The sequence below is a fragment of the Haloarcula sebkhae genome (assembly GCF_014647415.1).
GTDB classification, from domain to species: Archaea; Halobacteriota; Halobacteria; order Halobacteriales; family Haloarculaceae; genus Haloarcula; species Haloarcula sebkhae.
In genome coordinates this window covers 162448-214193 of sequence record NZ_BMPD01000002.1, presented here as the reverse complement: position 1 = coordinate 214193, position 51746 = coordinate 162448, and the positions used below count along the sequence as shown (strand labels likewise).

The window sequence follows — 51746 nt, the reverse complement described above, 5'->3', positions numbered from 1 at the left end:
CCTTCGATGCCGAAAAAGGCCGTCTGGGAGCCCAGCCCCACGAGCAAGTAGTCGTACTCGACGGTGTCGGAATCGGCGAGGTCGACTTCCTGAGCATCAGTGTCGATGCCGACGACCTCGTCCTGAATGAACTCGGTCGAAGGCTGCTTGATCTCGTGAACGGGGATAGCGATATTCTCCTGGACGCTCGGGTCCCGGATGCAGCGGTGGGACTCGTGCAAGACCAGATGATAGTCCGTCTCAGAAACCCACGTAATATCAACATCCGTCTCACCATCTAACTCGTCCTCTAAACTCTTTATTGCCCCCGCGCCAGCGTACCCCGCTCCGAGCACGACCACGTTCTCTGTCATACCGGAGACTCCGAAACCAACTGATACAAACCCTTTGAAATCCCTCTCAGCGGGGGAAGGATTCTCCGGCGAGATCCGGAACCAATGCGGTATGATGCGGCCCCGGTGACCGCAGAAAAACAATTCAAAAAACCAGAGACACGGACTAGTGTTCCGGTTCGCCCGCCGGTGCCCGCATATCGTCGATAGCGAGGATGAGTTTGTTGTTAGTGTCGTCCTTGCCTTCGAGAGTCCCGATAATCTGGAGCTTCGACAGTGGTGTCGGCCCAACTGTCACCGAGTCGCCTTCGTGGAATTCGGACATCGTACCCTGAAGCTGAATCTCCGCACGACACTCCTCGGGGTGGTGGACGCTGGTCAGGTCGATCTCCTCGACGTTCGAGTGTTCGACGAGCTCGCCGTTATGGCGTAGCGGGACTTCCGCAGCCTGGTCCATGTCCTGAATCTGGAGCGCGTCGTAGGCGTTGGCGGTGGGCTTGTACCCACCTTTGGGGCCGGGAACACCCTCGACAAGCTGCAGGGCCTTGAGGCTCTGCATCTGGTTGCGGATCGTACCGGGGTTTCGGTCGACTTTTTCGGCAATATCCTCGCCTTTGACAGCGCTTTCACTTTCCCGATAGAGATTTACCAGTTCCTGCAAAATGTTCTTTTGACTGGGTGTCAGTTCGATAGATGACATAATGTCCTGTTCGGTACAGCCGTCCTTAAATGCGACGGTAAACCGTCTGGAACCGTCTTAGAATCGCGGAAAACGTTAGTACTTTATTGCATCGCTGACCTGACACAGATATGGAAGATAATCGTATTCTGGTGACCGGCGGTGGGGGGTTCATCGGGACAAACCTCGCGAACAAACTGGCCGAGAACAACGATGTCGTCGCCCTAGATGACGGGTACCTCGGCACGCCCGAGAACGTATCAGAAGACGTAGAATACGTCGAACAGAGCGTCCTCGATGACGACCTGCCGACCGACGTGGATGTCGTGTTCCACCTCGCGGCACTCTCCTCCTACGCGATGCACGAGGACAATCCGACCCACGGCGCTCGCGTGAACGTCGAGGGGTTCGTCAACACAGTCGAGCAGGCCCGGGACGACGGCTGTGACACCGTCGTCTATGCCTCGACGTCTTCCATCTACGGCAGCCGAACCGAACCCTCGCCGGAGGACATGGATGTGACGGTCAACACTGGCTACGAGGCCTCGAAGATGGCCCGAGAGACGTACGCCGAGTACTTCCAGAACCACTACGACCTCACGCTGGCCGGGATGCGCTTCTTCTCGGTGTATCAGGGCTACGGCGGCGCAGAGGAACACAAAGGTGAGTACGCCAACGTCATCGCCCAGTTCGCCGACGACCTGGCCAGCGGCAACGCACCGAAGCTGTACGGTGACGGCGAGCAGACTCGCGATTTCACCCACGTCGACGACATCGTCCGTGGGCTCGTCCTGGCCGCCGAGCACGAGCTAAACGGCGTGTACAACCTCGGAACCGGCGAAGCCTACGACTTCAACACGGTCGTCGAGATGCTGAACGACGAACTCGGAACGGACATCGAACCGGAGTACGTCGAGAACCCGATTCCCGAGGACGTGTACGTCCACGACACCTGCGCTGACTTCTCGAAGATGCACGAGGCGACGGGCTGGGAACCGGAGATCAGCTTCGAAGAGGGTATCGAGCTGGTCTGTGCGCCGTATACATAGGAAGCCGCGCCTGTCGTCGATCCAACGCTGGGTCTTTATTCGCCGCCCGTGGAGGCGATAGTATGCAACAACAGGTTCGCGTGCTCGGCGTGCCGATGGACCTCGGTGCCGACCGGCGTGGCGTCGATATGGGGCCGTCGGCGATACGGTACGGCGGCCTCGCCGACCAGCTGACGGACATCGGTATCGACTGCATCGACGGCGGAGACATCGCCGTGCCACGACCCGAAGAGAGCGACCCTGATGCCGGCGGGCTGGACAGTGGGCGCGCGAAGTTCTTCAGGGAGACGAAAGAAGTCTGCGAGGACGTGACGACGGCAGTCGATGCGACCCTCCAAGAGGGACGATTCCCGCTCGTTCTGGGCGGCGACCACTCTATCGGCATCGGGACCATCGCCGGTGCGGCCCGCGAGGATGAAGAACTGGGCGTCATCTGGTTCGACGCCCACGGCGATTTCAACACACCGGAGACGACACCCAGCGGGAACATCCACGGGATGTCGCTGGCTGCTGTCCTCGGTCTCGGTGTGTTCTCGGACCACGAGTGGGCGCACACGCCAGCGGTGAGCGAGGAAAACGTCGTTATCGTCGGTCTGCGAGATGTGGACGACGGGGAACGCCGGCTGATCGAAGAAAGTGATATCACGGCATACACGATGTCTGATATCGACGCCCGGAGCGCGCCAGAGGTCGTCGACGAGGCACTGGAGATCGCGACCGACGGGACGGACGGGATACACGTCTCGCTCGACCTCGACTGGCTCGACCCGACGGAGGCCCCCGGCGTCGGGACGCCGGTTCGTGGCGGCGTCTCCTACCGCGAGGCCCACATCGCGATGGAGTACGTCGCCGAACACCACGACCAGCTGCGCTCGATGGAACTGGTCGAGGTGAACCCGATTCTCGACGAACACAACCGCACCGCCGAACTGGCCTGTGAACTCGTCGCCAGCGCTTTCGGCAAACGCGTGCTGTAACTGTTTAACCGCAAGAAGGCGATACAAACCACGCGACCGGGAATCGAGCCTTACTCTTCGGTGGTGGCAGGGACCACAGTGACGCTCGCCACGCGGTCGTCGTCTTCGAGTCCCATAATCGTCACCCCGCTTCCACCTTTTTCCCGCTCGGGTGGCCATAGGCCACCGCTCGCGGCAAAAACGTGGGCGAAAAAGGCCGCTCGCTTCGCTCGCGGCTGCTATTCGGTTTCTGCCGGCACAACTGTCACACTCGCCACGCGGTCATCCTCTTCGAGTCCCATAATCGTCACACCCTTTGTGTTCCGACCGACTTGCGACACGTCGCCGGCGCGGATGCGCATGATCTGGCCCTGTTCGGACATGATGACCAGATGGTCCTCGTCGGTGACCGCCTTGGCCGTTGAGACGCGACCGTTGCGGTCGTCAGTCTTGATGTCGATGAGGCCCTTGCCGTAGCGGGACTGGGTGCGGTACTCATCGAGTTTGGTGCGCTTCCCGAAGCCGTGTTCTGTGACGGTCAACAGCGACCGGGGGTCGTCGTCGTCAGTGGCGACCATCGCCGCAACCTTGTCGTCGTCCTGCAGTTTGATGCCGTTGACGCCGCGTGCGGAACGACCCATCTCGCTGACTTCGCTCTCGCTGAAGCGAATGGTCATTCCGGCCTCCGTGGCGATGACGAGGTCGCCATTGCCGTTGGTGACGTCCACGTCGATGAGTTCATCGCCGTCTTCGAGCTTGGCGGCGATGATACCCGTCGAGAGGATGTTCTCGAACTCCGAACAGCAGGTCCGCTTGACGTAGCCGTTCCGGGTCACCATCGTGATGCACTCGTCGTCACCGAACTCGTCGGTCGAGACGACGGCGGTCAGTTCCTCACCGTCGTCCAAGTCAATGAGATTGATGGCGGACTTGCCCCGTGCAGTGCGGGACATTTCCGGGATCTCGTAGGTCTTGAGCCGGTAGACCTGCCCCTGATTGGTGAAACAGAGCAGGTAGTCGTGGCTGTTGGCCCGGAACACCTTCGAAACCCGGTCGTTCTCCTTGGGGTCGGCCCCGATGATCCCCTTGCCGCCGCGGTTCTGGGGATCGAAGTTCTCGACGGGCATCCGCTTGATGTAATCGTCCTCGGTAATGACGACGACGCAGTCCTCCTCGGGGATGAGGTCCTCGTGGGTGACCTGCCCTTCGTCCTCGATGATGCTCGTCCGACGGTCGTCGTCGTAGTCGTCTTTGACTTCCTGGAGTTCGTCGGCGATGACGCTGTCGAGCTTCTCGCGGCTGTTGAGGACGGATTCGAGGTAGTCGATAGTGTCCTGTACGTCCTCGTACTCGTCCTCGATTTCGGCCGCTTCCATCGAGGTGAGCGAGCCGAGTTGCATCCGGACGATGTGGGCGGCCTGATCCTCCGAGAATTCGAAGGACTCCTGCAGCCCGGTCCGAGCAGCGTCACGGTCCTCGCTGTTGCGGATGAGTTCGACCACGTCCTCGACGTTTTCCAGCGCCTTCAGCCGGCCTTCGAGGATGTGGGCGCGGTCCTCGGCCTCGGCGAGGTCGTACTCGGAGCGCCGGCGGACGACCTCGCGACGGTGGTCGATGTAGTGCTGGAGACTCTCCTTCAGTGAGAGGACCTTGGGCTGGCCGTCGACCAGTGCGAGGTTGATAACGCCGAACGTGGATTCCAGATGGTGGTCGAGCAGCCGGTTTTCGACCACGTCGATGTTTGCCCCACGCTTGAGTTCAATGACTATCCGGACGCCGTTGCGGTCGGACTCGTCCCGCAGGTCGGAGATGCCCTCGATTTTTCCCTCGTTCACGTCGTCGGCGATACGCTCGACGACGCGGGCCTTGTTCTCCTGATAGGGGAGTTCGCTGATGACGATGCGACCCTCCTCCGGGTCGACCTCATACTCTGCGCGAACTCGCAGACGGCCCCGGCCGGTCGCGTACGCCGAATAGATGGCGTCGCGGCCGACGATGTTGCCGCCGGTCGGGAAGTCCGGTCCCTTGACGTGCTCCATCAGGTCCTCGACCGTACTGTCGGGGTTTTCGAGCAGGTGGACCGTTGCGTCGACCAGTTCGCCGAGGTTGTGCGGCGGGATGTTGGTCGACATGCCGACAGCAATCCCGGACGACCCGTTCAACAGGAGGTTCGGTACTTTCGACGGCAGTACGTCGGGTTCCTGCAGGCGGTCGTCGTAGTTACTGGAGAAGTCGACAGTGTCTTTCTCGATATCTTCGAGCAGTTCCTCGGCGATGGGGGCCATGCGGGCTTCCGTGTACCGCATGGCGGCCGCCGGATCGCCGTCCATCGACCCGAAGTTCCCCTGCCCGTCGATCAGCGGATACCGCATCGAGAAGTCCTGTGCCATCCGAACGAGCGTGTCGTAGATGGCCGAGTCGCCGTGTGGGTGGTAGTCACCCATCGTGTCGCCGACAATCGAGGAGGACTTCCGATGAGCGGTGTTCGAGGAGACGCCCATCTCGTGCATCGCATAGAGGATGCGCCGATGGACGGGTTTGAGGCCGTCCCGGACATCCGGGAGCGCCCGACCCGCGATGACCGACATCGCGTAGTCGATGTAGGACTGCTCCATCTCGTCCTCGATGCGGACGTGCTTGATCTGCTCAGCCGGGGCGTTCGCGTCGTTCGCGTCAGAACTCATATGTCGACCCACTCCGCTTCAGGCGAGTGCTCCTTGATAAATTCCTTGCGCGGTTCGACGGCGTCGCCCATCAGGATATTGAACATCTTGTCCGCGGCCGCGGCGTCCTCGATGGTAATCTGCTTGAGAATCCGGTTGTCGGGATTCATCGTTGTCTCCCAGAGCTGATCGGGGTTCATCTCACCGAGGCCCTTGAACCGCTGAACCTGCGTGGGGTTGCCGTCACACTTCTCTTCGATGATCGTGTCGCGCTCTGCATCCGTCATCGCATCGTAGGTGTTTCCACGGTAGCGAATCCGGTATAGTGGTGGCTGGGAGGCGTACACGTAGCCTGCTTCCAGCAGTGGCTTCATGTGCCGGTAGAACAGCGTCAACAGGAGCGTCCGAATGTGTGCTCCGTCGACGTCTGCATCGGTCATCAGGATGATCTTCTCGTAGCGCAGGTCGTCGATGTCGAACTCGTCGCCGATACCGGTCCCGAGCGCGGTGATGAGGTTCCGTATCTCGTTGTTCTCCAGAATCCGGTCCAGCCGGTGTTTCTCGACGTTCAGGATCTTCCCTTTGATAGGGAGGATCGCCTGAAAGTCCGGGTTCCGGCCCTGTTTGGCGCTGCCGCCCGCAGAGTCACCCTCGGCGATGAACAGTTCGGCTTCCTCGGGGTCTCGCGTCTGGCAGTCGGCCAGCTTTCCGGGCAATGCGGTCGAGTCGAGCGCCGACTTCCGACGGGTGAGTTCCTCGGCCTTCTGTGCTGCCTTCCGTGCCTTTGCGGCCTCAACGGCCTTCCCGACGATGGCTTCGGCCGTGTCGGGGTTCTCCTCGAAGAAAGTCGCCAGTCCGTCGTGCATCGCCGATTCGACGATGCCACGGACCTCGCTGTTGCCGAGTTTCGTCTTGGTCTGCCCCTCGAACTGCGGATCGGGATGTTTGACAGAAATGACGGCCGTCAGTCCTTCCCGGATGTCGTCGCCTTTGAGTGTATCGTCCAGATCTTTGAGCAGATTATTGTCGGTCGCGTAGTCGTTGACGACCCGTGTGAGTGATGTTTTGAATCCGGTGAGGTGTGTCCCGCCCTCGCGTGTGTTGATATTGTTGGCGAAGGCATGGATCGAACCCTGCAGGTCGTCAGTCCCCTGCATGGCAATCTCGACCTGGACCGGCCCCTCCGCGATTTCCTCCTCGTCTTCGAAGTAGATTATATCCCGGTGGAGCGGGTCCTTGGTCTCGTTCAGGTACTCGACGAACTCGCGGATGCCGCCGTCGTAGGCGAACGTCTCCGTTTCGCCGTCGCGCTCATCGTGGATAGAGATGGCGACACCGGAGTTGAGGAAGGCGAGCTCACGCAGTCGGGACGAGAGCGTCGAGAACTTGAACTCGCCGGTCTCGAAGATTTCGTCGTCGGGCCAGAACCGGACCGTCGTCCCCGTCTCTTCGTCGGGTTCGAGGTCGCGGACCTTCTTCAGGTCGTACTCGGGCTTGCCGTGGTCGAAGCGCTGCTTCCAGAGCGCGCCGTCGCGCCTGACCTCGACTTCGAGCCACTTCGAAAGCGCGTTGACCACGCTCACCCCGACCCCGTGGAGGCCACCGGAGACCTGGTAGGACTTGTTGTCGAATTTCCCACCCGCGTGGAGGATCGTCATCACGACCTCGACGGCCGGGCGGCCGTGCTCTTCGTGGGTATCGACGGGGATACCTCGCCCGTCGTCGCTGACAGAGACTGAACCGTCGTCGTGAATCGTTACGTCGATGTTGTCACAGTAGCCGGCGAGCGCCTCGTCGATCGCGTTGTCGACCACCTCATAGACAAGATGGTGGAGGCCACGAGCGTCCGTCGACCCGATATACATCGCGGGTCGCTTCTGGACGGCTTCCAGCCCTTCGAGGGTCTGGATCGACTTTGCGCCGTACTCATCAGACTCTCCTGACATAGGAACTTACCCGTCCTAATAGAGGGGCACGTATAAAGCTCCCGCACGCGCGCGGGACCGCGGTTTCGGGGACAGTTTTCACTTTCACTCTGGTGGCGATTACCTTTTAACCCCGACGCGGGTACGTACCGCACGACAATGACCTCGTATCAGTCGCGACTCGGCGAGGGCGAAGGGATCGCCGAGGAGTTGGCCGAATCCCAGCGGGCCATCTCCATCGCCGAGTTCTTCGAGAAGAACAAGCATATGCTGGGCTTCGACTCGGAGGCCCGGGCACTCGTCACGGCCGTCAAGGAGGCCGTCGACAACGCGCTCGACGCCTGCGAGGAGGCCGGTATTCTCCCCGATATCTACGTCGAGATTCAGGAGTCCGGGGACTACTACAAACTGGTCGTCGAGGACAACGGCCCCGGGATTACGAAGGAACAGGCGCCGAAAATCTTCGGGAAGCTCCTGTATGGCTCCCGGTTCCACGCCAGAGAGCAGAACCGCGGCCAGCAGGGGATCGGTATCTCCGCGGCTGTGCTCTACTCGCAGCTGACGTCGGGCAAGCCGGCAAAGATAACGTCCCGACCGAAGGGACAGGACGAGGCACAGTACTTCGAACTCATCGTCGACACGGACACCAATGAGCCCGAGATCAGCGTCGACGAGACGACGACGTGGGAGCGTCCCCATGGGACGCGTATCGAACTGGAGATGGAAGCCAATATGCGGGCCCGGTCGACACTGCGGGACTACATTCAGGACACCGCTGTAGTCAACCCCCACGCCCGCGTCGAGTTCGACGAACCGGGGCTGGACGAGTCCCTGAAGTTCGAGCGGGCCGAGCGCGCGGAACTCCCGGACGAGACGGAAGAGATCCGCCCGCACCCCCACGGCGTCGAACTGGGGACACTCCTGAAGATGCTCGAAGCGACGGATTCCTACTCTGTGTCCGGCTTCATGCAGGAGGAGTTCACCCGCGTCGGTGGGAAGACCGCCGACAGCGTCATCGCGAACTTCAACGACCGCCACTACGGCCGCGGCATGGCCTGGCAGCCGCCGAAAGTCAACGAGGACGCCGACATCGAGCGCGCTGTCGAGGACGCCGTGGCGAACAAAGGCGCTGAGACCACTGCGACGTTCGCAGCCGCCGTTTCCGACGCCATCCACGACCGTGACCGAGTCGCGTACCACGAGGTCGAAGCTATCGTCGATTCGGCGGCCGAAGACGCCGAAGCGGACGGCGACACGACGTTTGGCGCGACAGTTCGAGAAAACGCCGTCGAAGCCGCCTGGGGTGCCGTCAGCGACAACCTATCGAGCGATCTCTACGCGCTCGTCGACGAGGTAACAACGAAACGCAAAGACGACGCCGCGATCGAGGGGCTGGCGAGTCGACTGGCCGACAAATTCGACGACGACGGCCGCCACCGGCTGACCCGCGACGAACTCCGGGGCTACATCGACCGTGCGGCCGACATGACCGAGGAGCAAGACGACGCCACCTTCGGTGAGACGGCCCGCGAGAACGTGCTGGAGGCGCTCTGGACGGCCGCCGAGGGTGTTCCGGAGGAGCCACCAAAAGTCTCCGACATCGCCGACGACCGCGATACGGCGAGTGAACTGCTGTCGGCGATGCGCGAGACGGATATCATCGCACCACCGACGGACTGTCTCTCCCCCATCAGCGCGGAACTGGTCGAGGAAGGACTTCGGAAGGAGTTCGACGCGGACTTTTACGCCGCCTCGACGCGGGATGCGTCGGTCCACGGCGGCGACCCGTTCATCGTCGAGGCCGGTATCGCCTACGGCGGTGAACTCGAAAGCGAGGGGACCGTCGACGTGATGCGATTCGCCAACCGGGTCCCGCTGGTGTACCAGCGCGGGGCCTGTGCGACGACGGACGTGGTGAAGTCCATCCGCTGGCGCAACTACAACCTCGACCAGCCCGGCGGCTCCGGCATCCCGAAGGGGCCGGCCGTCATCATGGTCCACGTCGCCTCGACGAACGTCCCCTTCACCAGCGAGTCCAAGGACGCCATCGCGAATGTCCCCGAGATGGAAGACGAGATCGAACTCGCCATCCGGGAGGCCGCCCGCGAGCTCAAAAGTTACCTGAACAAGCGCCGCTCGATGCAACAGCGTCGCGAGAAACAGGACAAGCTGGCGACCATCCTGCCGGAGATGGCCGAGAAGCTCACCGAAGTCACCGACAACGACGAGCTACACATCGACGACTCGCTGGCCCGCATCATGAACAACGTCCTCGTCGAGCGCGAGGTTGAGGGCGACACGGTCCGGGTCCGCATCGAGAACAACGACGACACGAACGCGGACGTGGAACTGACCGACATCGTCACCGCCGAACCACAGGTCACCAACGGCGCATCGGTCGTCGAAATGGACGGCGAGTGGTTCGTCAAGTGGTCCCCGACCGTCGGGGCTGGTGAAACCGCCGTCCTCGAATACAGCGTGACTGGCGAGGCCGAGTTCACCGTCTCGGTCGACGGCATCGAAGAAGAGAAACTCACGGTGAACGCCTGATATGAGCACCGACTCAGACACCACACCCGACACCGAGGAAGCGCGCGAGCAACTCATCGACCTCGCGGCGGACTTCTACGACCAGTTCGCCGACGGCGAGGTCCCGACAATGACGATTCCTACCCGGACCAAGTCCAACATCGTCTTCGACGAGGACGAGCAGGTCTGGGTGTACGGCGACCGGAACTCTACGCGGTCGGCCAAGACGATATCCGGGGCCGAAAAGATCCTGAAGGCAGTCTACACCATCGACTTCCTCTCACAGCAACTGGAGGAAGACCGCTCCTCGACCCTGCGTGAACTGTACTACCTCTCGGAGTCCTGGGACCTCGACGAAGCCCAGTTCAACACACAGGACGAGTCGAACAACCTCATCGAGGATCTGGAGATCGTCTCCGACGTCAAACGCGAGGACTTCCACATGCGCCCGGAGGAGTCCGGAGCGAAGGTGATGGGGCCACTGCTCCTCCGCGAGCAGACCAACCGCGGGGACCGCGAGATCCACTGTCAGGATGACGTGGGGCAGGGCGGCTACCAGATCCCGAACAACCCCGACACCATCGAATTCCTCGACAACGACGCGAAGTTCGTCCTCTGCGTGGAGACCGGTGGGATGCGCGACCGACTCGTCGAGAACGGGTTCGACGACGAATACGACGCGCTGGTCGTCCACCTCGGCGGCCAGCCCGCACGGGCGACCCGGCGGCTGATCAAGCGGCTCCACGACGAACTCGACCTCCCGGTCACGGTGTTCACTGACGGTGACCCGTGGTCGTACCGTATCTTCGGGTCGGTCTCCTACGGCTCGATCAAAAGCGCACACCTCTCGGAGTATCTGGCGACGCCCGAAGCCCAGTTCATCGGCATCCGCCCGGAGGACATCGTCGAGTACGAACTGCCGACGGACCCGCTGTCGGACTCCGACGTCAACGCCCTGGAGAGCGAACTGGAGGACCCGCGCTTCCAGACCGACTTCTGGGAGGAGCAGATCGAACTCCAGCTCGACATCAACAAGAAGGCCGAGCAGCAGGCGCTCGCGTCTCGGGGGCTCGACTTCGTGACGGAGACGTACCTGCCCGAGCGGCTAGACGAGATGGGCGTGCTGTAGAAACAGCGCCAGCGAGACGTTTTTTCAGTTATTCCAGCGCGTACACGGTATCGTCAGCGGCGACATATCCCCGTTTTTCGTCGACAGAAAGATCGGTTAGGTCGCTCTCGACATCGAACGCCCACCGTTTCGTTCCTGCCGTCGTATCCAGCGCGAATTTGAACCGATTCCGTGGATCGCCGTACGCCCACGAGTCCACGTACAGCGTATCTGACACGACTGCCGCCGGAACCACCCCTTTAACGTTCGTCTCCGGACTCCACGTCCAGTCCAGTTCACCGGTACTACTGTCGTGACCGCGAACCACGTCGCCACCCGTATAGAGAGTCCCGTTCTGAACCGGGGCCTGTTGGACGTCCCCGGACTGGTCCGTTCGCCACCGTTGCTCGCCAGTCGTCGGGTCGAGCGCGGCGACGTGTGTCCCACCAGCGTAGAGCGTCCCGTCGTGGAGCGTCGTCGATGCGATGGACCCTTCCCCGTGGGTCCAGAGCGTCTCCCCAGTGTCGGAATCCACGCCGAGTAGCGTGCCCCGAGTCTCGTCCATATCAGCAGCATAACAGAGCGTGTCGTCGGTGGCGACCATCGTCTGGGAGTGGTAGTCCGAGACATCGTTGGCCCACCGTTGCTCACCGGTCTCAGTGTCGTACGCGTAGAATCGGCCGCGCGAGGCCACGTATATCGTCCCGTTTCGAACGGCCCCCTCGTACTGATTGCCGACTTCGCCGGACCACTGTACCGACCCATCAGAAACGGCGAGTGCATAGAGCGTCTGTCCCTGCTTTGCCCGGGTGTCAGTGTTCGTTCCGACGTACACTCGCTTCCCGGTCGCGCCAAGCAACTCCAGCCACCACTCTCCGGGAGCGAACGTCCACTGCTTCGAGCCGGTTTCGGTGTCGAGTGCGACGACGACGTGGTCCTCGTACAGCCCCTCTTTCCCGGTTATGACGAATATGGTGTTCTCGACACGTCTCGGTTGCGAGCGGATGGGTTCGCTCGCGTCGTAGGACCACTGCTGGCTCCCGTCAGCAGTTGCGAGTGATGTGACCGTGCCCGACTCTGTGCCGACGTACAGACGGGTCCCCGTACTGATTGGCTGGGCAGTGATTTTTGCATCGAGTGACTGCCGCCAAGCGACAAACGGTTCCGTTTGCCCGCTCTGTGTGGGGGTGGCAGTCCCAGTCTCTGATTCCGTCGCTGTACTGGTTTTCGCCGGCGTTGGTTCCGTTGACTCGTTCGAACCCAGACAACCAGCGGTTGCCAGTCCGAGGGTCGCGGCACAGCCACGAAGGTATCGCCGACGGGAGGAGGGCATTGACAGTCTAACTCCAGTCGCTCGGTAAGTGTTTTCTGTCAAATGAAGGGTCGGTGCAGTCGGAGGCGTACGATATCCGCGATCTGAGTAGCAGCGAGTCAAACCGCGTTTAGCCCGATTCTACGTGGCGACCGATCAATCGTTGTTAGCCGACTGCTTCTGGGGCGGTAGTTTAAGCAAAGAACGGACAGATCGCCGGAAAGAGGTCCGTATCTGCTTCCCGACGGGCGTAAACACCAGCGTCGCAGCGAGACAGATCGAACTGAACTGGAGCACAGCCGTGGCCCACGGTGTAGAGGGCGGAACGAAGAGAAAGATGGCACCGAAAAGCAGGACTATGTTGATGACCTGTTCGGTAACGAAATACCCGAAACTGGCCGCGAGTGAGGGGTGAAAGCCGACTGTCCAGAACAGCACGACGACGACCGTTCCGAACAACAAGCCTGTCCCCATCGTCGATAGCGGAAGTTCGACCTGAATCGCATCAGCCACCGTAGCACCGAGAGACCAGAGGGACGACCCAATGAGGACCCAAACTAGCAGTAGGTGCCCAAACGAGGGCGCTCGATCAGTCGAGGACCGTGCCTCCCCTGCTCGTTTGCTGGAGCGTTCCATCACAGTCGTGTTCCTATGAGCGATTTAATATTGTTTTGACTGACAGGTGAAGTTGGGTGCCCGTCGTCTCAGGTCACGTGGTCTGGCTGTTGCACCAGCTAGCTTTCGTCCAAGACGACCGGGACCCCGCGTTTGGCGACGTCCTCGGCAAACGCACCGGAGTCCGCTTCCAGAGATTCGAACGTGTTGTAGTGCATCGGCAACACGAGGTCAGGATCCATCTCTTCAGCGAGGTCAGCGGCTTCGTGGCGGTTCATCGTGTAGTTCTTTGCGATAGAGGGGACGAACAGCGACACGTCGAGTTCGGCGTGGCCGTCCAGCACGTCGGTGTCGCCGGGCCAGAACACGCGGGTATCGTCTAAGGAGACGAGGAAACCACAACCGATTCCCTTCGGGTGGATCGGGCTGCCGTCGTCTTTCACATTTCGGCCGTCCTCGTGGTTGTACGCCGGCATCGTCCAGATGGGAACATCGTCGACCAGCACGTTGGCCTCCATCGACACCTTACGGACCTCATAGTCGAGATCGGCGAGGCGGTCGAAGTCGCGGTCGGTGGCGTGGACGTTGATGCCCTCGAACGCGACGACGGTGGCGTCCTCGCTTGCGACGCGGCGGATGCCGTCGGGGTCGTAGTGGTGGATGTGGGTCACACAGACGATGTCGCCGTCTTTCGGGGCGTAGTCCTGCGTCGGCGGGTGACCGATACCGGGCGTGTCTGGTTCCCACTCGCCAGTGAGGACGCCGTACCGGCCAGGGTCGAAGTAGACAACCGTCTCCTCGCCTTCCAGCCGCAGGGTCGCGTAGCCGAGCCACTCCGCGGTGATGCCGTCGTGTCGGACTGTCATGAGCGGGTGTTCTCGGAGACGCCCATTACGCGTGTCGGTCCGTCTCGAAACGGCCCAGCGGCGCTACTGTGACTCGGCCAGTCGCTCGACACGCTCCAGCGAGTCAGCGCTGTCAGGCGTCTTGTCCTCGCGGACCGAGAGGAACCGCGGGAACCGAAGCGCGTAGCCCGAGGCGTAGGACTGCGAAGCCTGTATCTCCTCGTACCCGACCTCGAAAACGACGGCCGGGTCGAGCACTACGTCGCGGCCGTCCTCGCTCTGGATGTACGGTTCGAACCGCTCGGTCAGGTCGTCCAGTTCCTCGTCGGTGATGCCAGTCGCGACGTTCCCGACGGTGGCGTAGCCGTCGTCGGTTCGGACAGAAAGCTCGAACGAGCCAAGCACGTTCGCCCGGCGGCCTTCGCCCCACTCCGCGCCGGTGACGACGCAATCCAGCGTCTCCACGTCGGGTTTGCGCTTGCGCCAGTGCTTGCCCCGCTTGCCGGGCGAGTACGCCGCTGTTGGGTCTTTCAGCATGATACCCTCCTGTCCGGCGGCGAGGGCCTCAGCTTCCAAGTCTTCAATCTCCTCGGAGTCGCCTGACAGCCACATCTGGGAGACAACATCGCTGTCAGCCGGGAACAGTGATTCGAGACGGTCGTGGCGCGTCTCCAGTGGGGCATCGAGCAGGTCCTCACCGGCGGCGTGCAGACAGTCGAATGCGTGTAGCCGGACGGCCACGTCCTCGCGGGCCGCAGCTACGTCGTGTTTCCGGCGGAAGCGCCGCAGCACCTCCTGAAACGGGAGCGGGTCGCCGTCGGCGTCGACCGCGACCACCTCGCCGTCGAGGATTGCCGGTGCGTCTAGCGCCGATTCGACAGTGTCGACGATCTCCGGAAGCGGGTCGGTGACTTCCTCCATGTTCCGGGAGAACAGCCGCGCGTCCTCGCCGTCGAAGTGGACCTGCACGCGAGCGCCGTCGTACTTCCACTCGACGGCGGCGCGGTCCCAGTCTTCGAGCGCGCCGGCGACCGTACCCGCCTGTGCCAGCATCGCCTGAACGGGGCGACCGATCTCGAGGGTGACGGTCGCCAGTCCGGACTCCCCCTCGTCGCGGGCCACTTCGGCGACCATGCCGTAGTCGTTCGACACCTGTACGGCCCGTTCGACGGCCTCGACTGACACGTCAAAAGCGGCCGCGACGGCGTCCCGGACCGTCCCCTCGCCGACGCCGATACGCATCTCCGAGAGGACGAGGCGGGCGAGGTAGCCGGCCTCCGTCGACGAACACCGCGAGAACAGGCCAAAGAGGATGTCGACTTTCGTCCCCTGGCTTCCGCTGCCGTCGACAGCGGCCAGCTCCCGTAGCTCGGTGTCGAGTTCCGCGACGGTCAGCGCGTCGTTCCCTCCGCCACCAGCGCCGAAGGCGGCGAGTCCCTGCTGGCCGCCGAGGTCGTAGCTGGCTGCGACAGCACCGATTTCACCCACATCCGCGAGGCGCTGCTCCACATCGTCGGCACTGATGTTCTGGCCCGCCGCCCGGGCAATCGCCTCGTAGCAGAGCCGCGGCCCGATATCGAGCGTGCGGGACTCGTAGGCCGGAAACACCCGGCCCTGTACGAAGCGAGCGAGCGTCGAGAGATCCGGCCCTGCGTCGGTGAACAGGCCGGTCACCGCCTCGGTTATCGCGGTGTCGGAACTCTCGGCTTCGATTGCTTCGGCACGGTCGGCGAAGGCGGCGAACTCCATCAGCGCCTCCTACCCGATTCGGCACCGTAAATCCAGCGTCACTCGACCGTGTACTCGACAGTGACGTTCTCGCCGGCCGTCGACGACGCATACGGCCGGTCCGGCGACCCTGAATTGCTGCCGAAGGGATAGTCGAGTTGCTGGTTCCCGTTGGTGTCCTGATGGGCGACGAGTACGATCGACTGGCCGGTCGACGGCGGCCGGTCAAGCGTTATCTGTACATCGCTGTGGGACCCCGACGGAAGGTACTCGGAGGTCCCGAGCACTCTACCGTCTTCCTCGAACTCCCTGACAACGATGAACCCACCCTCTGACAGCGATGCCGATTCGACCGTTATCTGGTCGCCGGAGACGGCGGGGCTGGTGACCGTCATCGATGCGACCGGCGAGGAGAGGAGAATGAACGCGACGTAGGCGACGCCCAGCAAAATCGCGGCGTGTTTCGCGCCGTCCTTGAGCGTCCCCTCGCCGAGTTGACCGCCGATGAAGCCGGTCAGGACCGCCTGAATGAGGGCGGTGTGGAAGAACACGAGCGTGTACGCGGCTTTGTCGACGCGACCGAAGCGAGCGAACTGGTCGACGTTGACGCCGAGGCGGTTCGACTCTCCGGCCGGCGTCGGTACGCTGGAGGGGAGGCTCGGGACGAGCACCTCTTGGACGGCAACGATGATGACGAGAAACACCAGGAAGGCGACGTAGATGACGACGAGGTAGGTGAGCATCTGCTGGCGTCGTCGCCGCTTCAGCCGGAGGTCGGCCCGCGACTGGGTCGCCGCGATGCGGAACACCGGGCCGAGCTGGCCGGAGGCGTGCATCGCGTGGGTCAACAGCGTGACGATGCGCGTTATCGCCGTGGTCTGGACCCGGCGGCCGAACCGGACCAAGGCGTCGTCGACGTTCGCGCCCATCCTGATGTCGGCCCAGATGCGGTGCATCTCCTGCGTGAGGACGCCGATGTCACTGCCCCGGACACGTCGGAGGCTTTCCACGACAGTCATCCCGGCTTCGTTCAGGCTCGCCAGCCGTTCGAGCAGATCCGGTGTCGCGTTCTCGATACGCGAGAGCCGCTGGGTGTAGATGAACCGCACCAGCGCGAACGGCCCAAGAATCAGCAGGAGCGACTGGATGGCGAGGTCGTCGAGGATGCGGATGTTAACAGATGACGTCTGGAACGCCACGGGGGAACGGACGAGCAACAGCACCACCGCGACGGGTATGGCAAGGTAGAGAACGTACACCGGGTTCCAGACGAGCGACTGGATCGGGGAGCTAAGCAGCTCCCGGAGCGACTTGATGCGGTCGTAGAACCGGAGGCGGAGCCAGTTCGCCTCGTCGGCCGGGACGACACCGCCGTCAGTCAGGCCGAGCCGGCCGGTCCCCAGACTGGGTTTCCCGAGTGTCGCCGTTTCGTACCGATCAAGAATGTCCGTCGTCCCGCCGCTCCCGATTCCCAGCGACTGAAGCTTGCTATCGAGATACACCATGAACCCGACGTTGGCCAGCGGGATGACGAGATACGCCATCATCTGTAATAGCCAGAGCGTGTCCGTCGTCGTTAGGCCGAAGACGAGCAGAATCGTCATCAGGAAGAGCACAGCGGCGACGAACACGGTGACGTACGCCTCGGCGACCGTGGCCAGCCGTTCCAGCAGGTCCTCCTGACGCTCGGCGGCTTCCTCCTGATGGCGCTCGTACTGCTCGCGGAGGAACGGGGCCAGCGACTGGCCGCTCTGGAGGACGCTGGAGAGGTTCTCGGTGAAGGTCTTGAACTGTTCGCTGGGGGTCCGCCGGGAGACGTGTTCGAGCGCCGAGATCATGTCCCGGCCGAACAGGTCCATCTCTCTGACGGCGACGCCGACCTCTCTGGCCGTGTCGCCATAGATCTCTTGATTCCGGGCCAGCACACGCATCACGTCGGGGAAGGACATGCCGCCACGAGAGAGCGCGTACATGAACGCGATGGTACGAGCCATTCCCTCGTCGATATTCCGGCTCCGCACGTCCGCCTGATTTTTCAGCCGTTCCCAGCGGTAGAGGTACGTGAGTCCGGCCGTCGCTGCGCCCGAAAGCACACCGCCGCCGATGAGGATGTACAGCGTCTGTGTCGGCGTCAACACGAGTTCGAACGTTCGCAGGCCGAAGGCGTTCACCATCGTCGAGGGGAGCCCCTGTGCGAGGTTCACCAGCGCCGGCAGAATCAACAGCAGGCCGCCGATAGCGTACGCCCCGGTGATAGCTCCGCCAACGGCACCGACACAGGCGTACACCAGCGTTCTGGCAGCGTAGCCGCGGTACGTCTCGTCGACGTATGCAGCTTCGAGTTGGCGTTCCCGCTCGGGCGACTGGCCCACGTACCGGCCGAAGAGCCGTCGGGACAGCCGCGTGACGTTGCGGTCGAATCGCTCGTTGACAGTGCTATAGCCGACTAACCCGAGAATCCCGACGACAACGGCGAGCGGTGCCAGACCGAGCGGGTTCAGCGCCATGTCAGGCTATCGCGTCGTCGTCGATGTTTGCCATGACCTGCTCTTTGTCCGCGTAGTACTTGTTGACCATCGCCGTGAACTTCCGGTAGTCAGTGATGCCCTCGGACTGGAGATAGCGGAGGAACCGCTGGCGGTTGCGGAGTTCGGTCAGCAGTTCCGACTGCGTCCAGCCGCGCTCCTCGCGGATTTCGTCCAGTAGCTCGCTGTTGTTCTCAGAGAAGCGGTCCTCGGTGGCCCGCCAGTTGTACGTCGTCGAGTAGTCCAGTTCGCCGGTCCGCTGGTCGATCCCCTCAATCTCGGCGAGCGTCTTCGCACGACGGACGCGCTCGTCGCCCGAGCGGGCCAGCACCTGGACACAGAGGATATCGAGACTCTGGACCATCGGCCGTGGGACGTTGATCGGCTCGTTCTCCAGCCGATTGATGACCGTCTGGACCGAGTCCGCGTGCATCGTCGAGAACGTCGTGTGCCCAGTGTTCATTGCCTGAAACAGCGTGATAGCTTCCTCGCCACGAACCTCGCCGACGATGATGTACTCGGGGCGGTGCCGGAGCGCGGACCGCAGCAAATCGTACATCGTGATGTCCGAGTCACCCAGCCGCTCGCGGGTGACCGAGGAGAGCCAGTTGTCGTGGTACAGCGACAGTTCACGGGTGTCCTCGATGGAGAGTACTTTCGATCGGGGCGGGAGAAACATCGCCAGCGCGTTCATCGACGTGGTCTTGCCGGCTGCCGTCCCGCCCGCAAAGATGAGCGACTTGTTGGACTCGATGGCAAGCCAGAGGTAGGCCAGCATCTCGACGGAGAACGTGCCGTACTCCAGCAGTTCGATGGGTGTGAACGGCTCGTCGGCGTACTTCCGAATGGTGAACGCGGAGCCGCGGGGGGTCACTTCCTCGCCGAGCGCCAGTTCGATACGGGAGCCGTCCGGGAGCGTCGTGGAGACAACAGGGTCCGAGACGGAGACGTGCCGCCCCGAGCGCTGGGCCAACTGGATGACGAAGTCGTTCAGTTCGTCGGCGTCGTAGGCGATGTTCGTCTCGATGTCCGTGTAGCCGTCGTGGTAGACGAAGATGGGAAGGTTCGCTCCGTCACAGGAGATGTCCTCGATGTCAGGATCGTGCATCAGGGGGTCGATGTGACCGTAGCCTTGGAAAGAGCGATGCAGGTAGTAAAACAGGCGGTAGAACGTCTCGGGCTCGATGACGACGCCGTACTCCTCCAGCCTGGCTTCGAGTTCCTCGGCGAGGACGCGCTCCGGGTCGGTATCGACGTCGTCGCGGTAGATGAGCGGGATGCGGATGTCCTCGAACAGGCGGTCGAGCAGTTCCCGCTCGATGTCGCTCAACGACGGCTCAACGACGTGGTACAGGTGCTCGTCGCGGTCGGGATCGTGATTGATAGAGGCGAAGGCGAAGGGAGCGTTCAGCCAGTAGCGGTCGACCTCGTTGTAGCCGTCCAGACCGTCGAATTCGACCAGTGTCCCGTGGCGACTGGGGTCGTAGTTCGCCGTCGGAACTGCTGACCCGCTCAACACCGTCGCGGTCCGCGAGAGCCACGACTGGATGTGGCCGAGCGGGTCCGAAACGAAGTCACCGGGTTCGGGAGATTCTGGGTTCGACATCGGTGTTGCAGTGGGGAGCAGACGGTGCTCCGCGGAATATACCTCTGCTATCGTATCCACCTACTTAAATTCGCTCGCCAAATTATCAGGAGTATAATCGCCAGCGGTCGGACGAACAGAACTGGACTGGCTGTTACGCCCGGTCAACGGTCAGCAGCAGATAGGCGAACACGAGGGCGACGACCGCCCCGATGGGGACGGTGATGCCGGGAAACGACGTGATGAACAGCCCACTGGCCGCGAGCGTGAGGACGCCCACGAGTCCAAGCAGCCCGCCGAACAGCCGGACAGGGTCGACGGGCAGGCTCGCTTCGACGCGGTCCTCAGCGGCGTAGTAATAGAGGCTGAGGCCGAGCGGCAACAGGAAAACGGCCAGGGCCGCGACCCCGAGTGTCCCGGCGAGCGCAAGCGGCTCCGACTCTTGGAACGCGGCAACCTGCCACGCCCAGAGAAACGGCCGCTCTCCGGGGAGCGACGCTCCGAAGATGAACTGGAACCGGAACGGGAGAAAGCGAAGCCCGACGACAGTGACCCCCTCAATCTCGAACAGCGACACCGACCACGGGGCCAGCCCCACGAGCCACGTCGCAAGCACCGCGAACTCGCCCGCGTACTCTGATTTCACCCAGGCCATACTACTGTCAGAGGGTAGGCCGGTCCGGTAAAAGCTACCGATACCAACAGTCGGTGCGCCGTTACGTTCATTTGGCCGGGCCACGTACCTGTAAACACCGGAATGAGGCGTGATTACTTCACCGTCGACATCCAGGCTTCGGCCACCGACAACGACGACCCCACGATCAAGATTGTATACGACGGGCCGACAGGAGAGCTCCGCAAGCGCCTCACCAAAGTAGACGGCGGCACACTCGATGGCGACGAGATCGACGTGACCTTCCGCCGCCAGCCAGAGAGCGACGGCGTGCTCTCGTTGACGAACCGACTCACCGGTGAGTACGTCTTCGAAGCGACAGCACCGACAGCTGACATCGACGCACTCGTTTCCACGGCGGACGCTCAAGAAGACCCACAGTTTACAGTCCGTCTCACCGATGGCGAGGGCGAGTCACGGACCTACGAGCTACGGACGCTGCTCGTCTACGACCACGACGGGAGCCTCCTGCGCGGGCAGAGCCTGATTCCCGGCGGCGTCGAGTTGTAACCCGCTACAGCCGCTCGACAATCGCCGGGAGCACCTGCGTGACATCGGCGCGAAGCACGTGCGCCGCACTCGCGTCACGCGGCGTCTCCTCGTAGTTTACTACGATCAGCGTACTGTCTCCCTCAGCCGCTATCTTCGGCAGGAGCGACGCCGGCTGGACCGACAGCGACGACCCAACCGCCAGAAACACGTCACTATCCCGTGCGAGACGCTGGGCCTCGTTCATCGCTACGTCGGGCATAGGTTCGCCGAACAGCACGACGTCCGGGCGGTAGACGCCGCCACAGTCACAGCGCGGCGGCAAGTCGCTGCTTTCGGCGGCCTGTTCGAATACCGCTTCCGCGTCCCGGCGGTGACCGCAGTTGTCACAGACCACGCGCCGATGGGTTCCGTGCAGTTCGACGACCCGGTCCGTCCCGGCGGCGTCGTGCAGCCCGTCGATGTTCTGCGTGAGCACGGCGTCGAGGTGGCCGTCCGCTTCAAGCGCCGCCAGCGCCTCGTGGGCGGCGTTAGGTTCGGGGTCTAAATCGCCGTAGATAGCCTCTCGAAGCGATATTCGGTCCGCCCAGAAGCCCGCTGGGTCGGCATCAAGCCGACGGCGGTGGAAGTCTGCCGGATCGTGGCGCTCCCAGATGCCGTCGTCACCGCGAAAGGAGGGGATGCCCGACGCCGTCGAGACGCCCGCGCCGGTGAGCGCGACGCCGGTTTCAGCGGTACGAAGCGCTTCGGCCACAGCACCGAGTGTCTCGTCGGCGACACCCTCAGCTCCGTGTCTGTCGTCAGCCATACGCTCGCTTCGGGGTACGACGCTGTGGGTTTATCGGATTGACCCCGACGACTGTGGGCGCACCCTCATGTCCCGAGTCTCCGTACTGCATCATGGCCTGCGTGCGCATAGCTCGCTCTCGACGCCCACAGTAAACTGGGACCATCCTCGCTTTGGTCGCAGGAAGAGAAACGGACGGATTTAAATCGCCACCGCTCGCCTTTCTGCATGACATGCGCTTGCACGAATACCAGGCGAAGCAAGTCTTCGCTGACGCGGGCATCCCGACGCCCGCCTCGCAGCTGGCCGAGACAGTAGATGAGGCCGTCGACGCGGCCGAGGAGATCGGATATCCGGTCGCCATCAAGGCACAGGTCCACGTAGGCGGCCGCGGCAAGGCCGGCGGAATCAAGCTCGTCGAGTCCAAGGAGGAGGCTCGCGAGGCCGCCGAGGACATCATCGGGATGGACCTCAAGGGCTACCACGTCTCGAAAGTGCTCGTCGAGGAAGCCGTCGACTTCGTCAACGAGCTGTACGTCGGCGTGACGATGGACCGCGGCGAGGGCCGCCCCGTCGCGATGGTCTCGACGAAAGGTGGCGTCAACATCGAGGAGGTCGCCGAGGAGGACCCCGATGCCATCGCCCGCGAGCACATCGACCCGGCCTTCGGAATGCACCCGTTCCAGGCCCGGAAGGTCGTCTACGAGGCCGGCGTCGACCGCGAGGTCGCAAACGACGTAGCGAGCGTCCTCACGACGCTGTACCAGCTCTGGGACGACCGCGACGGCGCTGACACGGAGATCAACCCGCTGATGATCACCAGCGACGACGAGGTCATCGCGGCCGACGCCGTCATGAACATCGACGGCGACGCCCTGTTCCGCCAGCCCGAAATCGCGGAGATGGGCGAGGAAGCAGCAGAAGGCGACGAACTCGAACAGAAGGCCGACGAGTACGGCTTCGACTACGTCCGACTCGATGGCAACGTCGGCATCATCGGGAACGGTGCGGGCCTCGTGATGACGACGCTGGACCTCGTCGACTACTACGGCGGCGAGCCCGCTAACTTCCTCGATGTCGGTGGCGGCGCGAAGGCTGACCGGATCGCAAACGCGCTCGATATGGTGTTCTCCGATGACAACGTCGATTCGGTCGTGTTCAACATCTTCGGCGGCATCACCCGCGGCGACGAGGTCGCCAACGGCATCAATCAGGCGCTGGAGCAGTTCGACGAGATTCCAAAGCCAGTCACCGTCCGACTCGCAGGGACCAACGCAGAGGAGGGAATGGAGATCCTGAACGAGGATCTGGTGACGGTCGAACATACGCTGGAAGACGCCGTCCAGCGTGCGGTTGAGTACGCAAAGGAGGTGGAAGCATGAGTGTTCTAGTTGACGAAGACACCCGCGTCGTTGTACAGGGAATCACCGGCGGTGAAGGGAAGTTCCACACCGAACAGATGCTTGAGTACGGGACGAACGTCGTCGCCGGCGCAGTGCCCGGCCGCGGCGGCCAGGAAGTCGCCGGTGTGCCGGTGTTCGACACGGTGCAGGGCGCGGCCCGCGAGGCCGACGCGAACGCCGCCGTCGTGTTCGTGCCGCCGGCCTTCGCCGGTGATGCCTGCTTCGAGGCGCTCGATGCGAAGGGTATCGACCTCGTGGTCGCCATCACTGAGGGCATCCCGACGCAGGATATGGCTCGAGTCTACCGCAAACTGCAGGAGACCGACACGCACCTTGTCGGTCCGAACTGCCCCGGCGTCATCACGCCCGGCGTCGCCAAGCTCGGCATCCTCCCGGGGAACATCTTCTCCGAGGGGAACGTCGGCCTCGTCTCCCGCTCGGGAACGCTGACCTACCAAGTCGTCGACAACCTCACCAATCGCGGCATCGGCCAGTCGACGGCCATCGGTATCGGCGGCGACCCGATCATCGGGACGGACTTCATCGGCGCGCTCGAACAGTTCGAGGCCGACCCCGACACCCACGCCGTCGTCATGTGCGGCGAGATCGGCGGCGAGGACGAGGAGGAGGCCGCGCGCTTCATCGGCGAGCACATGGACACGCCGGTCGCCGGCTTCATCGCCGGTCGGACCGCACCACCCGGAAAGCGCATGGGCCACGCCGGCGCTATCGTCTCCGGCTCCGGTACCGGGACCGCGCAGTCGAAGATTACCGCCTTGGAGGACAACGGCGTCCCGGTCGGTGACACGCCGGAGGAAGTCGCCGACCACGTCGAAGACCTGCTGTAGGGCACCGTCGGTTTCTTATCACCTGTTTTCGTAATATCAGGGGATGACGCCTGCTCGTGGGACTGTCTATCTCGTGGCCGGTAGCGGAGTGACTGAGCTTGCTGAGGCACTTTCCGAAGCACTGACCACGGACGGGGTAACAGCCGAGGCAATCCCAGATACGAGCGACGTACAGGACCGGCTGAGTGACGGGGATATCAGGGGTGTCGTCATCAGTGACGACGGTGACTGCGACGGGGTTGCGGTATTCGAGGCACTACGGGCAGCGGACACCGATATTCCGATTGTACTCGTCGGGACCGACCCTGATCCGGATCGAGTCTCCGAGGCGCTCCGGGCCGGCGTCACTGAGTATGTGACCGCAGAAACGTCGGCGTCCTTGGTGGCCGCGAAGCTCGAAGCGTACGCGACCCGGTGGCCGACTGACTGGTGGGTCGGTGCTAGCCAGTGGGACGATATCTCAAGCGGCATCTCCCACGACGCGAAGAACCCGCTCAACGTCGTCATGGGTCGGTTGGAGCTACTCGACATCGGTGAGCCCCATGAAGATGCATTGTTTCGGTCCGTCAACCGGGTCGAGTCACTGCTTACCGACCTGTCTCACATCGGAAGCATCGGACGCCCCGTTTCGGAGACCGAGTCGCTCTCGCTGGCGGATGTCGCCACTGAGGTCTGGGCCACCGCGAGCTACGAAAACGCGGCGCTTGAGGTGGTGACAGACGCAGCTGTCGACGCCGAAAACGACCGACTGCAGTTGCTCCTTCGCGAGCTGTTCGACAACGCCGTCGCTCACACCGAGGGACCGGTGACTGTCACTGTCGGTGCCACCGAGTCGGGGTTCTACGTGGCCGACGACGGCTCGGGGATTCCCGAATCGGACCGCGACAGCGTGTTCGAACAGGGGTTCGGGACAACACGGGAAGGGGAGGGGTATGGGCTGTTCCTCGTCGACACCGCAGCGCGGGCACACGGGTGGACGGTGTCGGTTGGGGACAGCGAATCCGGCGGCACGCGGATTGACGTGACGACAGCCTAGCGCTTTTATAGCGTAAAATAGAGCTGGGCCATTTTGACACGGCTTCTGGAGTGTTCGGTCCCGAACTGGCTGCTGGAGAAATGTGTACATCGGTAGTCAGTATTGTCAACCATTACTGTCCAAGATATGAGGTGTATGAAGTATCGAAAATCGACGGACAGCGGCCGACCCGAAACATCCGTCAACGGAAAGAAGCGGCCGTGAACGTTCCGGTATCGCTATAAGGGATGAATCTGTATTTTCGAATATGCCTCATATTTGTCGGAACTGCAAGCGGACCTTCGGCACAGAACTCGAACTCGAACTGCACCGCGACACGTGTTCGGACGGGCAGCTCTACTGTGACGAATGTGGTGACCGATTTACAGAGCGAGCGGCGACGGAGGACGGCTGGCACTATCGATGTCCGAATGACGACTGTGACGGCTCCGGGATCGACGACGATATCCACAAAGTATCGGACGCACGCGTGACCAAACAGTAGCTAACGGGAAGAACAGACCGAGCTAGCAGTGCGGTGGACGACAACGCCGGGAAACACGACGCACGCCTGTTCCGTTGGCCAGCAAATGTAAATGCACATCTAACAAATCGGTGCGGAAGTGACAGATATAGATCGTCACTCAGATCGCCTGCCAGCCATTATTCAGGGAGTCGGGTGGCTGTTCCTCCTTGGAGGCGTCGCCAACTACTTTTATTTCTCTGATTCCGGACTGACAGCTGTTTTTACTGCTGATTTCGCTGTCAGTATGCTGGCAATCGTGCCGTTTACAGCGGCGATCATCGTCGGCGGGTTCTGGCTCAGTGACTCGAGAATCGATCCGGACCATTATCGGCGTATCGGGGTCTGGTTCGCTGGCGGACTCGTCTCTTTTCTACTGTTGAATGTGGTGATGATTTTCACCTGGCCGACGGGGTCGCTGAGTGAAGACATCGGCTGGGCGCTGTTCGCGGCTATCGTCGGCGGCTTTGGTGGCCTCATGATGGGTATCTTCGAAGCGCGTGCGATATCCCGAGCCGTCGAGGCCGAGCGACAGCGACTCCGCCGGGCGGCCATCGAGCAGCGCAACGAACGCCTCGACGAGTTCGCGGCCGTCGTGGCACACGACCTCCGGAACCCGCTCAACGTCGCGTCCGGTCAACTGGAACTCGAACGAATGGACCGCGACTCGGAACACTTGGAGACGGCTGCGAAAGCAATGGATCGGATGGAAACGCTCGTCGACCGGACGCTGACGCTGGCTCGAAGCGGACACGTCATCAGTGATACGGAGGCCGTTGCTCTCGGAGAACTGATCGATAGCTGTTGGGAGGCCGTGCCGACGGCGAATGCGACACTACAAAACGAAATGACAGCCATCATCGACGCCGACCCGGATCGGCTCCGCCACCTGTTTGAGAACCTATTTCGGAACGCCGTGGAGCATGGCTCCACGGGCAGTCGGACGCAGTCCGGCGACAGTGCAGAACACGGTTCAACAAGCAGCCGACCGGCGGCTGATGACGATCTTGAACACGGCAGTGCTGACCTGACGCTTCGTGTCGGCGAGATGGCTGAGGGGTTTTACGTCGCGGACGATGGCTCCGGAATCCCGGCTGAGATGCGTGATGCGGTGCTCGACGACGGCTACACCACAACTGACGGCGAAGGCGGGCTGGGTCTAGCAATCGTCCAGCGCATCGTCGAAGCCCACGGCTGGGAAATCGACGTGACCGAGAGCGATCGGGGCGGGACACGCTTCGAGATTACGGACATCACGAGGATCAACGGCCCCGAGGAAGACACCGACACGCGCTCGAAGACGCCAATACAGTCCTGACGGGTCGGTGCGATCGCTGACTACGCTTCGCGCTGCTGTGCCAGCGCAGCGATTCGCCGGCACGCTCGGGCACACACCGGAGCGTAGCCAGTCGCCAGCGGCGGGATTTCGAACCCGACGACGGAGCCGTCGGCTCGTTCTTCGACGAAATGACCTGTCGCGGGGAGCCGTGCGACGTTCCACGTCCAGCGGTACGGTGCACACGCAGTCACCTCGAACGGGAGCCACATCGCGCCGGCAACGCGAACGCGGCCGGTCGTCCCGTCATCGATGTACTGATCCGTCGTCTCGACGGCTGTGACCGACGGCCCCCAGTCCGACCAGCAGCCGGTATCGGTCAGGACATCCCACACGGTGTCGATCGACGCGTCGGCGTCGTGCCGGACGAGAAGGCGTCGTCCGTCCGGTGTTTTCTCAAGCGAAACACTGTTCATGCCGAGTTCGAGAGCCATTATCAGAAGCAATAGGCCGGAGCCAAGGTATAGGTTAGTTCACCCACAACCAATCGGCAGATGATTGACGCCCGGGACATTCGGAAAGAGTACGGCGGTTTCGTCGCTGTACAGGGCAGCTCGTTTTCGGTCGACCGCGGCGAGGTATTCGGTATCATCGGGCCGAACGGGGCCGGCAAGACGACGACGCTGAAGATGCTCGCGGGCCTCCTGGAGCCGACGAGTGGCTCCGCCGAGATAGCGGGACTCGACACCGAAACCGCGGAGATGCGCCAGCAACTGGGCTTTCTGCCCGAGGAATCGCCACTGTACGAGGAGATGACGCCGATCTCCTATCTGAAATTCTTCGCCGACCTCTACGACGTGGACCCGGACGTGGCCGAGGAGCGGATGCACGACACGCTGGACAAACTGGAACTCGAACACCGCGACCGGAAGCTCGGCGACATGTCCAAGGGGATGAAACGGAAGGTCGCCATCGCCCGCTCGCTCATCAACGACCCTGACGTGCTCATCTACGACGAACCGGCGTCGGGGCTGGACCCGCTGACGACGAACTACGTCATCGAGTTCACCGAACAATTGGCGAAAGAGGGGAAAACCATCGTCTTCTCGGCCCATAATCTCTTTCACGTCGAATCTATCTGTGACCGGGTCGTCATAATGAACGAAGGAGAGATCGTCGCCCGCGGCGATCTCGAAGAACTCCAAGCCGAGTACGGCCACACGCGGTATCACGTCTACACGACCGTCGACGTCCCCGACGCGGTGCAGGAGAACGGGTCCTACAAGCGCGTCGTCGAGAGCATGGACGCCGTCGAGGAGACGCGTGAGCGGGCCGAGGCCAATGGTGGTGACGTGGTCGACATACGAACAGAGGAATCCAGCCTTGAGGAGGTGTTCCTCAACGTCGCCGAGGCCGGCACGCGCGGCACGCGGTACGTCGAGGAGGACACTGAGTAGATGCAACTGGATACGCTCCTGCGCGTCGCGAAGTGGGAGATGACAAAAAACGCCGGCGGCGTCGATAAACGGACCATCGTTGTGATGGCGCTGTCCCTCGTTGCGATGGGGGCGGTCGCCGCGATAGCCGTCAGTGGCGGTGCCGGTGCGGGGATGGACGACGGCATCTACCGGATCGGCGTCGACGAGAGCAGCCCGTACTACGGCGTTGCGGCCGATGATTCGACCTTTGATATCCGTGAGCCGGACCCAGCAGCCATCGAACGGCGCCAACAGGAACTCCTGTATCGTGGGACCCAGCTCCAGAGCGTTCCGCGAACAGCCAAGGAGCGGGCCGCGCTCACCGAACTCCGCGACAGCACGGCGCAGTATAACGACCGAACACTCGCTCGGGACGACAACCAGACCGCCGCGTTCCCCGTTTCTGTGACGCTTGTCTACGAGCAACAGTCGGGGAGCAGCCAGCTTGACCCCCGGAGCGGCGACGGCAGTGACGGGTCGGGTCCCTCTGCCGGGGGCTCCGACGCTTCAGACGGGAGTGGATCGAGTACCGGTGGCAGTGGTGACGGTTCAGATACGGGTGGTACTGGTGGGTCAGCCGCGAGCGGCGGCGGTGACGGCGGAACCGCTGGCGGTAGCGGCGCGAACCTCGGCGCTATCGGCGCGCGCTTGACTGGTGACGTACAGGGTGGCACCCCGTCGGACATCTCGCCGCCGTTCCCCTTCGAGTCGCTCGTGCTCGCCTTCCTCTACATCGTGCCGATGAACTTCGTCATCCAGGCCTACGGCTCGTCGATGCTCTCGGAGCGGTTGAACCGCCGGGGTGAACTCCTGCTGGTGACGCCGGTCTCGCGGGGCGATATCATCGGTGGCAAGACGCTTCCGTACCTTGCGGGCGCTGTCGGTGTGGCGGCGCTCATCACCGCGGCGCTACGGTTCGGAAATATCGCACCGGCGGGGAGTTACGTCGCGGTGCTGGCGGTGGTCCCGCTCGTCGTCCTCTTCCTCTCGGCGACGTTCTGCGGGGCGATGTTCGCCCGCTCGTTCAAGGAACTCACCTTCGTGACGGTGACGATAACGGTGACGCTGACCTCCTACGCGTTCGTCCCGGCTATCTTTACAGACGTGACTCCCATCGCGCTCATCTCGCCGCTGACGCTGGTCGTGTTGGACCTGACTGGCCAGTCCGTGGGGCTCTCGTCATTCGTTTTCTCGACGGTCCCGCCGCTGCTGACTGGGCTGGTGCTGTTCGGTCTGGGAGCCGGCCTCTACCGGGAAGAGGACATGTTCACCCAGCGACCGATTCCGCTGAAAGTGCTCGATGCGCTGGCCGGTGGTATCAACTCTCGCCGGAGCGCGCTGAAGATGAGCATCGTCCTGTTGCCGCTGGTCATCGTCGCCGAACTGGCGGCCATCGCGTTCCTGTTTGTCCTCGATTCGGTGTCGCTGAACGTCTTCGGGACGAACCAGTCGCTCGGTATCGTGCTCGTGCTCGGTGTCATCGTCGTCATCGAGGAACTGGCAAAGAGCCTGCACGTCTACGCCGGCTACGAACACGCCCGCTACGAGCGGACGCTCCGGTCGGCACTCGGCGTCGGTGCGCTCTCCGGGCTCGGCTTCTTCATCGGGGAGAAAGGGCTGCTTATCGCCAGACTCTCTGATCTAGAAAGTCTCCCTATCGGGGAAGCGGCTCTACAGGGCGCAACGTTGCCCGCCGGCCTCCCGCTGTGGGTTGCGGGGCTGCTGTTCATGCTGCCGCTGGCGTTGCACACGGTGACGGCAGCCATCTCCTCGGTCGGCGCGAGTCGTGGGCGACGGGCCTACGTCGCTGCGCTGACCGTAGCTATCGTGATTCACTTCGCCTACAACTTCACGGTGGTGAGTACCCTTGTCTGATGATCGCCCCCTCTGGCGCGACCCGCGAGTCGTCGTCGCCCGGCGAGACGTGCGGTCGCTGTCCCGCGAGAAGACCATCGTGCTGGCGTTGCTCATCCAGTTGTTCGTCGCGGGGTTCTCCTCGTTCCTCGTTGTCGGCCTCACCTCGTTGTACGACCCCAGCTCGGTTGCAGCCGGCGAGGTAGAGATGGCCGTTACCGGCGACGCCCGCGAGGAACTGGAGGCCGCGGCCGCTGAACAGGACGGGACCAGTGTCACCGCCTTCGAGAACGAGGCCGCCGCACAGCGGGCGTTCGACCAGCGCCGGGTCGATGCGATCCTGCGCGGCGAGTACGTGCCGTCGACACGCGGGCCAGGGGAGCAGATAGCGGTCACCGCTGTCGTGCCGGAAGGAAGCATCCGGTCGACGCTCATCGTCGTCGAGGTGCGGCGGGTTCTCAATGCGCTGGAGCGGCAGGAGCGACTGGAGCGGACGCCGTACCTCGACCAGCCGCCCGTGCCGCTCCCGGACACCGTCAGCGCGAGCCAGTACTTCGGGTTCACCTACACCATTCTGATTCCGCTGTTGCTGTTCCTCCCGCCGTTCATCAGCGGCTCGGTGGCCGTCGACACTGTCACCGAGGAACTCGAACGCGGCACGATGGAACTACTCCGCGTAGCTCCGGTGTCACTGCTCGACATCATCGACGGGAAAGCCCTCGGAATGGTGTTGCTTGCCCCTGCACAGGCGCTCATGTGGCTCGCGCTGCTGTCGACGAACGGCATCGCGGTTTCGAACCCAGCGGCGATTCTGCTGTTCATCACCGCAGTCACCGTCGTCGTCGTGACGCTCGGGGTCGTGCTGGGCATCACGCTCCAGAACCGTCGCCCGGCGCAGTTGCTGTTCTCCGTACTCACACTCGTGCTCTTCGGCGGGGCCGTCATCCTTCCGGAACACCCGGCAACGACGGTGGCGAAGCTTGCGGTCGATAGTCCGACCCTACTGACCTACGGCCACGTCGGCGGGGCGGTCCTGCTGGCGGTCGCCGGCTACGCCGCCGCCAGACTGTACATCGGTCGGGTCGCGGCGGAGTCGCTGTAACCGACGCCGAACCTTTTTCGCCAGCGCGGACGCGAACCCGAGCATGGAGTACACCACACTCGGGTCGACTGGCATGGAAGTCAGCCGGCTCTGTCTGGGCTGTATGAGCTTCGGAACCTCGGAGTGGCGCGATTGGGTGCTTGACGAAGACGAGAGCCGCGAGGTCATCGAGCGGGCCATCGACCTCGGCATCAACTTCTTCGATACGGCCAACATGTACTCGATGGGCGAGTCCGAGCGCGTCCTCGGGACCGTCCTCGACGATTACGACCGCGACAGTCAGGTCGTGGCGACGAAGGGGTACTTTCAGATGGACGAGGACAACCCCAATTCTGGGGGACTCTCGCGGAAAGCCATCGAGCAGGAACTGTCGAACTCGCTGGATCGGCTCGGGATGGACACCGTCGACCTGTACCAGATCCACCGCTGGGATTACGACACACCCATCGAGCAGACGCTCCGGACGCTGGACGACGCCGTCCGGCGGGGGCAGGCACGTTATCTCGGCGCATCGTCGATGTGGACCCACCAGTTCGCGGACGCCCTGCGGACGAGCGAGCGCGAGGAACTGGAGCGGTTCGAGACGATGCAGAACCACTACAATCTGCTGTACCGCGAGGAGGAGCGCGAGATGCTGCCGCTGTGTGACAAAGAGAACGTCGGCGTGATGCCGTGGAGCCCGCTGGCCCGGGGCTATCTCACCCGCCCACACGAGCAGGTCGAGGAGACCGTCCGGGGCGAGACGGACGATTACGCCCGCGAGCACCCCTACTTCGAGGGCAACGGCCGCGAGGTCAACGAGCGCGTGCAGGAACTGGCCGACGAGTACGACGCCTCGATGGCACAGATCGCGCTGGCCTGGGTACTCGACAAGGGGTGGGTCGACGCACCGATTATCGGGACGAGTAGCCTCGAACACCTCGAAGAAGCAGTCGCAGCGCTGGAAATCGACCTCTCGGCGAGTGACGTGGAGTGGCTGGAAGCACCGTACGAGCCAGTTCGGGTGTCGGGCCACGAGTAACACTGTCGGCTGTACGCCCCTTTGGAGTGTCGCCGCCCCGAGCGAGTGTCCTGAAACCAGTATAGACAGCGATCTATCCCGCCGAAATGGTTAATATGCAGTGAGATAAAGACCTAGATTGAGGAAAGGTAACAATGACCAACGCTCGGGGACCGGGCAGCGAGACACTCGAGGAGACTACTGGCAGTGACGCCTGTGTCTGCTCAATAGGGAACACAGTCGAGCATTACGTGACCGGAATACTGGGGCTCGTCGCGACGCTTGTCGTCGGTGTGCAGGCGTATCCGTGGTTTCAGTCCGTCGCTGGAACCACGGCTTACCTCGGATCGACGTGGCTGGTGTTCAGTTTCGCCACGGTATGGCTCGTCTGTTGGATCGCACTGGAACTCGCCTGGGAGTGGCGTGCCGGACGCATACACCTGCTGTAGCGGATAGTCAGTCGAGAACGTCGGCCGCGACCCGTTCCATTTCCGCGAAGTCGTCGTCGGAGTAGGCGATGAGTCGCACGTCCCTCAAGGATTCGGGCTGATATTCGTTGATGACCGTGCAGATAATTCTGATACCTTCCTCGAAATCGAACCCGGCGATTCCACAGCCGATGGCCGGGAGAACTATCGACTCGCAGTTCAATGCGTCCGCTTCCGCCAGTGTGTTCTGGGTCGCGTCGCGGATGCTCTCGGCGGTCGACTGGCCGCCCGGCGGCATCGCAGCGGCATGGATGACGTACTCGGCGTCAAGGTCGTACGCGTCGGTCGTGGCGACACTGCCGAGGTCGACCGGTCCCTTCGCGATGGCCTCGTCGTCCAGTCCTGACCCGGCCGCACGCTTGAGCGCCCCGGCGACGCCGGAGCCCATCCGCAGGCTCGTGTTCGCCGCGTTGACCAGTGCGTCCGCCGACTGTGAAGCGATGTCGCCCTGGATTACCTCGAACTCCATACGCGATGCTGGGAGTGGGACGGTGAAAGTTTTAGTGCCGACACGGCCAGACAGCACTCATTGTTGTCTGTCATCGCGCCCCACGACAGGCAGAAACCCGTCTGGTCCTACAGACAGGTATGGACCTGTTGACGATGACGTGGCGGGATGTGGGGTTCATGCACTGGCCGGTCGAGCCCGACAGTGTCCAATCGACGCTGCCGGACGGGCTCAATGTCGACACGTACGACGGGCAGGCGTGGCTCAGTGTGGTTCCGTTCCAGATGGCGGACATCAGACCGCGAGGCAGTCCGATCGGGCGGTCCTTTGGCGAGCTCAATCTCCGGACCTACGTAGTCGCTGACGGGACGCCGGGGGTGTACTTCTACAACCTCGACGCCGACGACCGCCTCAGCGTCACGCTGGCCCGGCAGCTGTTCCAACTGTCCTACTACCGGGCGTCGATGCAGATCCGGACCGACGGCGACAGCGTCGAATTCCGGAGTCGCCGGACCAGTTCGCGTGCGCCCCCGGCGGATTTCCACGCCACCTACGAGCCGACTGAGCCGCCGTCGTCACCCGAACCGGGGTCAGTGGAATCGTTCCTGGTGGAGCGGTACCGCTTCTACGCCGCGAGCGACGACGGAGCGGTGTATTACGCCGACATCGACCACGAACCGTGGCCGCTCCAGCGTGGGCGGGCAGATATCCGGACGAACGGGCTGTTCGCCGCGTCGGGGTTCGAAAGGCCCGACGGGGACCCGCTCGTTCACTACTGCGCCGAGATTCCGGTGACTGCCGGGCGGCTTCACCGGCTTGATGCGGTTGCCCAGTACACTGATTAGCGTGTCGGCCTCAGTGAGGATGTGGTCGCCCTCCGCCCGCTGCAGGTCACGCTCGACGACGTCTGCTTCTGTCACTGGCCGGTCTCCGAGACAGCGGTGCAGGCGACAGTCCCCGACTGGCTCACCGTCGAGACAGCCGACGACGACGCTTGGGTGTCAGCCGTCGCGGCGACCGTTGACCGTGTCGAAACGTTCGGTATCGAGGTCGCCGGACCGTCGGAGTTGCTCACGGTTCGGACCTACGTCCGCGGCCCGACCGGCCAACGCGGGGTCTGTGTGCTAGGGCTGTTCGGTGACGACAGACGGACAGCGACAGCGGTTTCGGAGCTGTTTCGTATCACGGTTGGTGATGCCGTCCCGCGAACGATCCCGACGGCCGACCGTCGGCGGGTCCTTGACGCCGGGGAGCGACGGCTGTTCGAATGCCGGTACACAGTCAGTGGTGGCCCGGCGGCGATTCCACCGGACTCGCTGGCCTCCTTCCTCGTCGACCGACAGCGATACTTCACGACCGGTCGTTTCGGGACGCACCTCGTCGGCAGCGTCGGTCACGATCCGTGGCGACTCGACCGCGTTGACGCTACCGTGACCGGATCTGTCCTCTCACTGGTTGACATATCTGCTTGCGAGGCAGAGCCGTTAGTCCATCACAGTCCTGGGCTTCGAGTTTCGATTGCCCCACCGGTGCCGCCATAGCCGGGACCAGCGGGCAATCTGGCTCCCTTGAAATATAAGTACGGACAGACCGTTGGGAGGATAAGGACCCTGCCGCCCATATGACATCTGAAACTAATATACGAACGCTTGTTGTTGACGACAGCGATTTTTTCGCGGAGATGACCGCTGACACGCTCACCCAACAACACGGCATCGAGTCCGTTGCTGCGAACAGCGCTACGGAAGCGCTGGAACGGCTCGACGGGGGCGGGTTCGACTGCGTCGTCAGTGACTACGAAATGCCCGAAATGGACGGGCTGGAGCTCCTTGAGGCGATCAGGGAGACAAACCCCTCTATCCCGTTCATTCTGCTGACTGGGCGGGGGGACGAAGAGACGGCAAGCGCGGCTATTGCGGCGGGGGTCGCCGACTACCTCCTGAAGCTCGAAGTCGTCGAAGACAAGCAGTACGGTCGGCTTGCAAACCGGATCGAGAACGTCGTTTCACAGGAGCGAACCCGCAAGAAGTTCGAATCGCTTGTGTCGGACTCGCCGGACGGTATCGTTCACCTGACGACTGACGGGACTATCCTCTCAGTGAACCCCTCGATGGCACGCAGACTGGGTGCCGACGCCGACGCGCTCGTCGGACAGCAATTGAGCGAAGTGATGGACAGCGAGGCGGCCAACCAGCGTCTCGAAGCCGGAAAGAGCGCGGTCGAAAACGGGACCGCGACACGCTCCGAGGACGCCGTCGGGGGACGACATTATCACAACCAGTATATCCCCGTCGACAGCCATCGCAAGTCGGATACCTTCCAGCTGGTCTCACGCGACATCACTGAACGCGTCGAGCGTCAGCGGGAACTGGAACGCCAGAACGAGCGGCTCGAAGAGTTCGCCAGCGTCGTCAGCCACGACCTGCGGAACCCGCTGAACGTCGCTCAGGGCGCGGTCGACCTGCTCACGGAGCCAGACGATAGCGAGGAGGCCGAACTGGTCGCCAAGATCGACCGATCGCTGGACCGGATGGGCTGTATCATCGAGGACGTACTCACGCTGGCGCGGCAAGGCCAGACGGTCAGCGATCCACAGGAGACGGAACTATCGACGCTAGCGTCGACCGCATGGACCTGGATCGAGGCCGAACAGGCATCCATGTCGGTCGAGTCAAGCACGGAACTCGCCGCTGACAGCGGGCGCGTGCAGGACCTGCTGGCGAACCTGTTCCGGAACGCCATCGAACACAACGATGGCGACGTCGAAATCGAGATCGGACTGCTGGAGTCCAACGACGGCTTCTACATCGCAGACAACGGGGAGGGTGTCGAGGGCGACGCCGAGGACGTGTTCGAGATGGGGTACTCTTCGACAAAGGACGGAACCGGGTTCGGCCTGGCTATCGTCGAACAGGTCGCTGAGGCCCACGGCTGGGAAGTATCACTGACCGAGAGCGACAGCGGCGGGGCGTGCTTTGAAGTGACAGGCGTGGAACTACACGACTGAGACGGACTTTTCACTGGCGGGTTCCGAGTAGTGGTAATGACAGTCGCGGGGGCCATTATCGACTTGGATGGAACGGTGTACCACGGAGACACGCTGTTGCCGGGGGCGGCGTCGGCAATTGATGTGTTCAGGGAGCGCGGCCTGGGAGTCTGCTTTTTTTCGAACAACCCAATCCACGACGGGAGCGAGTACATCGAGCGGTTGCGGGGAATGGGTATCGACGCCCGCGAGGGCGAGGCCTGTTCCTCCGGTGTCGTCACCCGTGAGTATCTCAACGGGTCCCATGCGGGTGACGGCGTGTTCGTCATCGGGAGTGGACCGCTCCGCAGTATGGTCACGGAGACAGAGGCACGGCTGGTCGAGGACCCTGCCGAGACTGACGTGTTACTGGCCTCCTGGACGGATGACTTCCACTACCACGACATGGTCGACGCGCTCCGGGCTATCGACGACGATACCGTCTTTCTCGGGACCGACCCGGACCGGACGTTCCCCGGTGAAGACGGCGACCCGGTCCCCGGTTCCGGGGCGATAATCAACGCCGTCGCCGGCGTCATCGAGCGGGACCCGGATCGGATTCTCGGGAAGCCGTCAGAGATTGCTGTTCAGGCGGCGCTAGAGCGACTGGACTGTGCGCCGGCGGATTGTCTCATCGTCGGGGACCGGTTGGAGACGGATATCGCAATGGGTGAGCGGAACGGCATGACAACCGTCCTTGTCCGGACCGGCGTGTCCAACGAACGGTCGCTGGAACGGAGCGCCGTGACGCCAGACTACGTCATCGATTCACTGGCGGACATCGACGAAGTGCTTGCGTCGCTGGACGTGTGACACGAAACTGGTAATTCACCTGCGACTTTATTTCGACGGCGACCGTAGCTATCAGTGGTGTTCCCAATGGGCAAAGACATCCTCATGATCGTCGGCGATTTCGGCGAAGACTACGAGATAATGGTGCCGTTCCAGGCGCTGCAGATGGTCGGCCACGAGGTCGACGCGGTGTGTCCCGACAGAGAGGCCGAGGAGACGATCAAGACAGCGATACACGACTTCCGCGGCGATCAGACCTACATGGAGTCCCGCGGCCACGACTTCGTCCTGAACGCGACGATGGCCGACGTGACCCCCAGCGACTACGACGCACTCGTCGTCCCCGGCGGTCGCGCCCCCGAGTATCTCCGGACGTATGACGAGGTGCTGGACGCGGTACGGCACTTCTTCGAGGAGGACAAACCGGTCGCGGCACTGTGTCACGGGCCGCAGATTCTCGCCGCCGCCGACGTACTGGACGGCTACGAGATGACATCGTACCCGGCCTGTCGCGCCGAATGTGAGGCCGCCGGCTGTTCGTGGGTCGACGAAGTGGTCACCGACGGCAACCTCGTCACCGGCCAGGCCTGGCCCGACCACCCCGAGTGGCTTGCGCAGTTCATGGCCTTGCTCGGGGACGACGTATCTCACGGCGAGCCCATTCCCGCCGACGACTGAGGCAACACAAGTTTAGACGGATTCATAACAAACAAATAACTTGGCCGTTTCCCTCCGTTGAGGCGGGTGGGAACTGGCATAGTGCACCATTACGTTCGCCCGCCTCGTTTTCGACGACTGTAGCAAGTGATAGATACTAGTAACCGGCTGCGACCACTGGTATGGAACCGACTACGTGTCACGGTGGCACCAGATTTGTTATGCTGGGGAGAGAACAGTTGCGTGTAATGCCCTCCAACACTTCACCGCAAGACGGCGACCGCGGCTGTCCGAAGTGCGGCCACACCGGCACTGACGTGGGTAGTATCTCGACCACCGGCGGCGGCCTCTCGAAGATGTTCGACATCCAGACGAACCAGTTTCAGGTCGTCACGTGTACGAACTGTGGCTATTCGGAGCTATACCGTGACACCGGGTCTGCAGGCAGTGACCTAGCAGATATCTTCCTCGGCTAACGATGCCTGCCATGGCCGGGCTGTTCGTCGTGGTCCTGCTGCTCGCGCTGGCCGCGCCGCTGGCCCTGTACGCGCTGGTCCGAAGCGAACACGACCAGCGCGTCGAGACGGACCGTGAGACTGCCGAACGGCTTGCTCGGCGCGATACGGACGACGAAAGTCGAGTCCGGTGAGTACTCCGGGCCAGTCCCATCGAATGTCGGCGTGGGTTGCTCATACACCGGTACAGTGCCACGAGGGTCCAGAACGTCACAGGCCCCGAATAAACTCCAAACAATGGGAAAGTGTACCGATGTCGAACCTTTTATCATAACACTCGCACAACGTCCGACCATGGTTGACAGAGAAGACCTCCGCTCACAGTTCGTTGATGCGTTCGAGGAAGCAGACTACCCGATCTCCAGCCCGATGGACCTTGTTCCGGCACTCCCGGGCGGCCCGTCGACGAAGTTCGAGTCCGGCGACTTCTCGATGACGGCGATGGAACTGAACACGAAGCTCAACGGGGAGTTTCCATACGACAACGTCGACGAGTTCGTCGACGACGTTATGGCCTCGCTCGAAGATCAGGACCTCATCTAAGCGGGCCACACCGGCTCCCGACCGCTTCACCGGTTTCGCACGATAATTCGCGAGATTCCCGAACGAGCGAGTCGGTAGCTGTCTCCGCATATCCTTGAGGTTTATCAGGGAGACATCCCTACTCGTGGTATGATCAGTTTGCCGGGGATCGAAACGCTCGTTCGGACGTTCGGGCCGTTTCTCATCCCCGCAACGCTGTTTGTTCTGGGTGCCATCGGTTATCTGTTCCTGTGGCTCCTGACCCGGAACCGTCGCGAAACGTACGCCGCTGACGAGTGACGGCGGCCGGCCGAATACGTCAGGTGAGCACAAAGTTGTTGCAATCGCCAATCTTTTGGGTTAGACTTGTCTAATTTGGTGTATGCTGAGTGCCAAGATGGAGGATTATCTGAAGGCTATCTATCGCCTCGAGCGGGACGGCGACCCGCCGATTGCACCGTCTACTATCGCCGAGATGCTGGACGTTACCGCGCCGACGGTCACCAGTATGGTCGAGAAACTGGCCGACCGCGGGCTGATCGAACGCGAGAAGTACAAGGGCGTGCGGACCACCCCAGAAGGCGAGACAGTGGCGCTGGAGATTATCCGCCACCACCGCCTGCTCGAGACGTTTCTCACCGAGCAGTTGGGGTACGACTGGGCCGAGGTCCACGAGGAAGCGGAGGTACTCGAACACCACATCAGCGAGGAGTTCGAGCGCCGAGTCGCGGCCGTCCTCGACGAACCGGAGTTCGACCCCCACGGGGACCCGATTCCAAGCGACTCGCTCGACCCGATCGACGACGAGTCCGCGACAGCGCTGTCAGAACACAACGAAGGAGGACAAGTCGAAGTTGCTCGGGTCCGGGACCGTGATCCCGACGAACTCACGTATCTCTCCGACGCCGGCATCACACCGGGGACCGTGTTGACCGTCGAGGAAGTCGCTCCGATCGGGATGGTGACGGTCCAGCTAGAGAGCGGGTCGTCAGTGTCGCTCCCGGACCACATCGCCGATGCGATTCAGGTCCGCGCACCGGATACGCAGAGTGAAGACGGAGTGAGCCAGGCGTGAGCGACGCGACGTGGCTAACAGTGGTTGCGATAGCGGCCGGTGCACAGTTGGCGGTCCTCCCCGGCGAGAAAGTCCAGTTCATCATCGCCGGCCTGTCGACGCGGTTCAATCCGTTCCTCGTCGTCAGCGCCGCAGGTAGTGCTTTCGCCGGCTGGACAGTGCTGGAGGTCTGGTTTGGCTCCGCAATCACATCGCTACTGCCCGGTATCGTCCTCGAAAGCCTCACCGCCGGGATGTTCCTGCTGTTTGCGATACTACTACTCCGCAGTGCCCCGGCAGCCGACGCCAAACAACAGGAACCCGCGTCCGGTTTCACCACTGACGGCGGACAGCTAGACGTTCGCGTTCCCGTCGTCGACTGGCAAGTGCCAAACAAGCTCGGTGGCTTTCTGCCCATCTTCGCGATGATGACTTTCGGGGAGTTCGGCGACAAGACCCAGCTCATTACGATCACGCTCGCCGCCCAGTACAGCGCCCACGCCAGCGCTATCTGGACCGGCGAGATGCTTGCTATCATTCCAGTGAGCCTTGCCAACGCGCTGTTTTTCCACCGTTTCGCCCACCGGTTTGACCTGCGGAAAGCTCACTTCGTCGGCGCAGGGCTGTTCCTGTTTTTCGCCGCGGACTTCGCTCTGAGCGTGACGATGGGCTTCTCGCTGTGGGAAACCATAGTCTCATCCATCGCGGCGCAGGTGGGTGTCTGAGACGAGCGGTTCGGCTAACCTGACGATAGAAGGCTTTTCCAGAACGGCTGAACAGTACCGGGTGATGCCCTCCAGACGGAGCGTCCTCACAGCAGCAACACTCGTTGCACTCTCTGGCTGTTCAGCACTCAGTACCGTCCTGCGAGTGACTCGATACTGGTTATCGTCACAGACACGAGCGGACACAACACATAAATCGGTGCTCAAAGTTGGTCCGATATGCCCGGACTCGACGACACGGACCACGAAATCCTCCGACTGCTGCTCGAAGACGCCAGGCGGCCCTACAGTGATATCGCCGAGCGAGTAAACCTCTCGGCGCCAGCAGTCTCGGACCGCGTCGACCGGCTCGTCGAAATGGGACTGATACAGGGGTTTACCGTCGATGTCGACCGTTCACTGTTGCAGGCCGGCGTGCCCGTTCTGGTCGAAGTAGATGCAAAACCGGGTCAGGCCGCCGATATCGCTGCGTCTGTCAGCGACGCTGACGCCATCGAGCGGGTCTATCGGACCGCCGGTGGCCGAGTCGTGCTGGTCGCGACCGTCCCCCAGTCCGACGCGAGCGAACTCCTCGCCGACCACGTCGACCTCGGAGACGTGGATCGCTACGATGTCCGGATGATCGCTGACAGCGAATGGGCCGTCGGACTGGGTGGGGCAGAGTTCGCGCCCGACTGCGCGGAGTGTGGGAACTCCGTCGACGAGGAGGGTGAACAGCGCACGCTCGACGGGGAGCGATACTACTTCTGCTGTGGCTCCTGTGCCGAGCGGTTCGTCGACCAGTACGAATCACTGAAGGACGGGGTCTAAACTGCGATAGTCACTTTGGATCGTTTGGTTACTGGATTCAATATTTTGAATGCCAATCTAGTGCCCGGCCTTCACCTTTGAATCAAAGGGACAAACCGCATGAATATGGGGGGCGTACAGTAAGACAAGATGAGCAACCGGACCACCCGACTCGAACTGACGGGAATGAGCTGTGCCAACTGCGCGGGCACCATCGAGGAGTCGGTGGGCGAGTTAGACGGGATTGCGTCCGTCGACGCGAACTACGCCACCGACGAGGGGAGCGTCGAGTACGACCCTGACGTGGTGTCACTGGCCGATATCGTCGCCGCCGTACAGGACGCCGGCTACGGCGTCGCGACGGAGACGGTGACTATCGGCATCACCGACATGTCGTGTGCGAACTGCGCGGAAGCTAACGAGGAGTCGCTGGAAGGGACCGCGGGCGTCATCGACGCCAGCGTGAACTACGCCACCGACGAGGCCCAGGTCACGTACAATCCGGCCGACGTGTCGCGTACGGACCTCTATGACGCTATCGAGTCCGCTGGCTACACACCCGTTAGAGAGGACAGCGGGAGTGCAGACGGCGGGGACGGCGACGGTGGTGAGCAGTCCGGCGCTGACCGCCGTGCCGCCGCGCGCAACGAGGAGACGCGCAGGCAGCTCCGGCTCACGCTGTTCGGAGCGGTACTGTCGGCCCCGCTCTTGCTGTTCATGGCGGACCACCTGTTCTCGCTCGGCCTCATTGACGAGACGATTCTGGGGGTTCCGCAAGGCTGGGTCGCCTTCGCGCTCGCGACACCGGTCCAGATGCTGCTGGGCAAGCCGTTCTACGAGAACTCCTACAAGGCGCTGGTCAACAACGGGCGGGCCAACATGGACGTGCTCATCGCACTGGGCTCCTCGACAGCGTACGTCTACTCGGTGGCCGCGCTGTCTGGACTGATCGCGAGCACTGGGCTGTACTTCGACACGGCCGCGCTGATCCTCGTGTTCATCACGCTCGGGAACTACCTCGAAGCCCGCTCGAAGAGCCAGGCCGGGGCCGCCATCCAGCAACTGCTGGAGATGGAGGCCGACACGGCCACTGTCGTCCGCGGGGACGGCAGCGAGGAAGAGATCCCTATCGACGAGGTCGGGGTCGGTGACCGGCTGAAAGTCCGGCCCGGAGAGAAAATTCCGACGGACGGCGTGGTCGTCGACGGCGATTCGGCGGTCGACGAGTCGATGGTGACCGGCGAGTCCGTCCCAGTCGAGAAAGGCGAGGGCGACGAGGTCATCGGTTCGACAGTGAACCAGAACGGTGTCCTCGAAATCGAGGCGACGAAGGTCGGCTCGGAGACGGCTATCCAGCAGATAGCAGAGCGGGTCCGGCAGGCCCAGTCGCGCCAGCCGGACATCCAGAACGTCGCCGACCGCATCTCGGCGTACTTCGTCCCGGCTGTCATCGGCAACGCCGTCCTCTGGGGGGTACTGTGGGCGGTCGCGCCGGAGACGCTGGCGGCCGTCGTCGACGCGCTCCCGCTGTGGGGACTGGCCGCAGGCGGCCCGACTGGCGTCGGCGTAAGCGAGTTCGCTATCGTCGTGTTCGCGTCCGCTGTCCTGATTGCCTGTCCCTGCGCACTCGGGCTGGCGACGCCCGCCGCGACGATGGTCGGGACGGCAATCGGCGCGCGCAACGGCGTCCTGTTCAAGGGCGGGGACGTGCTCGAACGCGTTCACGAGGTCGACACTGTCGTCTTCGACAAGACGGGGACGCTGACGAAAGGCGAGATGGAACTCACGGATGTCGAAGTCGTCGGTCCCGCGACGGACGGCGGGGCGCTCAAGCCCGAGCGCGAACGGACCGAGGCGTTCGTCCTCGAAGTCGCCGCCAGCGCCGAACACGCCAGCGAGCACCCACTGGCCGAGGCTATCGTCGACGGCGCACGCGACCGCGGTATCGAGGTCGAAGACCCCGACGAGTTCGAGAACGTTCCCGGACAAGGCGTGAGGGCGACGACGCGCCACGGTCGCGTCCTCGTCGGCAACCGGAAACTGCTGTCCGAGGCCGGCGTCGACACCGCGCCGGCAGAGGGCCGGATGGACACGCTCGAACGCGAGGGCAAGACGGCGATGCTAGTCGCGCTGGCCGAAGACGCAGGCGGTGACGGCACCGAGGGCGACAGTGACCCGAACTACCGGCTCATCGGTATCGTCGCCGACGCCGATACGGTCAAGCAGTCTGCGAAAGCTGCCGTCAACGGGCTGCGCGAGCGCGGACTCGGCGTCTGGCTCATCACCGGCGACAACGGGCGGACCGCCCGCGCCGTCGCCGAGGAAGTCGGCATCGACCCCGACAACGTGATGGCCGATGTACTGCCGGAAGACAAGGCCGACGCGGTCGACGACCTCCAGAGCGACGGCGACCAGACGATGATGGTCGGCGACGGCGTCAACGACGCGCCGGCGCTGGCAGCTGCAAGCGTCGGCTGTGCCATCGGCTCGGGGACTGACGTGGCAATCGAGGCCGGGGACGTGACTCTGCTCCGGGACGACCCCGCCGATGTGGTGAAGGCCATTCGGATATCCGAGGCCACGCTCCAGAAGATCAAGCAGAACCTGTTCTGGGCGCTCGGATACAACACCGTGATGATTCCGCTGGCCTCGCTGGGACTCCTCCAGCCGGTGCTTGCCGCCGCGGCGATGGCTGCCTCGTCCGTGTCGGTGCTCGCAAACAGCCTCGCGTTCCGCCGGTATACACCGGATTCGGCGTACCGGCTGCTCGGCTCCCTCCGTCGCTGAGTGGGGACCGTCTCCAGCAGACTCATTTGTCGCCGGGCCTCAGCTACGAACAGTGACTGCTGAGGAGCGTGTCGCCGACGAGCCGACGGGAGAGACAGTGTCACAGCCGGGCGGCGTCGGCGTTCGACTCCGGGCGCTCTGGCGGGCGCTGGTCATCGTCTGGCAGTTCGTCCCGCTACTCTGGCAGTGGGCCCGGGACCGGAAACGGTTCCTCCTGTTCGGTCGGTCCCGGTCAGTGGCCCCCGAGACGCGAACGCGGCGGGCTCGCTACCTGAAGGATACCTTCGTCGACCTCGGCCCGGCGTTTATCAAGCTCGGCCAGATGCTCTCGACCCGGCCCGACGCCCTGCCACGGGCGTACGTCGATGTGCTCTCGGAGCTACAGGACAACGTCCCACCGGACGCGTGGGCCACCATCGAGCCAGTCATCGAACGGGAACTGGGCGACGACATCGACACGCTGTTCGAGGAGTTCGACACCACGGCCATCTCCGGGGCCTCGCTCGGGCAGGTGTACGAGGCACAGATCGACGGCCAGCGGGTCGCCGTGAAGGTCCTCCGACCAAATATCAGGACACGCGTCGAGTCAGACCTGCGCGTCCTGTCGGCGCTGCTGCCGGTGCTCACCTACGGCGCGGACCCGGGGCAGGCGTTCACGCTCGAAAACCTCACTGAGGAGTTCGCAGCGACGGTCCGCCGGGAGATGGACTACGGCCACGAAGCGCGGATGCTCCGGGAAATCGGTGACAACTTCGCAAACGACGACGACATCGCCATCCCGGACGTCGTCGAGAGCCACTCGACGGACCGCGTGCTGACGATGACGTACCTCGACGGCGTGAAAATCGACGACGTGGAGCGGCTGGACGAACTCGGCATCGACAGGCCGGCACTCGTCCGCCGCCTCGAAGAGGTGTACATCCAGATGATCGTCGAGGACGGCCTCTTCCACGCCGACCCCCATCCCGGCAATCTGGCGGTCCAGCCCGACGGGACGCTCGTGTTCTACGATTTCGGGATGACCGGCTACCTCGGTCCCCGGACCCAGGACCAGCTACTGGATTTCTACGTCGGACTGGCGACGGACGACGTAGATCGGGTGATGGACGCCTTCGTCGAGATGGGGGCGCTGGACCCGATGGCTGACCGCGACGTGATGCGGGAGGCGTTCGACATCGTCATCGAACAGTTCCGCGGCGAGGACATCAGCGAGTACCGCATCGAGCAACTGGTTGGCCAGTTCGAGACGCAACTGTATGAGTTCCCGATGCGACTGCCACAGGATCTGGCACTGGTGGTTCGCGTGACGACGGTGCTCGAAGGCGTCTGTCGGACGCTCGACCCCGAGTTCGACTTCATCGAGATCATCTCGGAGTACGTCATGGAGCAGGGCGCTGGGGACGACGTTCGAGAGCAGATCAAGACGGAAATCCAAGAGACGGTGACTGGCTCGACCCGGTCAGCAGTGCGGACAGCGCCGAGGTTAGAGGACGCACTCGACAGGGTCGAGCGCGAAGAGTTACTCGTCAAGACCGTCCTCGAAGACTCCGACGGACTGAGCCGGGTGCTCGCCAAGCGGCTCCTGCTCGGTATCGTCGCCAGCGCCGGTGTGCCGGTGAGCGCCTACCTCTACACCGTGAACGGACTCCAGCCTGCCGCCCTCGCCCTGAGCGGGAGCGCGGCCGTGATCGGAATTCTTGCGTGGTCGTTCCGCCGACGCCGCGGGCCGGCGCTGTCCTCGCCGCAGTTCACCCGTCACGAGATGCAACAGCGGCAGGCAGCTGACGGCGTGGATGGAGACGAGTAGCCGAGTTCCAAGGATTACGGCACAGTAGCTCTCAGAGTTCGCCGGCCTCCGCCATCTTCCGAATCTCCTCAGCCCGCTCGCGTATCTCCGCGAGTTCTTCGTCGTCTTTGTTATCGACGTGGCTGTACATCAGCCCCATCCGGTGGTTTGACCGGAGCGTCTCCTCGTTGCGGTCGAGGAAGTCCCAGTACAGCGCGTTAAACGGGCATGCCCCGTCGCCGGTGGTCTTCGTCTTGTAGTACGGACAGCCCGAACAGTAGTCGCTCATCTTGTCCACGTAGTTCGCCGAGGAGGCGTAGGGTTTGGTGGCGAACACGCCCGCGCCGTACAGCCCCATCTCGACGACGTTCGGCGTCGTCACCCAGTGGAAGGCATCGACGTAGCCGGCGTGGAACCAGCGGTTCAGTTGTGCCGGCTCAACGCCGTATATGAGGCCGAAGTTCGCGAGAATCATCAGCCGCTCAATGTGGTGTGAATACCCCCGCTCCCGGACTCCGTCGACCACGTCGGAGAGACACGCCATGTCGGTGTCGCCGTCCCAGTAGAAGTCAGGCAGGGCCTCGTTCGCGCCGAGCTGGTTCGCCGCGGCGAGGTCCGGCATCTCCCGGCGGTAGACGTGCCGGAGGAACTCACGCCAGCCGAGCACCTGCCGGACGAACCCCTCGACGCTGTTCAGCGGCGCGTCACCGTCCTCGTAGGCGGCGATAGCGCGCTCGATGACCTCCGCAGGGCCGAGGAGTCCCAGATTCAGCGACGTGGAAAGCAGGCTGTGGCTCATCGCCCACTCGTCGTCCAGCATCGCGTCCTGATACGGCCCGAACTCCGTCAGCCGGTCCGTAACGAAGTGGTCCAGCGCACGGACGGCCTGCCGGCGAGTGACAGGCCAGCGGAACGGTTCGGGGTCGGCCCAGTCGCCGCCGTACGGCCGCTCGTCGTAGCTTCCCTCGAACGTCGAATCGACCCACTCGATAACGTCCTCGGTCACGGCATCCGGCTCAAACTGCGGTGGCTCCGGTGGCGTCCATCCGTCGGGTGGGGTCTCGCGGTTCTGGTCGTCGTAGTTCCACTCGCCGCCGACGGGGTCGCCGTCAGCCATCAAGTAGCCCGTCTCCCGACGCATGAACCGGTAGAAGTCCTCGTGGCGGTAGCGGCCGTCGCCACGCCACTCGTCGAACTGGGACGGTGAGCAGAGGAAGCGTTCGTCGGCGACAAACTCGACGGTTCCGCCGGCATCGGCGACCAGCGATTCGAGACGCGCCTGTGCAGACTCAGTCTGTGGACGGTGGGTTACGAGCGTGTCGTCAGGGTGGGCCTCAAAATGTGCCGTCAGTCCGTCCTCGAAGCTCTCTGTCTGGTGGTAGTGGACTGTTCGGCCATCGTCCTGGAGTTCGTCGCGGAAATGCCGCATTGCACTGAACAGTAGGATCAGCTTGTGTGGGTGGTACGGTAGTTTGCGGGCGAACGACTCCGATTCGATCAGAAGCACCGCCTCGTCGGGTCGTTGAGCGACGGGTCCGGACCGCCGGACGAGGTGGTCACCGCGAAGCCAGACAGTCATCGATAGACGGACACTCCCATTAGTTCCAGTATAGGCCTGTATCAGCATCAATCCCTGTCCGAACTGTGTTGGTATCCCGGGACAGCGGTGCGATCAAAACCTCAATTATTGTTTCTTGGTAAACGACAGAAACGACTCGCTTATACGTGCACAGTCATAACTTTAAACGTATGACAGACGACCTCGACAGACGGACGTTCATCCGCACGACGGCGGCCGTATCAGGCGCTGGACTCCTCGCTGGCTGTGGCGGGTCCGGCGGCGACGGCGGTAGTGGCGGCGATGGTGGCAGCGACGAGACGGAAGCCGAAGAAATGAAGACCACCGGAGCCGAGGAGATGGAATCCACTGAAACTGAGGAGATGGACACCGAGAGCAGCGGTGGGATGGAGACCGCCGAAGCGCCGAGCGAGGTCGCGGACTACGTCGGCGAGTCGTCGAACTTCGATGGCTCCATGGTCGTGATGACCGACCAAGACGAGGTCTCCGTCTCTGTTGGGGCCGAAGGCAACGGCGGCGCGTTCGCTTTCGACCCGCCAGCGATTAACGTCTCGACCGGAACAACGGTCGTCTGGGAGTGGACCGGTGAAGGTGGCGGCCACAACGTCAAGTCCGACGGTGACGGCCCGCTTGACTCGGGTTCGGCTGTTTCAGAGGAAGGGAACACCTACGAGTACACGTTTGAAGAGGCCGGGACCTTCCTATACAACTGTGTCCCGCACAAGTCGCTCGGGATGGTCGGGGCAGTCGTCGTCGAATAACGGATAGCTGCTGGGCGGGTTTTTTATCGAGTGACCAGCGCGGAGCGACTGGTAACGTACAGCGAATATGCAATGACCACGAAGCCGACAGCGGTGAGCGCGTTCTCGAAGATAAGTGCGACGTGGGTCGATATGCCGAACAGTTGGTCCGCGACGCCGGCGAGGAGTGACCCGACAGTAATCGTCGCGAATCCGACGGCGAGATACGTGAGTCCGGTCGCTCTCGTTCTCAACGCTGCGCGAGCGGCAAAGTAAGTAATGAGCCCGCCAAGCAACACTGTCACAGTCTTGAATCCGATGACGATGAGTGGAATATCTCCGTTCATAGTTCCTCACTGACGCGTGACCACAGGAGTGCGAGCCGGTCGCTCGGCCGCTCCTCGGCCGGCAGAACGTTAACTTCGAACGCGCCGTCAGCATCGATGCCAACGAACACGCCGTCACAGTCCCGGACATACGCCGTCGCGTGATGGCCGTCGGGGCGTACTTCTGTCTCCTCGGTGACCAGCTCGGCCTCGCTCAACTGTTCGAGCTTCCGGTAGGTGCTTGTCTGGGGGAGGTCACAAACCGAGGCGACCTCCTTGGCTGGCAGCGGCTCGTCGAGCACCCTGAGTATGTCGCGACAGTCAGGGTCGGCGAGGGCGTCGAACAGCGCCTGTGTCTTGCTCGCGTCGTTGTGTGCCACGGCGGACCCTTCAGGGGACGTGTGGAGGTAGTTCTGCGGGCGGTTCGGTTTCGATATGACGGGGCAGCGACGTGAAACCTGTGGGATACTGCGACCCCGGTGTCTTACGGTACCCCGGTAGCAGCACCCGGCCAGTGTCGGGATTATAAAATACCCTCAGATAAAGGGCGACTGTTTGTTTCCAGAATCTGGAAAGGGGACACCCGCTTTTCTATCATCGAGTATCAATAACTAGCTTGCTATGCAACGGCCCTCCACTCGCAGACAGTTTCTCGCAGGCACAGGGTTGACAGCGCTTGCCGTTACCGCCGGGTGCGTGTCCTCGGGAAGTAGTTCAGAACCAGCGGCCGAAACCGGAACCGAAACCGCGACGCCAACCGAAACTGCGACACCAACCGAAACACCTGAATCGACGCCCAAGTCGCTTGACGACTGGCTTGATGATGCCAACGGCTACGACGGCGAACCCCGCAGGTTCGGCCCCCAGTCCCGGCCAACGGTCTGGGTTGGTCAGGAGACGGACAGCGGACTGGCGTTCGACCCGCCTGTCATCGAAGTTCCGCCGATGACACTCGTCCGGTGGGACTGGACCGGCCACGGCGGCCAGCAGAACGTGGTCGCCCTAGATGGACCTTTCGACAGCGGCCGGACAAACGCACAGCCCGGAACAAAGTATCACTACATTTTCGAGGAGACTGGCGAGTATCGCTACGTCTCCGAACCCCATCGCGACGATGGGATGAAGGGTGCGATTATTGTGAAAGAGCCACCGTCCTCGGGCAATACAAAAGTCGACGAGTGGCTCGCAGCGGCGAGTAACTTCGACGGCACCATTGTCGACCGTACCGACACTGATACTACAACTGTTACAGTCGGTGCCGAGGGTAATGGTGGTCCGTTCGCGTTCGACCCCCCAGCCCTGAAGGTCTCGACTAAGACGACCGTCCGCTGGGACTGGACAGGCGATGGCCCACACAATGTCGTCTCAAAAGACGATGGGCCGCTCGACTCGGAACTCGTCGCCGAGGAAGGAAGCACCTACGAGCACACCTTCGAGGAAACCGGAACCTACCTGTACTCGTGTAAACCGCATGAAGCGTTGGGCATGAGAGGCGCAATCGTTGTCGAGTAGCGATCGTCGTGGAATAGCGTCGGAACTAACCGACTGGCCGCCTATGGAATCTTGACGCTGTGTTTGAGCGTGCCGATACCTTCGATTTCAACTTCGACCTCGTCGCCGTCTTCCATCGGGCCGACCCCTTCGGGCGTCCCCGTAGCGATGACATCGCCGGGTTCGAGCGTCATATACGAGGTTATCTCCGCAATCAGCTCGGGGACTGAGAAGATGAGGTGCTCCCGGGAGGAGGACTGCTTCGTTTCCCCGTTCAGTCGGAGTTTGATGCTGGCGTCCTCCGGGACGTGCTCCGGTGTGGCCACGAGCGGGCCGATCGGGCAGGCGTTGTCGAAGGCCTTCCCGCGGACCCAGTTCTGTTCTCGCCGCTGGTCGTCGCGGTTGGAGATGTCGTTGACACAGGTGTAGCCCGCGACCACGTCCATCGCGCCCGATTCGCTAACGTTCCGGCACTGCTCGCCGATGACGACACCGAGTTCGGCCTCGTAGTCGATGCGTTCCTTCCCCGAGGGCATCGTGAGGTGTTTGCCGTGGGACGCGACGGCGTTCGGGGCTTTGAGAAACAGCATCGGCCGGTCCGGGACGTCCGAGTCCATCTCCTCGGCGTGGTCGGCGTAGTTGCGCCCAATACAGACGACTTTCGTCGGCTCGCAGGGCGGGAGGATATCTACCTCGTCGGGGTCGTAAGACTCGTCGCCAAAGGCGATACGGCCGTACGGCCCGGCAGCGGCGGTGACGACTGGCTCGCCGTCCTCGACAGTCCAGCGGCCCCCCCGGACGTTCCCCGCGGTATCACGGAATCGAACGCGCTTCATGTCACCGTTCTCTCAGGGCCGACAGATAAGCGTTTAGGAGGGGGAAACCGGACCACAGCGGGCTGTTCGACGGCTGTCTACCCGCCCATCGTCACCTGCGGTGTCGCGGTGAGCAGGAGTGTGACCGAACGGCTTTTGAGACGGGACGGGCTACGCTGGGCCGATGAACGTTCTCGTCGTTGGCGCCGGCGCGATGGGCCAGTGGTTCGCACATACGGTCCGGACCCACGCCGATGCGACTGTCGCCTTCACCGACCTCGACCAGTCGGCCGCTGAAGCCGCTGCAACCACGGTCGGCGGGCGCACTGTCGCCAGCGACGCGGCCGAGACTTTCGACGTTGTCTGTATTGCGGTGCCGATGCCCGTCGCCGAGGCGGCTATCGACGAGTTCGCACCGCATGCCACGGATGCAATCGTTGACGTGACGGGGAGCATGGCTGGCCCCGTCGCGGCAATGCGGGATGCCATGCCCGATGGTCAGCGGCTCAGCCTCCACCCGCTGTTTGCCCCCGAGAACGCGCCCGGGAACGTCGCCGTCGTCGCCGACGCGTCGGGTCCCGACGCCGATACTGTCGTCGACGCACTCGCCGCAGCCGGAAACAACTGCTTCGAGACGACGGCGGCGGAACACGACGAGGCCATGGAAACGGTCCAGGCCAGCGCCCACGCCGCCGTACTCGCGTTCGCGATGGCCGCCGCCGACGTGCCCGACCGGTTTCAGACGCCGATTTCGGCCGGCCTGTTCGATCTCGTCGAGCAGGTCACCGGTGGCGACCCGCGGGTGTATTCCGATATTCAGCGGACATTCGACGGCGCGGATGCGGTCGCCGCCGCCGCCAGGGAACTCGCCGACGCCGACGCAGAGACGTTCGAACGGCTCTACGAGC

50 protein-coding genes (1 of these 50 running past the window's edge) are annotated in these 51746 nt (G+C 62.9%); 32 read left to right on the top strand and 18 right to left on the bottom strand.

Features of this window, described 5'->3' with window-relative positions; all coding sequences use genetic code 11:
* Both IEY38_RS07055 and IEY38_RS07050 read right to left on the bottom strand, forming a co-directional pair.
* The coding region (locus IEY38_RS07055) for an FAD-dependent oxidoreductase (RefSeq protein ID WP_188977336.1) at positions 1-353 on the bottom strand (353 nt) is incomplete at its 3' end.
* Between the two features lie 145 nt (positions 354-498).
* Positions 499-1032, bottom strand: coding sequence for an Rrf2 family transcriptional regulator (locus IEY38_RS07050; protein WP_004515710.1), 534 nt, complete (start codon positions 1030-1032; stop codon positions 499-501).
* Between the two features lie 110 nt (positions 1033-1142).
* On the opposite strand from IEY38_RS07050, the gene IEY38_RS07045 reads away from it, so the two are divergent.
* Together IEY38_RS07045 and rocF are read left to right on the top strand one after the other, a co-directional pair.
* Positions 1143-2060, top strand: coding sequence for an NAD-dependent epimerase/dehydratase family protein (locus tag IEY38_RS07045; RefSeq protein ID WP_188976524.1), 918 nt, complete (start codon positions 1143-1145; stop codon positions 2058-2060).
* 62 nt (positions 2061-2122) lie between these two features.
* On the top strand, positions 2123-3037 hold the full coding sequence (gene rocF / locus IEY38_RS07040) for an arginase (protein WP_188976523.1): 915 nt from the start codon (positions 2123-2125) through the stop codon (positions 3035-3037).
* A 218-nt stretch (positions 3038-3255) separates the two neighbouring features.
* On the opposite strand, the gene gyrA is transcribed toward rocF, so the two are convergent.
* The gene (gene gyrA / locus IEY38_RS07035; protein ID WP_188976521.1) at positions 3256-5700 is read right to left on the bottom strand and encodes a DNA gyrase subunit A; all 2445 of its coding nucleotides are present in this window, start codon (positions 5698-5700) and stop codon (positions 3256-3258) included.
* Positions 5697-7625 (bottom strand): DNA topoisomerase (ATP-hydrolyzing) subunit B, encoded by a 1929-nt coding sequence (gene gyrB / locus IEY38_RS07030; protein WP_188976519.1) that lies wholly within the window; start codon positions 7623-7625, stop codon positions 5697-5699. Before gyrB ends, gyrA begins: the two co-directional genes overlap by 4 nt.
* 138 nt (positions 7626-7763) lie before the next feature.
* Between gyrB and IEY38_RS07025 the strand changes: the two genes are divergently transcribed.
* Both IEY38_RS07025 and IEY38_RS07020 read left to right on the top strand, forming a co-directional pair.
* Positions 7764-10154 carry a DNA topoisomerase VI subunit B gene (locus tag IEY38_RS07025; protein ID WP_188976517.1) on the top strand — a complete coding sequence of 797 codons (2391 nt, stop codon included), beginning with the start codon at positions 7764-7766 and terminating at the stop codon, positions 10152-10154.
* A gap of 1 nt (position 10155) precedes the next feature.
* Positions 10156-11262, top strand: a complete 1107-nt coding sequence (locus tag IEY38_RS07020; RefSeq protein ID WP_170097951.1) for a DNA topoisomerase IV subunit A — start codon at positions 10156-10158, stop codon at positions 11260-11262.
* A 28-nt stretch (positions 11263-11290) separates the two neighbouring features.
* Here IEY38_RS07020 and IEY38_RS07015 read toward each other — a convergent pair whose 3' ends face one another.
* The 7 genes from IEY38_RS07015 to IEY38_RS06985 all read right to left on the bottom strand — a co-directional run bounded on the left by IEY38_RS07015 (position 11291) and on the right by IEY38_RS06985 (position 20506).
* Positions 11291-12574, bottom strand: coding sequence for an outer membrane protein assembly factor BamB family protein (locus tag IEY38_RS07015; protein WP_188976515.1), 1284 nt, complete (start codon positions 12572-12574; stop codon positions 11291-11293).
* A 135-nt stretch (positions 12575-12709) separates the two neighbouring features.
* Positions 12710-13189 (bottom strand): hypothetical protein, encoded by a 480-nt coding sequence (locus IEY38_RS07010; protein ID WP_188976513.1) that lies wholly within the window; start codon positions 13187-13189, stop codon positions 12710-12712.
* 98 nt (positions 13190-13287) lie between these two features.
* A complete protein-coding gene (locus IEY38_RS07005; RefSeq protein ID WP_188976510.1) occupies positions 13288-14034 on the bottom strand; it encodes an MBL fold metallo-hydrolase in 747 nt (248 codons plus the stop codon).
* Between the two features lie 63 nt (positions 14035-14097).
* Positions 14098-15762: an ATP-dependent DNA ligase LigA gene (gene ligA, locus IEY38_RS07000; RefSeq protein WP_188976508.1), complete on the bottom strand. Its 1665-nt coding sequence runs from the start codon at positions 15760-15762 to the stop codon at positions 14098-14100.
* 38 nt (positions 15763-15800) lie between these two features.
* The gene (locus IEY38_RS06995) at positions 15801-18248 is read right to left on the bottom strand and encodes a type II secretion system F family protein (RefSeq protein ID WP_188976507.1); all 2448 of its coding nucleotides are present in this window, start codon (positions 18246-18248) and stop codon (positions 15801-15803) included.
* A 1-nt stretch (position 18249) separates the two neighbouring features.
* The gene (locus IEY38_RS06990; RefSeq protein WP_188976504.1) at positions 18250-19872 is read right to left on the bottom strand and encodes a type II/IV secretion system ATPase subunit; all 1623 of its coding nucleotides are present in this window, start codon (positions 19870-19872) and stop codon (positions 18250-18252) included.
* Between the two features lie 133 nt (positions 19873-20005).
* Positions 20006-20506: a TIGR04206 family protein gene (locus tag IEY38_RS06985; RefSeq protein WP_188976502.1), complete on the bottom strand. Its 501-nt coding sequence runs from the start codon at positions 20504-20506 to the stop codon at positions 20006-20008.
* 102 nt (positions 20507-20608) lie between these two features.
* Here IEY38_RS06985 and IEY38_RS06980 point away from each other — a divergent pair, with 102 nt between their 5' ends.
* Complete coding sequence (locus tag IEY38_RS06980; RefSeq protein WP_188976500.1) at positions 20609-21034, top strand: DUF5793 family protein; 426 nt, start codon at positions 20609-20611, stop codon at positions 21032-21034.
* Positions 21035-21038: 4 nt separating this feature from the next.
* Here IEY38_RS06980 and IEY38_RS06975 read toward each other — a convergent pair whose 3' ends face one another.
* Positions 21039-21821, bottom strand: coding sequence for an NAD-dependent protein deacylase (locus IEY38_RS06975; protein ID WP_188976499.1), 783 nt, complete (start codon positions 21819-21821; stop codon positions 21039-21041).
* A gap of 212 nt (positions 21822-22033) precedes the next feature.
* Here IEY38_RS06975 and sucC point away from each other — a divergent pair, with 212 nt between their 5' ends.
* The 5 genes from sucC (at position 22034) to IEY38_RS06950 (ending at position 26907) form a co-directional block, all read left to right on the top strand.
* Positions 22034-23182, top strand: coding sequence for an ADP-forming succinate--CoA ligase subunit beta (gene sucC, locus IEY38_RS06970; protein ID WP_005535016.1), 1149 nt, complete (start codon positions 22034-22036; stop codon positions 23180-23182).
* Positions 23179-24051: a succinate--CoA ligase subunit alpha gene (gene sucD / locus IEY38_RS06965; RefSeq protein ID WP_170097961.1), complete on the top strand. Its 873-nt coding sequence runs from the start codon at positions 23179-23181 to the stop codon at positions 24049-24051. The genes sucC and sucD overlap by 4 nt, the downstream gene beginning before the upstream one ends.
* A gap of 43 nt (positions 24052-24094) precedes the next feature.
* Positions 24095-25087, top strand: a complete 993-nt coding sequence (locus tag IEY38_RS06960) for an ATP-binding response regulator (protein WP_188976497.1) — start codon at positions 24095-24097, stop codon at positions 25085-25087.
* Positions 25088-25334: 247 nt separating this feature from the next.
* Positions 25335-25571 (top strand): transcriptional regulator, encoded by a 237-nt coding sequence (locus tag IEY38_RS06955; protein WP_188976495.1) that lies wholly within the window; start codon positions 25335-25337, stop codon positions 25569-25571.
* Positions 25572-25836: 265 nt separating this feature from the next.
* Positions 25837-26907 carry a sensor histidine kinase gene (locus IEY38_RS06950; protein ID WP_188976493.1) on the top strand — a complete coding sequence of 357 codons (1071 nt, stop codon included), beginning with the start codon at positions 25837-25839 and terminating at the stop codon, positions 26905-26907.
* Between the two features lie 20 nt (positions 26908-26927).
* On the opposite strand, the gene IEY38_RS06945 is transcribed toward IEY38_RS06950, so the two are convergent.
* Positions 26928-27359, bottom strand: coding sequence for an SRPBCC family protein (locus tag IEY38_RS06945; RefSeq protein WP_188976491.1), 432 nt, complete (start codon positions 27357-27359; stop codon positions 26928-26930).
* A 60-nt stretch (positions 27360-27419) separates the two neighbouring features.
* Between IEY38_RS06945 and IEY38_RS06940 the strand changes: the two genes are divergently transcribed.
* The 5 genes from IEY38_RS06940 to IEY38_RS06920 all read left to right on the top strand — a co-directional run bounded on the left by IEY38_RS06940 (position 27420) and on the right by IEY38_RS06920 (position 32748).
* Positions 27420-28322: an ABC transporter ATP-binding protein gene (locus IEY38_RS06940; protein WP_188976489.1), complete on the top strand. Its 903-nt coding sequence runs from the start codon at positions 27420-27422 to the stop codon at positions 28320-28322.
* Positions 28323-30218, top strand: coding sequence for an ABC transporter permease (locus IEY38_RS06935; protein ID WP_188976488.1), 1896 nt, complete (start codon positions 28323-28325; stop codon positions 30216-30218).
* Positions 30211-31299, top strand: coding sequence for an ABC transporter permease (locus IEY38_RS06930; RefSeq protein ID WP_188976486.1), 1089 nt, complete (start codon positions 30211-30213; stop codon positions 31297-31299). Before IEY38_RS06935 ends, IEY38_RS06930 begins: the two co-directional genes overlap by 8 nt.
* A gap of 43 nt (positions 31300-31342) precedes the next feature.
* Positions 31343-32320 (top strand): aldo/keto reductase, encoded by a 978-nt coding sequence (locus IEY38_RS06925; RefSeq protein WP_188976484.1) that lies wholly within the window; start codon positions 31343-31345, stop codon positions 32318-32320.
* A gap of 134 nt (positions 32321-32454) precedes the next feature.
* Positions 32455-32748 carry a hypothetical protein gene (locus IEY38_RS06920; protein WP_170097969.1) on the top strand — a complete coding sequence of 98 codons (294 nt, stop codon included), beginning with the start codon at positions 32455-32457 and terminating at the stop codon, positions 32746-32748.
* 7 nt (positions 32749-32755) lie between these two features.
* On the opposite strand, the gene IEY38_RS06915 is transcribed toward IEY38_RS06920, so the two are convergent.
* Positions 32756-33256, bottom strand: a complete 501-nt coding sequence (locus IEY38_RS06915) for a macro domain-containing protein (protein WP_188976482.1) — start codon at positions 33254-33256, stop codon at positions 32756-32758.
* Positions 33257-33375: 119 nt separating this feature from the next.
* Here IEY38_RS06915 and IEY38_RS06910 point away from each other — a divergent pair, with 119 nt between their 5' ends.
* The 14 genes from IEY38_RS06910 to IEY38_RS06845 all read left to right on the top strand — a co-directional run bounded on the left by IEY38_RS06910 (position 33376) and on the right by IEY38_RS06845 (position 45908).
* Complete coding sequence (locus tag IEY38_RS06910) at positions 33376-34080, top strand: YqjF family protein (protein ID WP_188976480.1); 705 nt, start codon at positions 33376-33378, stop codon at positions 34078-34080.
* Positions 34081-34101: 21 nt separating this feature from the next.
* Complete coding sequence (locus tag IEY38_RS06905) at positions 34102-34776, top strand: DUF2071 domain-containing protein (RefSeq protein WP_188976478.1); 675 nt, start codon at positions 34102-34104, stop codon at positions 34774-34776.
* Between the two features lie 80 nt (positions 34777-34856).
* Positions 34857-36242: an ATP-binding response regulator gene (locus IEY38_RS06900; RefSeq protein ID WP_188976476.1), complete on the top strand. Its 1386-nt coding sequence runs from the start codon at positions 34857-34859 to the stop codon at positions 36240-36242.
* Positions 36243-36278: 36 nt separating this feature from the next.
* On the top strand, positions 36279-37073 hold the full coding sequence (locus IEY38_RS06895) for an HAD-IIA family hydrolase (protein WP_188976474.1): 795 nt from the start codon (positions 36279-36281) through the stop codon (positions 37071-37073).
* 66 nt (positions 37074-37139) lie between these two features.
* Complete coding sequence (locus IEY38_RS06890; protein ID WP_188976472.1) at positions 37140-37730, top strand: DJ-1/PfpI family protein; 591 nt, start codon at positions 37140-37142, stop codon at positions 37728-37730.
* Positions 37731-37957: 227 nt separating this feature from the next.
* Complete coding sequence (locus IEY38_RS06885; protein WP_188976470.1) at positions 37958-38185, top strand: zinc ribbon domain-containing protein; 228 nt, start codon at positions 37958-37960, stop codon at positions 38183-38185.
* 11 nt (positions 38186-38196) lie between these two features.
* Positions 38197-38358, top strand: coding sequence for a hypothetical protein (locus IEY38_RS06880; RefSeq protein ID WP_188976468.1), 162 nt, complete (start codon positions 38197-38199; stop codon positions 38356-38358).
* 160 nt (positions 38359-38518) lie between these two features.
* Positions 38519-38767, top strand: a complete 249-nt coding sequence (locus tag IEY38_RS06875) for an MTH865 family protein (RefSeq protein ID WP_005535048.1) — start codon at positions 38519-38521, stop codon at positions 38765-38767.
* A gap of 129 nt (positions 38768-38896) precedes the next feature.
* Entirely contained in the window at positions 38897-39046 is a 150-nt protein-coding gene (locus IEY38_RS06870; protein WP_188976466.1) for a hypothetical protein, read from the top strand.
* A gap of 82 nt (positions 39047-39128) precedes the next feature.
* Entirely contained in the window at positions 39129-39821 is a 693-nt protein-coding gene (locus tag IEY38_RS06865) for a metal-dependent transcriptional regulator (RefSeq protein WP_188976464.1), read from the top strand.
* On the top strand, positions 39818-40525 hold the full coding sequence (locus tag IEY38_RS06860; RefSeq protein ID WP_188976462.1) for a TMEM165/GDT1 family protein: 708 nt from the start codon (positions 39818-39820) through the stop codon (positions 40523-40525). Before IEY38_RS06865 ends, IEY38_RS06860 begins: the two co-directional genes overlap by 4 nt.
* A 219-nt stretch (positions 40526-40744) precedes the next feature.
* Positions 40745-41335 carry a winged helix-turn-helix transcriptional regulator gene (locus tag IEY38_RS06855; RefSeq protein ID WP_188976460.1) on the top strand — a complete coding sequence of 197 codons (591 nt, stop codon included), beginning with the start codon at positions 40745-40747 and terminating at the stop codon, positions 41333-41335.
* A 129-nt stretch (positions 41336-41464) separates the two neighbouring features.
* A complete protein-coding gene (locus IEY38_RS06850; protein WP_188976458.1) occupies positions 41465-44101 on the top strand; it encodes a heavy metal translocating P-type ATPase in 2637 nt (878 codons plus the stop codon).
* Between the two features lie 52 nt (positions 44102-44153).
* The gene (locus IEY38_RS06845; RefSeq protein ID WP_188976456.1) at positions 44154-45908 is read left to right on the top strand and encodes an ABC1 kinase family protein; all 1755 of its coding nucleotides are present in this window, start codon (positions 44154-44156) and stop codon (positions 45906-45908) included.
* Positions 45909-45939: 31 nt separating this feature from the next.
* Here IEY38_RS06845 and IEY38_RS06840 read toward each other — a convergent pair whose 3' ends face one another.
* Positions 45940-47466, bottom strand: a complete 1527-nt coding sequence (locus IEY38_RS06840; RefSeq protein ID WP_188976454.1) for a cryptochrome/photolyase family protein — start codon at positions 47464-47466, stop codon at positions 45940-45942.
* Positions 47467-47636: 170 nt separating this feature from the next.
* Here IEY38_RS06840 and IEY38_RS06835 point away from each other — a divergent pair, with 170 nt between their 5' ends.
* Positions 47637-48227, top strand: coding sequence for a halocyanin domain-containing protein (locus IEY38_RS06835; protein WP_188976452.1), 591 nt, complete (start codon positions 47637-47639; stop codon positions 48225-48227).
* A gap of 23 nt (positions 48228-48250) precedes the next feature.
* On the opposite strand, the gene IEY38_RS06830 is transcribed toward IEY38_RS06835, so the two are convergent.
* Both IEY38_RS06830 and IEY38_RS06825 read right to left on the bottom strand, forming a co-directional pair.
* The gene (locus IEY38_RS06830; protein WP_188976450.1) at positions 48251-48553 is read right to left on the bottom strand and encodes a DUF7521 family protein; all 303 of its coding nucleotides are present in this window, start codon (positions 48551-48553) and stop codon (positions 48251-48253) included.
* Positions 48550-48912 (bottom strand): winged helix-turn-helix domain-containing protein, encoded by a 363-nt coding sequence (locus tag IEY38_RS06825; protein ID WP_188976448.1) that lies wholly within the window; start codon positions 48910-48912, stop codon positions 48550-48552. The genes IEY38_RS06830 and IEY38_RS06825 overlap by 4 nt, the downstream gene beginning before the upstream one ends.
* Positions 48913-49228: 316 nt before the next feature.
* On the opposite strand from IEY38_RS06825, the gene IEY38_RS06820 reads away from it, so the two are divergent.
* Complete coding sequence (locus tag IEY38_RS06820; protein WP_188976446.1) at positions 49229-50044, top strand: halocyanin domain-containing protein; 816 nt, start codon at positions 49229-49231, stop codon at positions 50042-50044.
* Between the two features lie 41 nt (positions 50045-50085).
* Here the strand turns inward: IEY38_RS06820 and IEY38_RS06815 are convergent, their stop codons facing one another.
* Positions 50086-50859 carry a fumarylacetoacetate hydrolase family protein gene (locus tag IEY38_RS06815; RefSeq protein WP_188976444.1) on the bottom strand — a complete coding sequence of 258 codons (774 nt, stop codon included), beginning with the start codon at positions 50857-50859 and terminating at the stop codon, positions 50086-50088.
* Positions 50860-51022: 163 nt separating this feature from the next.
* Between IEY38_RS06815 and IEY38_RS06810 the strand changes: the two genes are divergently transcribed.
* Positions 51023-51746, top strand: partial view of a prephenate dehydrogenase/arogenate dehydrogenase family protein gene (locus IEY38_RS06810; protein WP_188976442.1) — the 5' portion only. 11 nt of this gene lie beyond the right edge of the window; the window shows 724 of its 735 coding nt (coding positions 1-724); its start codon is at positions 51023-51025; the stop codon falls past the right edge of the window.

Bases quoted from the DNA above. Each gene is read 5' to 3' on its own strand.
- IEY38_RS07050 (WP_004515710.1), bottom strand. From the start codon at position 1,032: ATGTCATCTATCGAACTGACACCCAGTCAAAAGAACATTTTGCAGGAA.
- IEY38_RS07045 (WP_188976524.1), top strand. From the start codon at position 1,143: ATGGAAGATAATCGTATTCTGGTGACCGGCGGTGGGGGGTTCATCGGG.
- rocF (WP_188976523.1), top strand. From the start codon at position 2,123: ATGCAACAACAGGTTCGCGTGCTCGGCGTGCCGATGGACCTCGGTGCC.
- gyrA (WP_188976521.1), bottom strand. From the start codon at position 5,700: ATGAGTTCTGACGCGAACGACGCGAACGCCCCGGCTGAGCAGATCAAG.
- gyrB (WP_188976519.1), bottom strand. From the start codon at position 7,625: ATGTCAGGAGAGTCTGATGAGTACGGCGCAAAGTCGATCCAGACCCTC.
- IEY38_RS07025 (WP_188976517.1), top strand. From the start codon at position 7,764: ATGACCTCGTATCAGTCGCGACTCGGCGAGGGCGAAGGGATCGCCGAG.
- IEY38_RS07020 (WP_170097951.1), top strand. From the start codon at position 10,156: ATGAGCACCGACTCAGACACCACACCCGACACCGAGGAAGCGCGCGAG.
- IEY38_RS07015 (WP_188976515.1), bottom strand. From the start codon at position 12,574: ATGCCCTCCTCCCGTCGGCGATACCTTCGTGGCTGTGCCGCGACCCTC.
- IEY38_RS07010 (WP_188976513.1), bottom strand. From the start codon at position 13,189: ATGGAACGCTCCAGCAAACGAGCAGGGGAGGCACGGTCCTCGACTGAT.
- IEY38_RS07005 (WP_188976510.1), bottom strand. From the start codon at position 14,034: ATGACAGTCCGACACGACGGCATCACCGCGGAGTGGCTCGGCTACGCG.
- ligA (WP_188976508.1), bottom strand. From the start codon at position 15,762: ATGGAGTTCGCCGCCTTCGCCGACCGTGCCGAAGCAATCGAAGCCGAG.
- IEY38_RS06995 (WP_188976507.1), bottom strand. From the start codon at position 18,248: ATGGCGCTGAACCCGCTCGGTCTGGCACCGCTCGCCGTTGTCGTCGGG.
- IEY38_RS06990 (WP_188976504.1), bottom strand. From the start codon at position 19,872: ATGTCGAACCCAGAATCTCCCGAACCCGGTGACTTCGTTTCGGACCCG.
- IEY38_RS06985 (WP_188976502.1), bottom strand. From the start codon at position 20,506: ATGGCCTGGGTGAAATCAGAGTACGCGGGCGAGTTCGCGGTGCTTGCG.
- IEY38_RS06980 (WP_188976500.1), top strand. From the start codon at position 20,609: ATGAGGCGTGATTACTTCACCGTCGACATCCAGGCTTCGGCCACCGAC.
- IEY38_RS06975 (WP_188976499.1), bottom strand. From the start codon at position 21,821: ATGGCTGACGACAGACACGGAGCTGAGGGTGTCGCCGACGAGACACTC.
- sucC (WP_005535016.1), top strand. From the start codon at position 22,034: ATGCGCTTGCACGAATACCAGGCGAAGCAAGTCTTCGCTGACGCGGGC.
- sucD (WP_170097961.1), top strand. From the start codon at position 23,179: ATGAGTGTTCTAGTTGACGAAGACACCCGCGTCGTTGTACAGGGAATC.
- IEY38_RS06960 (WP_188976497.1), top strand. From the start codon at position 24,095: ATGACGCCTGCTCGTGGGACTGTCTATCTCGTGGCCGGTAGCGGAGTG.
- IEY38_RS06955 (WP_188976495.1), top strand. From the start codon at position 25,335: ATGCCTCATATTTGTCGGAACTGCAAGCGGACCTTCGGCACAGAACTC.
- IEY38_RS06950 (WP_188976493.1), top strand. From the start codon at position 25,837: ATGCTGGCAATCGTGCCGTTTACAGCGGCGATCATCGTCGGCGGGTTC.
- IEY38_RS06945 (WP_188976491.1), bottom strand. From the start codon at position 27,359: ATGGCTCTCGAACTCGGCATGAACAGTGTTTCGCTTGAGAAAACACCG.
- IEY38_RS06940 (WP_188976489.1), top strand. From the start codon at position 27,420: ATGATTGACGCCCGGGACATTCGGAAAGAGTACGGCGGTTTCGTCGCT.
- IEY38_RS06935 (WP_188976488.1), top strand. From the start codon at position 28,323: ATGCAACTGGATACGCTCCTGCGCGTCGCGAAGTGGGAGATGACAAAA.
- IEY38_RS06925 (WP_188976484.1), top strand. From the start codon at position 31,343: ATGGAGTACACCACACTCGGGTCGACTGGCATGGAAGTCAGCCGGCTC.
- IEY38_RS06920 (WP_170097969.1), top strand. From the start codon at position 32,455: ATGACCAACGCTCGGGGACCGGGCAGCGAGACACTCGAGGAGACTACT.
- IEY38_RS06915 (WP_188976482.1), bottom strand. From the start codon at position 33,256: ATGGAGTTCGAGGTAATCCAGGGCGACATCGCTTCACAGTCGGCGGAC.
- IEY38_RS06910 (WP_188976480.1), top strand. From the start codon at position 33,376: ATGGACCTGTTGACGATGACGTGGCGGGATGTGGGGTTCATGCACTGG.
- IEY38_RS06900 (WP_188976476.1), top strand. From the start codon at position 34,857: ATGACATCTGAAACTAATATACGAACGCTTGTTGTTGACGACAGCGAT.
- IEY38_RS06895 (WP_188976474.1), top strand. From the start codon at position 36,279: ATGACAGTCGCGGGGGCCATTATCGACTTGGATGGAACGGTGTACCAC.
- IEY38_RS06890 (WP_188976472.1), top strand. From the start codon at position 37,140: ATGGGCAAAGACATCCTCATGATCGTCGGCGATTTCGGCGAAGACTAC.
- IEY38_RS06885 (WP_188976470.1), top strand. From the start codon at position 37,958: ATGCCCTCCAACACTTCACCGCAAGACGGCGACCGCGGCTGTCCGAAG.
- IEY38_RS06880 (WP_188976468.1), top strand. From the start codon at position 38,197: ATGGCCGGGCTGTTCGTCGTGGTCCTGCTGCTCGCGCTGGCCGCGCCG.
- IEY38_RS06875 (WP_005535048.1), top strand. From the start codon at position 38,519: ATGGTTGACAGAGAAGACCTCCGCTCACAGTTCGTTGATGCGTTCGAG.
- IEY38_RS06870 (WP_188976466.1), top strand. From the start codon at position 38,897: ATGATCAGTTTGCCGGGGATCGAAACGCTCGTTCGGACGTTCGGGCCG.
- IEY38_RS06865 (WP_188976464.1), top strand. From the start codon at position 39,129: ATGCTGAGTGCCAAGATGGAGGATTATCTGAAGGCTATCTATCGCCTC.
- IEY38_RS06855 (WP_188976460.1), top strand. From the start codon at position 40,745: ATGCCCGGACTCGACGACACGGACCACGAAATCCTCCGACTGCTGCTC.
- IEY38_RS06850 (WP_188976458.1), top strand. From the start codon at position 41,465: ATGAGCAACCGGACCACCCGACTCGAACTGACGGGAATGAGCTGTGCC.
- IEY38_RS06840 (WP_188976454.1), bottom strand. From the start codon at position 47,466: ATGACTGTCTGGCTTCGCGGTGACCACCTCGTCCGGCGGTCCGGACCC.
- IEY38_RS06835 (WP_188976452.1), top strand. From the start codon at position 47,637: ATGACAGACGACCTCGACAGACGGACGTTCATCCGCACGACGGCGGCC.
- IEY38_RS06830 (WP_188976450.1), bottom strand. From the start codon at position 48,553: ATGAACGGAGATATTCCACTCATCGTCATCGGATTCAAGACTGTGACA.
- IEY38_RS06815 (WP_188976444.1), bottom strand. From the start codon at position 50,859: ATGAAGCGCGTTCGATTCCGTGATACCGCGGGGAACGTCCGGGGGGGC.